This window comes from Tessaracoccus terricola (assembly GCF_054776555.1).
Genome location: NZ_BAAHBS010000001.1, coordinates 399,345 through 453,620, shown reverse-complemented (window position 1 = coordinate 453,620; position 54,276 = coordinate 399,345). Strand labels below are relative to the sequence as shown.

The 54,276-nt window shown below is 70.5% G+C and carries 58 protein-coding genes (2 of these 58 running past the window's edge); 26 read left to right on the top strand and 32 right to left on the bottom strand.

The genetic code is table 11. From position 1 onward, the window contains the following. Window positions 1-1,014 carry the 3' portion of an L-serine ammonia-lyase gene (locus ACYU7G_RS02040; RefSeq protein WP_461104242.1) on the top strand. It extends 342 nt beyond the left edge of the window, so only the last 1,014 of its 1,356 coding nucleotides appear in the window; its start codon lies beyond the left edge, outside the window; the stop codon is at window positions 1,012-1,014. Here the strand turns inward: ACYU7G_RS02040 and ACYU7G_RS02035 are convergent. Next, window positions 995-1,933, bottom strand: coding sequence for a serine protein kinase RIO (locus ACYU7G_RS02035; protein ID WP_461104240.1), 939 nt, complete (start codon window positions 1,931-1,933; stop codon window positions 995-997). The genes ACYU7G_RS02040 and ACYU7G_RS02035 overlap by 20 nt on opposite strands. A gap of 267 nt (window positions 1,934-2,200) precedes the next feature. Here ACYU7G_RS02035 and ACYU7G_RS02030 point away from each other — a divergent pair, with 267 nt between their 5' ends. Further along, a complete protein-coding gene (locus ACYU7G_RS02030) occupies window positions 2,201-2,812 on the top strand; it encodes a PadR family transcriptional regulator (protein ID WP_461104238.1) in 612 nt (203 codons plus the stop codon). Between the two features lie 59 nt (window positions 2,813-2,871). Here the strand turns inward: ACYU7G_RS02030 and ACYU7G_RS02025 are convergent, their stop codons facing one another. Then, a complete protein-coding gene (locus ACYU7G_RS02025; protein ID WP_461104236.1) occupies window positions 2,872-3,147 on the bottom strand; it encodes a DUF4031 domain-containing protein in 276 nt (91 codons plus the stop codon). Between the two features lie 146 nt (window positions 3,148-3,293). Here ACYU7G_RS02025 and ACYU7G_RS02020 point away from each other — a divergent pair, with 146 nt between their 5' ends. The 7 genes from ACYU7G_RS02020 to ACYU7G_RS01990 all read left to right on the top strand — a co-directional run bounded on the left by ACYU7G_RS02020 (window position 3,294) and on the right by ACYU7G_RS01990 (window position 11,062). After that, the gene (locus tag ACYU7G_RS02020) at window positions 3,294-4,082 is read left to right on the top strand and encodes a sulfurtransferase (RefSeq protein ID WP_461104234.1); all 789 of its coding nucleotides are present in this window, start codon (window positions 3,294-3,296) and stop codon (window positions 4,080-4,082) included. 214 nt (window positions 4,083-4,296) lie between these two features. Then, window positions 4,297-5,118 carry an ABC transporter ATP-binding protein gene (locus ACYU7G_RS02015; RefSeq protein ID WP_461104232.1) on the top strand — a complete coding sequence of 274 codons (822 nt, stop codon included), beginning with the start codon at window positions 4,297-4,299 and terminating at the stop codon, window positions 5,116-5,118. Next, complete coding sequence (locus tag ACYU7G_RS02010) at window positions 5,115-5,771, top strand: ABC transporter permease (RefSeq protein ID WP_461104230.1); 657 nt, start codon at window positions 5,115-5,117, stop codon at window positions 5,769-5,771. The genes ACYU7G_RS02015 and ACYU7G_RS02010 overlap by 4 nt, the downstream gene beginning before the upstream one ends. Continuing rightward, window positions 5,768-6,463: an ABC transporter permease gene (locus ACYU7G_RS02005; RefSeq protein WP_461104228.1), complete on the top strand. Its 696-nt coding sequence runs from the start codon at window positions 5,768-5,770 to the stop codon at window positions 6,461-6,463. Before ACYU7G_RS02010 ends, ACYU7G_RS02005 begins: the two co-directional genes overlap by 4 nt. Window positions 6,464-6,473: 10 nt before the next feature. Then, entirely contained in the window at window positions 6,474-7,445 is a 972-nt protein-coding gene (locus ACYU7G_RS02000) for an ABC transporter substrate-binding protein (protein WP_461104226.1), read from the top strand. A 55-nt stretch (window positions 7,446-7,500) separates the two neighbouring features. Next, window positions 7,501-9,069, top strand: a complete 1,569-nt coding sequence (locus ACYU7G_RS01995) for a hypothetical protein (protein ID WP_461104224.1) — start codon at window positions 7,501-7,503, stop codon at window positions 9,067-9,069. Between the two features lie 61 nt (window positions 9,070-9,130). Beyond that, window positions 9,131-11,062, top strand: a complete 1,932-nt coding sequence (locus ACYU7G_RS01990) for an alpha-glucuronidase (protein ID WP_461104222.1) — start codon at window positions 9,131-9,133, stop codon at window positions 11,060-11,062. Window positions 11,063-11,066: 4 nt separating this feature from the next. Here ACYU7G_RS01990 and ACYU7G_RS01985 read toward each other — a convergent pair whose 3' ends face one another. From ACYU7G_RS01985 to ACYU7G_RS01970, 4 genes are all read right to left on the bottom strand, one after another. After that, on the bottom strand, window positions 11,067-12,032 hold the full coding sequence (locus tag ACYU7G_RS01985) for an ERCC4 domain-containing protein (RefSeq protein WP_461104220.1): 966 nt from the start codon (window positions 12,030-12,032) through the stop codon (window positions 11,067-11,069). A gap of 127 nt (window positions 12,033-12,159) precedes the next feature. Further along, window positions 12,160-13,146 (bottom strand): IS481 family transposase, encoded by a 987-nt coding sequence (locus ACYU7G_RS01980; RefSeq protein ID WP_119933693.1) that lies wholly within the window; start codon window positions 13,144-13,146, stop codon window positions 12,160-12,162. Window positions 13,147-13,208: 62 nt separating this feature from the next. Next, complete coding sequence (locus tag ACYU7G_RS01975; protein WP_119933694.1) at window positions 13,209-13,616, bottom strand: nuclear transport factor 2 family protein; 408 nt, start codon at window positions 13,614-13,616, stop codon at window positions 13,209-13,211. Further along, window positions 13,613-14,611, bottom strand: coding sequence for an NADP-dependent oxidoreductase (locus ACYU7G_RS01970; RefSeq protein ID WP_461104218.1), 999 nt, complete (start codon window positions 14,609-14,611; stop codon window positions 13,613-13,615). The genes ACYU7G_RS01975 and ACYU7G_RS01970 overlap by 4 nt, the downstream gene beginning before the upstream one ends. Before the next feature lie 17 nt (window positions 14,612-14,628). On the opposite strand from ACYU7G_RS01970, the gene ACYU7G_RS01965 reads away from it, so the two are divergent. From ACYU7G_RS01965 to ACYU7G_RS01955, 3 genes are all read left to right on the top strand, one after another. Further along, window positions 14,629-15,660, top strand: a complete 1,032-nt coding sequence (locus tag ACYU7G_RS01965; RefSeq protein WP_461104216.1) for a GlxA family transcriptional regulator — start codon at window positions 14,629-14,631, stop codon at window positions 15,658-15,660. An 83-nt stretch (window positions 15,661-15,743) separates the two neighbouring features. Further along, a complete protein-coding gene (locus ACYU7G_RS01960) occupies window positions 15,744-17,807 on the top strand; it encodes an alpha-galactosidase (RefSeq protein WP_461104214.1) in 2,064 nt (687 codons plus the stop codon). Then, on the top strand, window positions 17,788-17,919 hold the full coding sequence (locus tag ACYU7G_RS01955) for a hypothetical protein (protein WP_461104212.1): 132 nt from the start codon (window positions 17,788-17,790) through the stop codon (window positions 17,917-17,919). The genes ACYU7G_RS01960 and ACYU7G_RS01955 overlap by 20 nt, the downstream gene beginning before the upstream one ends. A gap of 185 nt (window positions 17,920-18,104) precedes the next feature. On the opposite strand, the gene ACYU7G_RS01950 is transcribed toward ACYU7G_RS01955, so the two are convergent. From ACYU7G_RS01950 to ACYU7G_RS01915, 8 genes are all read right to left on the bottom strand, one after another. Continuing rightward, window positions 18,105-18,959: an acyltransferase domain-containing protein gene (locus ACYU7G_RS01950; protein WP_461104210.1), complete on the bottom strand. Its 855-nt coding sequence runs from the start codon at window positions 18,957-18,959 to the stop codon at window positions 18,105-18,107. 28 nt (window positions 18,960-18,987) lie between these two features. Next, on the bottom strand, window positions 18,988-19,260 hold the full coding sequence (locus ACYU7G_RS01945; RefSeq protein WP_461104208.1) for a hypothetical protein: 273 nt from the start codon (window positions 19,258-19,260) through the stop codon (window positions 18,988-18,990). 469 nt (window positions 19,261-19,729) lie between these two features. Continuing rightward, window positions 19,730-20,515, bottom strand: coding sequence for an ABC transporter permease (locus tag ACYU7G_RS01940; RefSeq protein WP_461104206.1), 786 nt, complete (start codon window positions 20,513-20,515; stop codon window positions 19,730-19,732). Further along, window positions 20,512-21,438, bottom strand: a complete 927-nt coding sequence (locus tag ACYU7G_RS01935; protein ID WP_461104204.1) for an ABC transporter ATP-binding protein — start codon at window positions 21,436-21,438, stop codon at window positions 20,512-20,514. Before ACYU7G_RS01935 ends, ACYU7G_RS01940 begins: the two co-directional genes overlap by 4 nt. Window position 21,439: 1 nt before the next feature. Beyond that, the gene (locus ACYU7G_RS01930; protein ID WP_461104202.1) at window positions 21,440-22,186 is read right to left on the bottom strand and encodes a hypothetical protein; all 747 of its coding nucleotides are present in this window, start codon (window positions 22,184-22,186) and stop codon (window positions 21,440-21,442) included. Further along, entirely contained in the window at window positions 22,183-23,061 is an 879-nt protein-coding gene (locus tag ACYU7G_RS01925) for an ATP-binding cassette domain-containing protein (RefSeq protein ID WP_461104200.1), read from the bottom strand. Before ACYU7G_RS01925 ends, ACYU7G_RS01930 begins: the two co-directional genes overlap by 4 nt. Next, window positions 23,058-23,417 (bottom strand): GntR family transcriptional regulator, encoded by a 360-nt coding sequence (locus ACYU7G_RS01920; protein ID WP_461104198.1) that lies wholly within the window; start codon window positions 23,415-23,417, stop codon window positions 23,058-23,060. The genes ACYU7G_RS01925 and ACYU7G_RS01920 overlap by 4 nt, the downstream gene beginning before the upstream one ends. Window positions 23,418-23,606: 189 nt before the next feature. Then, window positions 23,607-25,466, bottom strand: coding sequence for an ABC transporter ATP-binding protein (locus tag ACYU7G_RS01915; RefSeq protein ID WP_461104196.1), 1,860 nt, complete (start codon window positions 25,464-25,466; stop codon window positions 23,607-23,609). Between the two features lie 149 nt (window positions 25,467-25,615). On the opposite strand from ACYU7G_RS01915, the gene ACYU7G_RS01910 reads away from it, so the two are divergent. After that, on the top strand, window positions 25,616-26,731 hold the full coding sequence (locus tag ACYU7G_RS01910) for a nucleotidyltransferase family protein (RefSeq protein ID WP_461104194.1): 1,116 nt from the start codon (window positions 25,616-25,618) through the stop codon (window positions 26,729-26,731). Window positions 26,732-26,739: 8 nt separating this feature from the next. Here the strand turns inward: ACYU7G_RS01910 and ACYU7G_RS01905 are convergent, their stop codons facing one another. From ACYU7G_RS01905 to ACYU7G_RS01885, 5 genes are all read right to left on the bottom strand, one after another. Then, window positions 26,740-27,678 carry a hypothetical protein gene (locus ACYU7G_RS01905; protein ID WP_461104192.1) on the bottom strand — a complete coding sequence of 313 codons (939 nt, stop codon included), beginning with the start codon at window positions 27,676-27,678 and terminating at the stop codon, window positions 26,740-26,742. Next, window positions 27,675-28,127 carry a lasso peptide biosynthesis B2 protein gene (locus tag ACYU7G_RS01900; protein ID WP_461104190.1) on the bottom strand — a complete coding sequence of 151 codons (453 nt, stop codon included), beginning with the start codon at window positions 28,125-28,127 and terminating at the stop codon, window positions 27,675-27,677. The genes ACYU7G_RS01905 and ACYU7G_RS01900 overlap by 4 nt, the downstream gene beginning before the upstream one ends. Further along, complete coding sequence (locus ACYU7G_RS01895) at window positions 28,124-29,287, bottom strand: asparagine synthase-related protein (protein ID WP_461104188.1); 1,164 nt, start codon at window positions 29,285-29,287, stop codon at window positions 28,124-28,126. Before ACYU7G_RS01895 ends, ACYU7G_RS01900 begins: the two co-directional genes overlap by 4 nt. A 75-nt stretch (window positions 29,288-29,362) precedes the next feature. Continuing rightward, window positions 29,363-29,491, bottom strand: a complete 129-nt coding sequence (locus tag ACYU7G_RS01890; RefSeq protein WP_461104186.1) for a lasso RiPP family leader peptide-containing protein — start codon at window positions 29,489-29,491, stop codon at window positions 29,363-29,365. Window positions 29,492-29,557: 66 nt separating this feature from the next. Then, the gene (locus tag ACYU7G_RS01885) at window positions 29,558-29,824 is read right to left on the bottom strand and encodes a PqqD family protein (RefSeq protein ID WP_461104184.1); all 267 of its coding nucleotides are present in this window, start codon (window positions 29,822-29,824) and stop codon (window positions 29,558-29,560) included. Window positions 29,825-30,079: 255 nt separating this feature from the next. Between ACYU7G_RS01885 and ACYU7G_RS01880 the strand changes: the two genes are divergently transcribed. Beyond that, window positions 30,080-31,009, top strand: a complete 930-nt coding sequence (locus ACYU7G_RS01880; RefSeq protein ID WP_461104182.1) for a C40 family peptidase — start codon at window positions 30,080-30,082, stop codon at window positions 31,007-31,009. A gap of 210 nt (window positions 31,010-31,219) precedes the next feature. Here ACYU7G_RS01880 and panB read toward each other — a convergent pair whose 3' ends face one another. The 5 genes from panB to ACYU7G_RS01855 all read right to left on the bottom strand — a co-directional run bounded on the left by panB (window position 31,220) and on the right by ACYU7G_RS01855 (window position 35,598). Further along, window positions 31,220-32,104 (bottom strand): 3-methyl-2-oxobutanoate hydroxymethyltransferase, encoded by an 885-nt coding sequence (panB, locus tag ACYU7G_RS01875; RefSeq protein WP_461104180.1) that lies wholly within the window; start codon window positions 32,102-32,104, stop codon window positions 31,220-31,222. Window position 32,105: 1 nt separating this feature from the next. Then, window positions 32,106-32,495, bottom strand: a complete 390-nt coding sequence (panD, locus tag ACYU7G_RS01870; protein ID WP_461104178.1) for an aspartate 1-decarboxylase — start codon at window positions 32,493-32,495, stop codon at window positions 32,106-32,108. Beyond that, the gene (gene panC / locus ACYU7G_RS01865) at window positions 32,495-33,343 is read right to left on the bottom strand and encodes a pantoate--beta-alanine ligase (RefSeq protein WP_461104176.1); all 849 of its coding nucleotides are present in this window, start codon (window positions 33,341-33,343) and stop codon (window positions 32,495-32,497) included. Before panC ends, panD begins: the two co-directional genes overlap by 1 nt. Window positions 33,344-33,530: 187 nt before the next feature. Continuing rightward, the gene (locus ACYU7G_RS01860) at window positions 33,531-34,583 is read right to left on the bottom strand and encodes a DUF4349 domain-containing protein (protein WP_461104174.1); all 1,053 of its coding nucleotides are present in this window, start codon (window positions 34,581-34,583) and stop codon (window positions 33,531-33,533) included. Between the two features lie 100 nt (window positions 34,584-34,683). Continuing rightward, window positions 34,684-35,598, bottom strand: coding sequence for a DUF4862 family protein (locus ACYU7G_RS01855; RefSeq protein ID WP_461104172.1), 915 nt, complete (start codon window positions 35,596-35,598; stop codon window positions 34,684-34,686). Window positions 35,599-35,780: 182 nt separating this feature from the next. Between ACYU7G_RS01855 and ACYU7G_RS01850 the strand changes: the two genes are divergently transcribed. The 4 genes from ACYU7G_RS01850 to ACYU7G_RS01835 are packed head-to-tail and all read left to right on the top strand — an operon-like array spanning window position 35,781 to window position 40,625. Beyond that, on the top strand, window positions 35,781-36,173 hold the full coding sequence (locus ACYU7G_RS01850) for a four-helix bundle copper-binding protein (protein ID WP_461104170.1): 393 nt from the start codon (window positions 35,781-35,783) through the stop codon (window positions 36,171-36,173). A gap of 56 nt (window positions 36,174-36,229) precedes the next feature. Next, window positions 36,230-37,186: a TIGR03885 family FMN-dependent LLM class oxidoreductase gene (locus tag ACYU7G_RS01845; RefSeq protein WP_461104168.1), complete on the top strand. Its 957-nt coding sequence runs from the start codon at window positions 36,230-36,232 to the stop codon at window positions 37,184-37,186. A 15-nt stretch (window positions 37,187-37,201) separates the two neighbouring features. Then, a complete protein-coding gene (locus tag ACYU7G_RS01840) occupies window positions 37,202-38,899 on the top strand; it encodes an alpha-amylase family protein (protein ID WP_461104166.1) in 1,698 nt (565 codons plus the stop codon). Window positions 38,900-38,957: 58 nt separating this feature from the next. Next, complete coding sequence (locus ACYU7G_RS01835) at window positions 38,958-40,625, top strand: NERD domain-containing protein (RefSeq protein WP_461104164.1); 1,668 nt, start codon at window positions 38,958-38,960, stop codon at window positions 40,623-40,625. Between the two features lie 42 nt (window positions 40,626-40,667). On the opposite strand, the gene ACYU7G_RS01830 is transcribed toward ACYU7G_RS01835, so the two are convergent. Next, entirely contained in the window at window positions 40,668-41,825 is a 1,158-nt protein-coding gene (locus ACYU7G_RS01830) for an NAD(P)/FAD-dependent oxidoreductase (RefSeq protein WP_461104162.1), read from the bottom strand. 113 nt (window positions 41,826-41,938) lie between these two features. On the opposite strand from ACYU7G_RS01830, the gene ACYU7G_RS01825 reads away from it, so the two are divergent. The 3 genes from ACYU7G_RS01825 to ACYU7G_RS01815 are packed head-to-tail and all read left to right on the top strand — an operon-like array spanning window position 41,939 to window position 44,771. Beyond that, on the top strand, window positions 41,939-43,246 hold the full coding sequence (locus ACYU7G_RS01825; RefSeq protein ID WP_461104160.1) for a D-arabinono-1,4-lactone oxidase: 1,308 nt from the start codon (window positions 41,939-41,941) through the stop codon (window positions 43,244-43,246). After that, entirely contained in the window at window positions 43,246-43,638 is a 393-nt protein-coding gene (locus ACYU7G_RS01820) for a sensory rhodopsin transducer (RefSeq protein ID WP_461104158.1), read from the top strand. Before ACYU7G_RS01825 ends, ACYU7G_RS01820 begins: the two co-directional genes overlap by 1 nt. Window positions 43,639-43,640: 2 nt before the next feature. Continuing rightward, a complete protein-coding gene (locus ACYU7G_RS01815; protein WP_461104156.1) occupies window positions 43,641-44,771 on the top strand; it encodes an FUSC family protein in 1,131 nt (376 codons plus the stop codon). Between the two features lie 6 nt (window positions 44,772-44,777). Here ACYU7G_RS01815 and ACYU7G_RS01810 read toward each other — a convergent pair whose 3' ends face one another. Further along, window positions 44,778-45,287 carry a flavin reductase family protein gene (locus ACYU7G_RS01810; protein ID WP_461104154.1) on the bottom strand — a complete coding sequence of 170 codons (510 nt, stop codon included), beginning with the start codon at window positions 45,285-45,287 and terminating at the stop codon, window positions 44,778-44,780. Window positions 45,288-45,332: 45 nt separating this feature from the next. On the opposite strand from ACYU7G_RS01810, the gene ACYU7G_RS01805 reads away from it, so the two are divergent. Beyond that, window positions 45,333-45,938: a GNAT family N-acetyltransferase gene (locus tag ACYU7G_RS01805; protein WP_461104152.1), complete on the top strand. Its 606-nt coding sequence runs from the start codon at window positions 45,333-45,335 to the stop codon at window positions 45,936-45,938. 9 nt (window positions 45,939-45,947) lie between these two features. On the opposite strand, the gene ACYU7G_RS01800 is transcribed toward ACYU7G_RS01805, so the two are convergent. Then, the gene (locus ACYU7G_RS01800; RefSeq protein ID WP_461104150.1) at window positions 45,948-46,805 is read right to left on the bottom strand and encodes an SDR family oxidoreductase; all 858 of its coding nucleotides are present in this window, start codon (window positions 46,803-46,805) and stop codon (window positions 45,948-45,950) included. Window positions 46,806-46,919: 114 nt separating this feature from the next. Further along, entirely contained in the window at window positions 46,920-47,615 is a 696-nt protein-coding gene (locus ACYU7G_RS01795) for an NUDIX hydrolase (RefSeq protein WP_461104148.1), read from the bottom strand. 80 nt (window positions 47,616-47,695) lie between these two features. Between ACYU7G_RS01795 and ACYU7G_RS01790 the strand changes: the two genes are divergently transcribed. Beyond that, entirely contained in the window at window positions 47,696-49,096 is a 1,401-nt protein-coding gene (locus ACYU7G_RS01790; RefSeq protein WP_461104146.1) for an ADP-ribosylglycohydrolase family protein, read from the top strand. 67 nt (window positions 49,097-49,163) lie between these two features. Further along, the gene (locus ACYU7G_RS01785; protein ID WP_461104144.1) at window positions 49,164-49,391 is read left to right on the top strand and encodes a hypothetical protein; all 228 of its coding nucleotides are present in this window, start codon (window positions 49,164-49,166) and stop codon (window positions 49,389-49,391) included. Window positions 49,392-49,397: 6 nt separating this feature from the next. On the opposite strand, the gene ACYU7G_RS01780 is transcribed toward ACYU7G_RS01785, so the two are convergent. After that, window positions 49,398-50,057 carry a LysR substrate-binding domain-containing protein gene (locus ACYU7G_RS01780; RefSeq protein WP_461104142.1) on the bottom strand — a complete coding sequence of 220 codons (660 nt, stop codon included), beginning with the start codon at window positions 50,055-50,057 and terminating at the stop codon, window positions 49,398-49,400. Window positions 50,058-50,092: 35 nt separating this feature from the next. Here ACYU7G_RS01780 and ACYU7G_RS01775 point away from each other — a divergent pair, with 35 nt between their 5' ends. After that, window positions 50,093-50,464: a DUF5997 family protein gene (locus ACYU7G_RS01775; protein ID WP_461104140.1), complete on the top strand. Its 372-nt coding sequence runs from the start codon at window positions 50,093-50,095 to the stop codon at window positions 50,462-50,464. A gap of 142 nt (window positions 50,465-50,606) precedes the next feature. Continuing rightward, entirely contained in the window at window positions 50,607-51,134 is a 528-nt protein-coding gene (locus ACYU7G_RS01770; protein WP_461104138.1) for a GNAT family N-acetyltransferase, read from the top strand. A 26-nt stretch (window positions 51,135-51,160) separates the two neighbouring features. On the opposite strand, the gene ACYU7G_RS01765 is transcribed toward ACYU7G_RS01770, so the two are convergent. The 3 genes from ACYU7G_RS01765 to ACYU7G_RS01755 all read right to left on the bottom strand — a co-directional run. Continuing rightward, window positions 51,161-52,027, bottom strand: a complete 867-nt coding sequence (locus tag ACYU7G_RS01765) for a nuclease-related domain-containing protein (RefSeq protein WP_461104136.1) — start codon at window positions 52,025-52,027, stop codon at window positions 51,161-51,163. Between the two features lie 283 nt (window positions 52,028-52,310). Then, window positions 52,311-54,170, bottom strand: a complete 1,860-nt coding sequence (locus tag ACYU7G_RS01760; protein WP_461104134.1) for a glycoside hydrolase family 127 protein — start codon at window positions 54,168-54,170, stop codon at window positions 52,311-52,313. 25 nt (window positions 54,171-54,195) lie between these two features. Further along, a protein-coding gene (locus tag ACYU7G_RS01755; protein ID WP_461104132.1) for a carbohydrate ABC transporter permease crosses the window boundary here: on the bottom strand, window positions 54,196-54,276 show its 3' portion. 738 nt of this gene lie beyond the right edge of the window; the window shows 81 of its 819 coding nt (coding positions 739-819); its start codon lies off the right edge, out of view; the stop codon is at window positions 54,196-54,198.

Here is a 54,276-nt window from a genome sequence, read left to right as displayed (position 1 = left end):
GCCGAGTCCGGACCCGCGGCCCACCCCAACGGCATGACCTTCACCGCCCTGGCCGGGCAGCAGATCCTGGCGAGCCGCAAGTATTACTCGATCGGCGGTGGCTTCGTGGTTGAGGCGGGGCAGGAGGTGGCCATCGACGACGCCGCCCCGGTGCCGTACCCGTTCCGGACGGGCGCGGAGCTACTCGACGTCTGCGCCGCCACCAGCAAGTCCATAGCCGACGTGGTGCTTGCCAACGAGCTCACCTGGCGCAGCGAGACCGAGATCCGCTCGGGTCTGATCGGGCTGTGGGCCGTCATGCAGGAGTGCGTGGCCCACGGACTGGCCGCCGACGGCGTGCTCCCCGGAGGCCTCGGCGTCCCGCGCCGCGCCCCGGGCCTTCGGCGACGCCTGGCGGCCGAGCCCGCCGGCGACGACCCCCTGCGCGGCATGGACTGGGTGAGCCTCTACGCCCTCGCGGTGAACGAGGAGAACGCCGCCGGCGGCCGGGTGGTGACCGCGCCCACCAACGGCGCGGCCGGGATCATTCCCGCAGTGCTGCACTACTACGTGAACTTCGTCCCCGGCGCCGATGACGCGGGTGTGCAGGAGTTCCTGCTGACCGCCACCGCCGTCGGGGTCCTGTTCAAGGGGATGGCGTCCATCTCAGGCGCTGAGGTGGGCTGCCAGGGCGAGGTGGGCTCGGCCTGCTCGATGGCGGCCGCCGGGATGGCAGCGGTGCTGGGCGCCACCCCCCGGCAGGTGGAGAACGCCGCCGAGATCGGCATGGAGCACAACCTGGGACTCACCTGCGACCCGATCGCGGGGCTCGTCCAGATCCCGTGCATCGAACGCAACGCCATCGCGTCGATCAAGGCCATCGCGGCCGCCCGAACCGCACTGCATGGCGACGGTGAGCACATCGTCAGTCTGGACAAGGTGATCCGCACCATGCGCGAGACCGGTGCGGACATGATGACCAAGTACAAGGAGACCTCGCTCGGCGGCCTGGCCGTCAACGTGATCGAGTGCTGAGCAGCAGGGACGTCAGCTCGCCGTGGAGGTCGTCCACCTCACAGCGGGGGATGCCCCTGGCGACGAACCAGCCGCCGAGGTTCTCGACGTCGCGCGTCAGGAAGTCACGTCCCATCGGGTTTGCGTAGATGTCCACCACCTGCGGCAGGTCCAGCACCACGAGCCGGCCATCGTGGACAACTGAGTTGTACGCCGAGAGGTCGCCGTGGGCGAACCCGAGTTCGGTCATGGCGCGCAGCGCGTCGCAGGCCTGGTCCCACAGCAGTCCCAGGGCTGCACTGGTGGGTCGGGTCTCTGCGAGGCGCGGGGCCGCGGTGCGGTCGTCACCGATGAACTCCATCACCACCTCCGTGCCGAGGATCTGCACGGGGTAGGGGACGGGGACGCCGGCGACGTGAAGCCGCTTCAGCGCATCGAACTCGGCCGCGGCCCACCGGCCGGCCGCCTGTTGCAGGCCGAAGTTGGTGCGCCTGGCCATGGCGCGCGCGTCGCGTGAGCGCTTCGTCCCGCGGCCGGCCAGGTAATCGCCGGCGCGGTTGAACTGGGTGTGCTCGGCACTGCGGTAGCGCTTGGAGGCGAGCACCACGGCCCGGTCAGTGTCCGGGACGCGGCGTTCGATCAGGTGGACGTCGGCCTCCTTGCCGGACTTCAGGATGCCCAGCTCGTGGTCGACGGCACCGAGGTCAGTGATGACCCAGTCTGGCCACGGTTGGGGTCCGCGTTGCAGCGCCTCGGACTCGTCCCAGATGGACCAGCGGTCGCCGCTGGGTGGGCGGTCGTCGTCGGGCGCCTCGTCGTCGACCGTGCGCATGGCTTCGTAGCGGGCGACGTCGGCGGCGGAGAAGATCCCGCCGGTGGACTTTGGGCGACGGCGCCTGGTGGGTTGGAACGTGGAGGTGAAATCAGTCTTGCGTGCCACTGCTGTGGGCTCCTTCGGATGCCCGCGGCACGGCGAGTCAGTGCGTGCCGACGGGAGGTGTACGGAATTCAGGGGTGCGGGCGCGAACGTCAACAGCCATGAGTCACACCTCCCTCCGGTCCTCACCCGGGCACTGCACGACGGGTGGTTTGACGAAGGTAACCCAGGCGGCACGGCCGGCACAAGACCCCCGCACGAAGAGCTGCACTTGACTCAGAACCACATCGCGATATATCGTGATGCATGTCGATATGAAAGGAGTCTCACATGAATGAGCGATTCGACATGAACTTCGAGGCCGGCCACGAGCCCGGCCGAGGTCGCGGACACCGCGGCCACCGTCGCGGCGGACGCCGCCACAACCCCGGCTTCGGCGAGGGCGGTCCCGCCTTCGGTCCCCCCGGAATGAGTGGCCCGGGCCGAGGCCGCGGACCCGGCGGCCCCCGTCGTCGCAACCGCGGCGACGTGCGCACCGCAGTCCTTGCCCTCCTCGCGGAGGAGCCCATGCACGGCTACCAGCTGATGCAGACCATCACCGAACGCAGCAACGGGAACTGGTCCCCCAGCCCGGGCGCGATCTACCCCACCCTGAGCCAGCTCGAGGACGAGGGCCTGGTGAGCGTCACCGCCGAGGGCGGGCGCAAGCTCGCGTCCCTCACCGAGGCCGGAGAGGCCTACGTGGCGGAGCAGTCGGAGTCCTGGGAGGACCCGTTCCAGGCCGGCGATTCCGACGGCGTGAACCTGCGCGAACTGCTCCACGGCCTCATGGAGGCCAGCCGTTCCGTCGGCCGCACCGGCAGCCAGGAGCAGCGCACCAAGGCCGCCGAGATCCTCAAGGATGCGCGCAGCAAGCTGTACCTGTTGCTCGCGGACCAGTGAGCCACCGGCCCCTTCCCCTGACCCAGAGGCGTGTCACCCAACCGGGGTGACACGCCTTGTCACGTTCCGCCCGGTTCCAGGTGCTTGCGACGGCGCAGGCCACTGGCGATCAGCCGTTTGACCAGCACTCGTGCGCGGACGGGCTGGGCACCCAGCGCGACCAGATCGTCGTACATCCGCTCGGGCACGTCGTAGTGGTCCAGGTCGAAGGCGCGCCTGGCGATCCCGGCCCGCTCGGCGAACTCGTGCAGCTCCTCGTAGGAGACGTCCGAGACCAGGTGCGAGAACACCGTGCCGTGGGCCGGCCACACGGGTGGATCGATCAGGATGGCCATCCCCCAAGGCTAGGCTCGCGGACCCTCGGTGTGGTGATCCTGAAGGTTCACCGGCAGATTCTCCACACCGAGCCGGCACCGAGCGGCCGCGCACGATACGATCCCGACTGCGGCACCCCCGCCCCGGCTCCCTAGAATGGGCACCCATGGACCCAGTGCTCAACATCGCGGCCTACCTGTTCACCCCGCTGGAGGACAGGGCGACGCTGCGAGCCCAACTCCGCGCCTCCGCCGTCGCGGCCGAGCTGATGGGCACCATCCTGCTGGCCCCCGAGGGCATCAACATGTTCCTGGCCGGCCCGGAGGAAGGAGTCCGGGACTTCCTCGCCGAGCTGCGCTCGGACCCACGCTTCGCGGCACTGGAGACGAAGGAGAGCTGGTCGGAGCACCAGCCGTTCCGCAGGATGCTGGTGAACCTGAAGCGCGAGATCATCCGCATGGACCACCCCACCATCGAGCCGGCAGCGGGCCGCGCCCCCGGCGTCGCGCCCCTGACCCTGCGCCGTTGGCTGGACCAGGGACACGATGACGACGGCCGCCCCGTCGTCATGCTGGACACCCGCAACGCCTTCGAGGTGGACTACGGCGCCTTCAGCGACGCCATCGACTGGCGGATCGAGAAGTTCACCGAGTTCCCGGACGCCGTCCGCGCCAACCGCGACGCGCTCGAGGGCGCCACCGTGGTCAGCTACTGCACGGGCGGGATCCGCTGCGAGAAGGCCGTCATCTACATGCGGGAACAGGGCCTCGACAACGTGTTCCAGCTCGACGGCGGCATCCTGAAGTACTTCGAGGAGGTGGGCGGGGCGCACTACGAGGGCGACTGCTTCGTCTTCGACGGCCGCGAGGCCCTCGCCCCCGACCTCAGCCCCCGCTGCACCCGCGCCAGCGCGCGCGCCGTGGAGGACCCGGACCTGGCGCTCAAGCAGGCCTGAGACACCAGTTGTCCTGAGGCGCTCGCGCCTCAGGGCAACTTCGGGTGCGTGACAGGGATCCGCGACACGCCGGGGTTTGTGCTCTCCAGAGCACAGAAACCGTTCTCTCGCGGACGCTGGTCACGCCCGGCCCGGCAGCCCACCTCCCGGCATCACCCACGGCAGGACCGCCACCTCCCCTATCGTGGCTCCCAACCCCTTTGGGAGGCAGCCCTTGATCCGCTTCGACCACGTGAACAAGACCTACCCCGACGGCACCGTGGCGGTGGCGGACTTCTCTCTGGAGATCCCGTCGCACCATGTGGTGGTGCTGCTCGGCTCCTCGGGCTGCGGCAAGACCACGCTCATGCGGATGGTCAACCGGATGGTGGAACCCACCGCCGGGGAGGTGTGGATCGACGACGACCGCGTCGCAGACCTGGACCCCGTCAAGCTGCGGCGCCGCATCGGCTACGTGATGCAGGCGGGCGGGCTGCTGCCGCACCGCACCATCATCGACAACGTCGCCACGGTCCCACTCCTGAACGGCAGCACCCGCCGCGCCGCCCACACCAGGGCACGAGAACTGCTGGAGCTGGTGGGCCTGCCAGCGAGCGTGGCGCGCCGCTACCCGAGCCAGCTCTCGGGCGGGCAGCGGCAGCGCGTCGGGGTGGCCCGGGCGCTGGCGGCGGACCCCAACATCCTGCTCATGGACGAGCCGTTCGGCGCGGTGGACCCCGTTGTCAGGAACGAGTTGCAGGCTTGGCTGCTGCAGATCCAGGACGAGCTGGGCAAGACCATCCTGTTCGTCACCCACGACGTCGACGAGGCGTTCCTGCTGGGGCAGGAGGTGCTCGTGCTGCGCACCGGGGCGGAGGTGGCACAGCAGGGCACCCCGGCCGAGATTCTCCTGGAACCGGCCGATGAGTTCGTGCACCACTTCATCGGCGGCTCGCGGCGCCACCTCCACACCGAGGTCCGCGACGGCCGCACGCTGGTGGTGGACGCCGACGGGCGCGTGGCAGGCGTCGCCGCCGACGAGGAACAGCCCGCGTGAACCTCGCCTGGATCAGCGAGAACTGGGCCCGGATCTGGGACCTGACGGTGCAGCACGCGCTGATCGCAGTAGTGCCGGTGGTGCTCAGCCTGTTCATCGCGGTCCCCATCGGGTGGGCGTCGCACCGCAACCGACTCGCCCGCCGCACCCTGCTGCCGTTCAGCAGCGTGCTGTACGCGGTGCCGTCGCTGCCGCTGTTCGTGGTGCTGCCCGTGCTGCTCGGCACCCAGATCCTGGACCCGGTCAACGTCGTGGTGGCGCTCACCCTCTATGGGGTCGCGCTCCTGGTGCGCACGGCCGCGGACGCGTTCGACACCGTCGGCCTCGCCACCCGCGACGACGCCCTGGCAGTCGGACACTCCCCCCGGCAGGTGTTCTGGCGCGTGGCGCTGCCGCTGGCCGGACCGGCGCTGCTGGCCGGGCTGCGGGTGGTCAGCGCCTCGACGCTGTCGCTGGTCTCGGTCGGCGCCCTGATCGGGGTGCCGTCGCTGGGCTACTTCTTCACCGACGGGTACCGCCGCGCGTTCCCCACCCAGATCTGGGTGGGCATCATCGGCACCGTGGTGCTGGCCGCCGTCTTCGACCTCGTGCTCGTGGCCATCGGACGGGTCCTGCTGCCGTGGGTCCGCGCCACCGACAGGACGCGCGCATGAACCAGGTGATCGCCGCCCTGCAGTGGCTCGTCGACGGCTCCAACTGGACCGGCTCCGACGGCATCCTCGTGCGCACATGGGAGCACCTCTGGTACACCGCGCTCGCGCTGGTGGTGGCCGCCGTCGTCGCCGTGCCGCTGGGCATGTTCATCGGGCACACGGGCAAGGGCCGCACGTTCGCCGTCGCAGCCTCCGGGGCGGTGCGGGCGTTGCCGTCGCTGGGCCTGCTGACGTTGTTGGCGGTCTCGATGGGGCTCGGGCTGCGCCTGGCGGTGGTGCCGTCCACCATCGTCTTGGCCCTGCTGGCCATCCCGTCGCTGCTGGCCGCCACGTACTCGGGCTTCGACCAGGTGGACGACGGCGTGGTGGATGGTGCCCGCGCCACCGGCTTCTCTGAGCTCCAGATCGTGGGCCGGGTGGAGCTGCCGCTGGCGCTGCCGCTCATGGCGGGCGGGTTGCGCGCCGCGGCGCTGCAGGTGCTCGCCACCGCCACGATCAGCGCCTACCTGGGCCTGGGCGGGCTGGGGCGGTTCATCCTCGACGGCCTGTCCGTGAGCGACTACCCCCGTATGCTGGGTGGCGCGATAGCGGTGGGCCTGCTGGCCCTGGCGGTGGACGGGCTCATCCTGATCGTGCAACGTCTGGCCGTCCCACGGGGCGTCCGCGTTGCCGTCGGACCAACGGATGCCTAGGAGATCGCAGATGCCCTCGTTCCAGTTCAGCCGCCGCAGTGTGCTCGCCTCCGCGGGGGTGGCCGCCCTCGCCCTCGCGGGCTGTTCCGACGCCGACCCGCTCGGCACCGCCGAGCCCACCGAGGACCCCACCACCGGTGGCGAGGGCACCGAACCCGCGCCCGGCGGCGGCACCGTCCGCGTCGGCTCGGCCGGGTTCGCGGAGAACGAGATCATCGCCGAGCTCTACGCGCAGGTGCTGGAGCACGCCGGCAGCGGCGTCGAGCGCAACATGCAGATCGGCGCTCGTGACATCTACTACGCGGCCCTCACCGACGGCTCCGTGGACATCATCCCGGAGTACTCGGGCAACCTCCTGCAGTTCCTGGACCCGGAGGCCACCGCGTCGGAGCCCGAGGCCATCATCGAGGCCCTCGCCGACGCCGTGCCCGCCGGCCTGCGCGTGCTGGCACCCGCCGAGGCCCAGAACAAGGACTCCTGGTGCGTCACCGCCGAGTTCTCCGAGGCCAACGGCATCACGTCGCTGGCGGACCTCGCCGGCTTCGAGGGCACGCTGCGGGTGGCGGGCAACCCGGAACTCGCCGAACGCCCCTACGGACCGATCGGCCTCACCGAGATCTACGGCGTCCCGGCCGAGAACATCGAGTTCACGCCCATCGACGACGGTGGTGGCCCCCTCACGGTGCAGGCCCTCGTGGACGGCGACGTGGACATGGCCGACATCTACACCACCACCCCGGCCATCAGCGACGAGGGACTCGTCGTGCTGGAGGACCCGGAGAACATGATCATCGCCCAGCAGGTGATCCCCCTTGTCAGCGAGGCGTTCCCCGAGGGCGTCCAGGGCAACATCGACGCGGTCAACATCGCCCTGACCACCGAAGACCTGATCGCCATGAACGCCCGCAACCAGGGCGACGAGAAGGCCTCCCCGGCCACCATCGCCACCGACTGGCTCACAGAGAAGGGCCTGCTGGGCTGAGTCCCCGCCCCGCCGTCGGAGCGTGGGCGAACCCCTCGACTGGGATGATTCGGCCATGTCGATCGACAACTGGGCATGGAACTGGAGCAACGAGCACGGACGGGCGCGGTTGCTGCGCGACGCCCTCGAGGACGCACACGCGGAGCGGGCTGCGACGTCGCGGCGCCTGACGAGCAAGATCTCCCAGCTGGAGGGGACGCTGCAGGGCAAGCTGGATGCGCTCTCGTCGGCATTCGACGCGTTCGTCGAACTTGGCGACATCCGCGAACAGCTCCAGGACCTGCCCGACTGGCGCCACACCCGCCGCGCCGTCCAGGCGTCGTTGACCAGCCTGATCGACGGCGAACGTCCCGCGCCGCTGGACCCCGCCGAGCACGACCATTGGCTGGCCGACGCGATGAACGCCGTCGTGGCGCTGGTGGCCGGCGAACACCCGGGCGAGTTCGAGCGCAGGGCCCTGGCGAAGTCGGACCAGGCGGCGATGTTCATCGTGACCACGCTGGTGGCGCTCGGCGCCGGTGAGCGCTCGGAGGGTCGGGTGGCGGCCGTGTTCGAGGGGGTCACGGAACTCGACGACGACCGGTTGGTGCTGCTGCGCGCCGCCGCGGCCGGGCAGGTCTCGCCCCAGGAGCTCCCTACGATCGGGCGGCACCTGGCCGACGTCCTCGACGACCCGGCCGCCTGGCGCACCTGGCTCGGGCTCCGCGAGGACAAGCCGGATCCCGAGGCGGTGACGGACTTCCTGGCCGACGGCCTCCCCCGCGGCAGGCGGCAGCTCGGCGGCCGTGATCGGGGCGGGTCGGGCTGGGACTACGAACAGCTCGGCGAACAGCTCGTCGCCCGGGCCGGCGTGCTGGCCCGCTCCGGCTCGAAGGACGAGGCGCGGCTGCGCACCCGGGCCGCGCAGCTGAAGCAGGAGATCGAGGATCCCACGGGAAAGCACCCGCAGGGGCCGCGGCAACTGGCCGTGGTCCCGACGGTGCAGGGCATCCTGCTGCATCCGGACACCCCGGAGACCTCGCGCCGCGTCATCGCCGGCTGGTTGCACCGGCCGCTGGCCGCGATCGTCGAGGGCTGGCGCGAGATCGGGCCCGGGCCCGAGCTCGAGGAGACGCACCGGCTGAACTGGGGCCCGCAGGAGCAGTCGATCCGGCTCAAGGTCACCAAGGACGGCGCGGACCCGTCCGAGCTGCGGGCGGCCGAGCGCGGGATCCAGAACGCGGAACCCGACAAGGGGCACGTGAACCTGTTCCTCGGCGGCGCCGCAGCAGCGGCCGTGGTGGGCCTGCTGACCCTCCTGGCCGGCAGCGACTGGGTGGGGCTCGCCGTCGTGCTGCTGCTCGTGGCGGTGGTCCTCGCCGGGGTGGGCGTCATGCGCAAGCGCGCCGCCGCAGGCTTCGAGGCCGCCAAGGCCGACGCCCTGCGCGAGCTCCGCGACGGCGTCAAGCAGCGGGCCGACGCAATCCGGGCCAAGGACGCCGAGCGCGCAGAGCAGTCCCGGGAGACCACCGAGGCGCTGGACGCCTTGCTGGACCGGCTGGGTCGGCCCCCGGCCGCCGTCGTGGAGGAGGTCACGACGGGACCCGACTTCCGCGCGGCCGAAGGGGCCGAACCGATCGCCTGACCGGGAGTCGCCTTCCCTCCCGAAAATTAGTATCGTGACGATACCAATACAGGGAGCAATGATGACCCACCACCCCATGTGGCTGCCCGATGCCAGCACCGAACACCTCCACGGTCGCGCCCTCTGCCTCACCGGCGAGGGCGAACTGCTGACCACCATCCGCGGCGAGGCAGTGCGCGCGGGCATGGTGCCGGCCGACACCGGCGCCGACGTCGCCATCACCGTCGACGACGACACCATCGGCGCCGAGGCCTTCCGGATCGAGCGGCGCGACGGCGCGACGCACGTCGTCGCGGGCGGGGAGCCGGGTGCGCTGTACGGGTGGTTCGAGCTGGTCCGGCTGGGCGCCGTCGCATTCACCGACGATGTCCCGCAGGGCGTGCGGTCCCCCGCGCACGAGCTGCGGATGCTGGACCACTGGGACAACATCGACGTCCACCCGGTGATGGGGCAGGTGGAGCGCGGCTACGCGGATGGCTCGATCTTCTACGACGCCGGCCGCGTCCGTGCAGACCTGTCCCGGGTGGGCGACTACGCGCGGCTGCTGGCCGCCGTCGGCATCAACCGGGTGGCGGTCAACAACGTCAACGTGCATGCCCGGGAGGCGCGGCTGCTGACCGAGGACCTCCACGAGGTGGTTCGGATCGCGGAGCAGTTCCGGCCATGGGGGATCCGGGTGCACCTGTCGGTCAGCTTCGCCGCGCCCATCCTGCTGGGCGGGCTCGCGACATCGGACCCCCTCGACGCGGGAGTGGCGCAGTGGTGGGCCGACGCCGTCGCACGGGTCTACGAGGCCATCCCGGACTTCGGCGGCTTCCTCGTGAAGGCCGACTCGGAGGGCCAGCCCGGGCCCTTCGCCTACGGCCGCGACCACGCCGACGGCGCCAACCTGCTGGCCCGGGCCCTCGCCCCGCACGGCGGGATCGTGCACTGGCGCGCGTTCGTCTACAACCACACGCAGGACTGGCGCGACCGCTCCACGGACCGCGCCCGCGCCGCCTTCGACCACTTCACCCCGCTCGACGGCCGCTTCGACGAGAACGTAATCGTGCAGGTCAAGCACGGGCCGATGGACTTCCAGGTGCGCGAGCCGGTCTCGCCGCTGCTGGCCGCCATGCCCGACACGCGGGTGGCGCTTGAGCTGCAGGTCACCCAGGAGTACACCGGCCACCAGTTGCACGCCGTCCACCTCGGGCAGTTGTGGAGCGAGGTGCTCGGGTTCCGGCCCACCGGCGACGACGGCGCCACCGTGGCGGAGCTCGCCCGCGGGGGCGTGGCGGCGGTCTCCGACGTCGGCGCCGACCAGTTCTGGACCGGGCATCCCCTGGCACAGTCCAACCTCTATGCCTACGGTCGGCTGGCGTGGGACCCGCAGTTGGCGCCGTCGGCGGTGCTGGACGAATGGATCCGCCTCACCTTCGGCGACGACGAGGCCCTCGCCGCGGTCATCCACGGCATCCTCGACGACTCGTGGGCCACCTACGAGTCCTACACCGCACCGCTCGGCGTGGGGTTCATGGTCACCCCCGGCAGCCACTACGGCCCCAGCGTCGACGGCTACGAGTACAGCCCCTGGGGCACCTACCACTTCGCGGACCGCGACGGGATCGGCGTGGACCGCAGCGTCGCCACCGGGACCGGCTACGCCGGGCAGTACCCCGAGCCGTGGCGCAGCCGCTACGAGCACCCCGGGACCACGCCCGACGAGCTCGTGCTGTTCTTCCACCACCTGCCGTATATGCACCGGCTCCACAGCGGGAAGACCGTCATCCAGCACATCTACGACACCCACTTCGAGGGGGTCGAGGCGGTGGAGCGGATCGTCGCCTCGTGGGAGGGCGCGCGCGGGCTGGTGGCCGAGGAGCTGTTCGACCGCGTCACCGAGCGCCTGGCCGAACAGCTGCGTTCGGCCATCGAGTGGCGCGACCAGGTCAACACGTACTTCTGGCGCAAGTCCGGCATCCCCGACGAGCACGGCCGCCGGATCTTCTGATCCCTCAGTCCCTGCGGGAGGCGAGGTACGCCGCCACGAGTTCCGGCCTGATCCGGCCCTTGTCCGCCACCTCGTACCCGTTGGCCCTCGCCCAAGCGCGCACCACCGCGGGCTTGGGCGGCTTCGGTGGCGCGGCGGGGGCGCTCGCCAGCTCGCCCAGCCGGTCCGCCGTCGCACCACCGAGACCGAGCTCGTGGAGGCTGGCCGCCAGGAACCGGTAGGTCCACTCCTGCGCGAGCTGCCGGGTCTCGGCGAAGATGATCGGCACCGTCGGGAAGCGGGCCTGGGCCTCGGCAACGGCGTCGGCGACGACGGACGGCCGCACGAAGGTGAGGTCGAAGATCTTGGAGTAGCGGTCCTCCACCACGACGGCGGCGCGCGGCAGCCCCGAGAGTGCTGCCATCAGGTAGCTGCCCTTGCCGCCGGTGAGGGTGCCCACCAGGTCCTGCAGGGACTTGCGCTCCACCGCGGCCACCACCTCGCCGTCGAGCTCGACGGCGTAGTCACCGGCGGGAAGCGGGCGTTTGGTGGTGGTGGCCTGCTGGTGGGTGAACTTCCAGGCGTAGCGCTCGTGCACGTCGACGAGGATCTCGAGCCCCATCAGTCCCTGCGCGCGGGCGGTGGGGACGCGGACGTTGGGTCGGGCCTGTTTGGAGGTGCGGGCGGTCTGCCAGAAGATCATCTCCCGGCCACGGGCCATCGTGAGCACGAACTGGGAGCGGTTCTCGCGGCCGCGGTCCAGGACGAGGTCGATGGCGGCGCCGCGCTGGACGCAGCTGCGGGTGGGCACCTGCTCCAGGATCTCCGGGTCCTCGGGCCACTCGGCCCGGTGGCAGTACACCTTCGAGGTGCGGGGCCACAGTTCCCGCACCTTGAGCACGATCCCGCTGGGGCCCAGCGGGATCCGCACCAGGTAGGGCAGCGAGGTGCCCTCCTCCGGGTTCCTCGCGATCAGGAAGTCGTCCGCCACGCCTGTGAGCCTACGGCAGCCGGTGGCTGCCGGGCGCGGGCGTGACCAGCGTCCGCACGAAATCGATTTCGCGGCTCTGGAGAGCACGCCCCTCGGCGTGTCGCGGAGACTCGTCACGCCCGGCTCCCTAGCTGTACTGATCGGGGACGTTGGTCAATCGTGAGAAGGGTGGCTGGTTGCCGCAGGCCGTGTGGGGCCGGTGCTGGTTGTAGTAGTGCAGCCACCCCTCCAGCTCGCCCCGGCGTTCGGCCTCGGAGGTGTAGCAGCGGGCGTAGGCCCAACCGTCGGCCAAGGTCCGATGGAAGCGTTCGATCTTCCCGTTGGTCTGCGGACGATACGGACGGGTGCGCTTGTGCTTGATGCCCAGCTCCTGGCAGGTGTCGCGCCACAGGTGCGACTTGTAGGCGCCGCCGTTGTCGGACAGGACCCGTTCGATGGTGACGCCGTGGGCGTTGAACCACTCGACGGCCCGGACGAGGACCGCTGTGGCGGTCTGGGCGGTTTCGTCGTCGTGGATCTCGGCGTAGGCGACGCGGGAGTGGTCGTCGATGACGGTGTGGACGTAGGCCTTGCCCATCAACGGGTCCCGGTACTTGTTGCGCGGCTTGTCGGGGGTGGCTGCGCGGTTCTTCTCGCCTTGGCGTCGGCCGACGTAGCGCCAGCCTCCGCCGTCAGGGATGTTGCCGAGCTTCTTCACGTCGACGTGCAGCATCGCCCCGGGATGGTCGTGCTCGTAGCGACGGACGGGTTCTCCGGTGGCGCGGTCGACATGCGAGAGCCGGTTCAGGTGCGCGTCCGTCAGGATCCGGTGCACCGTCGACGGCGCGATCCCCAGCCGGCAGGCCAACTGCACCGGTCCTTCTCGGAGTCGCAGGCGGAGCTGGATGCAGCGCCGGGCGACCTGGGGGCAGGTCTTGTGAGGTGAGTGGTGAGGCCGCGAGGAGCGGTCCTGCATGGATTGGCCGGCGCGGTAGCGCTCTGCCCAGCGCTTCACGGTCGGCCAGGAGACCTGGAAGCGGGCGGCGACCTCGCTGATCGGCCAGCCGTCGTCTACGACGAGACGGCCGACGAGCAGGCGATGGCGCGGTGTGAGTGCTGCGTTGGGATGAGTCATCGTTCTCCGACATGGTGAGAGCCCGGCAGCTGGTAGCTGCCGGGCTCTGGGGTCTTGGGGGGTCAGTTGGTGGGGGTGAAGGCCTGATCGACCGCGTAGGTGTCCTCGTACATCTGGTACCTGGTGATCTGACCGTTCTGGACTGTGAAGTGGAGGGCGAAGTCGTTGGAGAAGCTCTTGCCGGTGGCCAGGACGGGGAACTCGTTGTGGCCGAGGGCGACGGCATGCTCGCCGTCGACGACGATCTGGTGGATCGTGTATTCGGTCGCGGGTCCGAGGGCGGCGAATGTGGGGAAGAACGTGTCGAGTTCGTCGCGGGTGTGGCGAGTACCGGCCCACGGAACGGCGGAGCTCCCGTGCACGGTGAAGTCGATGGTGGGGGCGAACAGGTTCTTGACCGTGTCGAGGTCGCCGGCGCCGAAGGCCGAGAAGAAGTCTTCGACGGTCTGCCGGGTGGTGCGGGTGCTCATGCGTTGTCTCCTTGGATGTGGATGATGGTCTTGCCGGGGGTCTTGTTGGTCTCGACGTGCAGTAGCGCGTCGCCGAGCTGCCTCAGTGGGTAGGCAGCGCCGACTTGGACGCTGAGCCGTCCTCGTGCGGCCTGCTCGATGAGCACTTCCAGGGTGTGATGGTCAGGCTCGACGAGCATCCGGCGCAGTCGTGGATCTCGTTGGGCCAAGTCGTCGTGGGCATAGGGGTGGAGTGCGACGACAACGCCATCGGGCGAGGCCATGGCCAAGGACCGTGGTGTCGTGTCACCGCCGACTGTGTCGAGGACGACGTCGAAACGACCATCGAACCTCTGCCAGTCCACAGTCGCGCGATCAACGACATGTCGCGTCCCGAGTGCCTCGACCAACGTCCCTGCGCGATCACTGGTCACTGCCGTGACCTGCGCACCGAGGTTCACGGCGAGCTGACAGGCCAGAGAGCCGACCCCGCCGGAGGCGGCATGGACGAGGACGGTTTGCCCCGGCTGCAGGTGCGCCGTGTCCACCAGTGCTTGATAGGCGGTCAGGCCGGCGAGCGGGAGTCCGGCCCAGCGCCCCCAGGCGCCTGCAGACAGGTCTTCTGTGCCTGTTGGGATCCGTGCAAGGTGGCGGGCAGGGGCAGTGGCGTACTGGGCGAACGCTGCGGCTGGTGCGGGGAAGCGAGGCATGCCGGTCACCGCATCACCGACGTCGAGCACCGTGACTCCGCGTCCGAGCTTCACCACGATGCCCGACATGTCGTAGCCGCCCACGAACGGGGCTGTCTGCCCTGTGGCGAATACGCCCCTGCGCCAGGTCATGACGTCAGTGGGGTTGACCGAGGACGCCATGACTCGGACCAGAACCTCGCCCGGTCCGGGTTCTGGAACCGGGCATTGACGCAACTCAGGCCGCCCGTCGGGCGCAGGGATGATCGCGGCAAGCATGGTGTGCGGCAGTGACGGGTCCATGGCCATCAGCCTGTCGGTGAGCACCGCCACAGACGAGTGGCGTGAACGACACATTGTGCAAGGATCACGTCATGCATCATGTGGTCACGATTGCCTGCCCTGGAACCTCGTTGTTCGACGCGGGGATCCCGTCGCGAGTGTTCGGCGCGGCCCGTACCGCAGACGATGATCCGGCCTACGACGTCACGATCGCGTCAGCTACGGGTACTGGACGGCTCCTGACCAAGGACGGCGTGTCGGTCGACCTGCCAGGAGTAGATCAGATCGATGAGGCTGACACTGTCGTGGTCGCCTCGAGCGACGCACTGCTCGACCCGGTTCTCCGTCGCGACATGGCATCCGCGCTGGCCCCCCTCCTGCTGCAGGGGCAGGCCGTGCGACCTGGTCTCCGTGTCGCTGCGGTCTGTTCGGGGGCATTCCTTCTGGGGGAACTGGGCCTGCTTGACCACCGGACGGCCACGACCCACTGGCGCCTGGCCGACCAGCTCGCCAAGCTGTTCCCTTCCATCCAGCTGCAAACGGAGTCGCTCTACATCGAGGACGACGGAGTTCTCACTTCGGGTGGAGTGGCTGCGGGCATAGACCTGTGCCTACACATGATCCGTCAGGACTGCGGAGTCCGGATCGCCAACGACGTCGCCCGCAGTTGTGTGGTGGCGCCCTTCAGAGAGGGCGGGCAGGCACAGTATGTCCAAACACCAGTGCACCACTCTGCGGACCCCTCGATGAACGACTTGGTCCACTGGTTGCTGGAGACACTCGACCAGCGCCACACGCTGGAAGACATCGCTCACCGGGGGCACATGAGCACCCGCACCTTTGAACGGCGCTTCCGCCGAGAGCACGGCACAAGCCCCGGACAGTGGCTGACAGCTGCACGTATCCAGCGAGCCAAAGAACTGCTCGAGTCCACAGACCTGCCCGTCGAGCGCATCGCCGAGCTCGTGGGCCTCGGCACGGCCAGCAACCTACGAACGCACTTCACCCGCTGCGTCGGACGAACGCCCCAGGCCTATCGCCGCTCCTTCACCGCTGGCAGCAATTCGATCAACGTCTCCGGTCAGTACACCTAGCCACCGCCCGAGCCGCGCAGATTCAGCGCCGCCGATGGCCGGACACCGTCCCGACAGGGGGTGGTTCCCGCGAGAATGGCCCCATGCCGAGCATCGACGCCCCAGCACCCGGGATCTTCCACCTCACCACCAGCACCGCGAGCGTGGTGCTCGGCGTTGGACCGGCCGCGCACCTGGAGTTGTGGTGGTTCGGCGACCCACTGCAGGGTGCCGAGGCGGACCAACTCCAGGCGCTGCGCCGCCGGTTCCGTTCCGTGGGCGGGGTGACCGTGAACCACGGCCGCACCCGTGATTCGGAGCTGGCGCTCAACCGGCAGCCGCTGGCATTCTCCACCCACGGCAAGGGCGACTTCCGCCAGCCCGCCCTCGGCATCCGGGGCCGGCGCAGCCTGGACCTGACCTACCGGGACCACAGGATCCACGACGGCACCCTCCCCGCGGACGGCCTGCCGGGCGCGGACGCCGAGCCCGGATCGCAGACCCTCGAGCTCACGCTGACCGACGACGTGGTCGGGGTGGCGGCGCGGGTGCGCTGGACCACTTTCCCGCTCAGCGGCGTCCTGACCCACCGCGTCGAATACCGCAACACCTCGGACGCGCCGCTCGTCCTTGACCGGGCGGCGTCGGTGCTGCTGGACCTCCCGGACCGCGGCTTCGACGTCGTCACCCTCGACGGCTGGTGGGCCGCCGAGGCGCTGCCCACCCGCACCCCGCTGGGTCACACGCGGATCACGAATGCCTCGGGCACCGGCTCCTCCAGCACCGAGCACAACCCCGGCACCCTGCTGCTGGAACGCGGCGCCACCGAGACCAGCGGCTGCGGCTACGGCTTCAACCTGCTCTGGTCCGGCAGCCACGCCACCACCTTCGAGGGTGGCCGGGGCGACGTGGTGCGCGTGGTCAGCGGCACCAACCCCGACGGCTTCGGCTGGGAGTTGGCTCCCGGGGAGGCGTTCACCACCCCGGAGGCGGTGCTCGCCTACTCGAACGAGGGCATTGGCGGCATCAGCCGTGCGATGCACCGCTTCGTAGACACCTGCATCGTCCCCGCCCACTGGCGCGGCCGGCCCCGCCCCGTGGTGCTGAACAACTGGGAGGGCACCTACTTCGACTTCGACACCCCCAACCTGCTGGAGATCGCCGAACGCGCGGCGGGGCTCGGGGTTGAGACGTTCGTCCTCGACGACGGCTGGTTCGGCCGCCGCGACGACGACACCAGCAGCCTGGGCGACTGGGTGGTAAACACCGACAAGCTCGACGGCGGCCTCGCCGCGGTGGCCGACGGCGTCACGGCGCTGGGCATGGGGTTCGGGCTCTGGTTCGAACCCGAGTGCGTCAACGAGGACTCTGACCTGTTCCGCGCCCACCCCGACTGGGCTGTCCGGCAGGAGGGACGGGCGCCGTCGGAGGGTCGCCACCAACTGCTCCTGGACCTCACCCGGCCGGAGGTGCGGGACCACATCGTGGCTGCGGTGGGCGCTGTCCTGGACCAGTACCCCATCTCGTTCGTGAAGTGGGACATGAACCGCCTCGTCAGCGACGCCTCCGCCGACGGCTTCCACCACCGCTACGTGCTGGGCCTCTACGACGTGCTGGGGCGGATCTTCGGGCCGCGGCCGGACGTGCTGCTGGAGAACTGCTCGTCGGGCGGCAACCGCTTCGACCTCGGCCTGCTGACCTTCGGACCCCAGGTGTGGGCCAGCGACTGCACGGACCCGGCCGAGCGGCTCGCCATCCAGCACGGCCTCGGGCTGCTCTACCCGCCGTCGACGATCAGCGCCCACGTGTCCGCCTCCCCCAACCACCAGACCGGGCGCGAGACCTCCATGGACTTCCGGTTCGCCGTCTCCGCCCCCTACGTGTTCGGTGCGGAACTGGATCCCAGCACGCTGGACGACGAGGAATCGGAACGGCTGGCTGCGGGCATCGCCTGGTACAAGCAGCACCGCGAGTTGCTGCAGTTCGGCGAGCACCACCGCGGCCAGGGGAGGGAGGGTCGCCACCAACTCTCGGTGATGACGGACGGGCGCGCCATCTCGTTCGAGTACAACGCGCGGATGCGGCCCGGGACGGAGGGGCCGTCGTGGCGGGTGCCGGGCCTTCTCCGGCGCGGTCCGGGCGCGCCGCGTGCTTGCAGCCGACGGTGACCCCGCCGTCGACGCCGTCCTCCCCGCCGCGGCGCTGGCGCACGGTGTTCCCGGGACTCCGCTGCTGGAGGGCGAGGCAGCGATCATCGAACTCACGACCCAGTTCCCCTGAGTTGAGGCGCGAGCCCCCCAGTTGCCCTCACTCGAAACCGCTGGTCGAGTAGGGCGCTCAGCGCCCGTGTCGAGACCACCGCGGCGTCGACGGCTCGGTCTCGACACGCTCGCAGAGCGAGCTACTCGACCAACGGTTTCCTGTCCCACGGCGCCACGGAGCGGCCTATCGACTGTGGTGAATGGTCAGGGCAGTTCGTACCGGCCGCGGTGGCAGCGCAGCTCGCCGCCGGAGCGCCACAGGTCCACCACCGCGCGTTGCAGCCGGGAATGGACCGGCAGGCCGGGGAGGAGTTCCGCCAGGCGGTCGCCGGAGCCGCGGGGGACGTCGAAGACGAAGAACAGCACCTCGCCGTCGCCGGGGGTGGAGTCCTCCAGCGCCCACAGCCGCGCGAACCGGGCAAGGTTGGACCCCGGCAGCAGGTCCCCCAACTGGGGATCGAGGAGCCAGGAGTTGCACACGGCTGCACGGAACGGTCCGAACTCGGGGTGGGCGGCGTCCATCACCTCACGGGCCCGGCGGAACGACTCTGCGACGACGTCGGGTGCCAGCGGTCCGCCGGCGGGGACATGGGTGTTCAGGACGTACTCGCCGCGCGCCTCGTCGTGGGCGAGCTCGAACTGCAGGCGGCCGACGTTTGCGAACCCGCCGCGGTAGACGGTCTCCACCCACGCGGCGTCCTGGAAGCCGGCGTGGCCGCGGACGCGTCGGGTCTTGTTGGTCTGGCGGCCGATCTCGGCGAGGGTGGCGGCGCGCACGTCGGCGGGCAGGCCGCGCGAGCGCAGGTCACCGTCAACGTCGTCGCTGACGTCGAGCAGCGCCAGCAGTGGGACCGAGCCCAGGGCGCTGCCGATCTGGAAGTCGGCCGCCTCGAAGACGCTGCCCCGCTCGAGCAGGCTCCCGACCTGGGCCCGCAGGGCGGCGGCGAGTTCAGCCCGACGGGGGTGCTCCCACACCGCTTGCAGGTGCGGGACGAGATCCGCGACGTCCTCGTCGCGGACGCCGACGGCGCGCAACCGCTGCCCGAGTTCTGCTTCCACCCCGACAGCCTCCCACGCCGACGACGGGTCAGGCCGGTTCCGGCTCGACGAAGCGCTCACGACAGTCGTCGATGATGGGCTTGGTGATCATCAGCAGAAACGCGGCCAACAGGGAACCGGCCAGCGCGGCCACCCAGTCGGAGCCGAACGCGATGATGGCCACCACCACCACGCGACGCCGAGGGCCGCGGGCGGCCAGCAGGAAACAGAGCTCGATGACGAGGAACCAGTAGATCACCCCGGTGACACGGCCGAAAGGCGTGTTGCGGGGATCTGTCGGGTCCACCCGGGACTGGCTCACCCGTCCATCCTCCCTCACGTCGCCGCGGTCCGGGCGGCCGGGGTGGCCTCGAGCACCACCACGGCCGTCGGCGGCAGGGTCAGAATCTGGCCCTGTTCGTCCACGGCGGATTCCTTGATGCTCATACGCTCCCTTGCGTGCGTTCCCTGACTCAGTCCGAAACTTTTCGGTGCGATGTGAAGTCGTGTCGACCGCAACCGGTGCCACCGGGGTCTTGTCAACGGTCGGGACCAAATTGTTATCTTTCAGTCGAAATTACGCAACGATTCTGGCACGGGCGCAACTGGACGCGGAGTTTCGCGCCGTTTTCGATCCGCGGCCGGACTGCAAACACTCACTGCGGCACGGTTGCCATCGCAGGTGGCATCCGTGCCGCAGTTGGCGTTTGCAGGTGGCCGGGGAAGACGACGACCCCCGCCCCAGCTGCTGCCGGGACCGGGGTCGGGGATTGGGATCGGGAAGGGAGGGCTCAGGCCTCCCAGCGGAACAGTCTCACCGCCAGCGGGAACGCGACCACGGCGTAGCCCACCACCACGGCCAGCTCGAACCACGGCACGCCCGTACCGAACCAGGCCTGGTTGAGCGCGATGCTGGCCGCCCCCAGCGGGGTCCAGGACGCGATGGTTGCGACGAGGTCGGGCATCATCTCCAGCGGCATCCACATGCCGGCGAAGAACAGCATCGGGAAGTAGACGAGCGTCCCGATTGCCGACGCGGTGGACGCCTTGGGCGCGAGCCCCGCGATGATCATGCCGATGGAGAACATCGCGACGGTGGCCAGCACCAGCACGAGCAGCAGCAAGGGCCAGTTGTCCGGGATCCGGAGGTCGAAGGCGACCATGCCGGCGGCCATGGCCAGGACCACCGCCGCCACCAGTGCCGTCCCGCTGACGAGCATGTGGGAGAACAGCACCCCGCCCGGGCGCATCGGCGTGGTGGACAGGCGCTTGAAGATCCCCTGCTCGCGGTAGCCGGCGACGAACGACGGCAGCGTCACCAGCGCCGTCGTCGCGATGGCGGTGGCGAGCACCACGGGTCCCCAGAGGTGGACGACGCGCACGTCCTCGAGGCCGGGCACTCCCGTGACCAGGTCCTGGGCACCCGGGATCAGGTAGCCGATGCCGAGCAGGACGACGGTGGGGAACGCGAGCGCGAAGAACACGGCTCCCGGGTCCCGCAGGAAGAGTTTGAACTCGGTTCCCGCGAGGGTGCCGAGGCCACGGCTGGGCATGTGGCTGATGGTTGCGGCGGTCATGTCAGGGCTCCTTCACTGATGGGGGTCCCGACCAGGTCGAGGAACAAGTCCTCGAGGTTGCGACCGGTGGTGGCGATGTCGTCGGGGACGACGTCGTGGCGGGCGAGTTCCAGGACGACTGCGGGCAGCACCTTCCGGCTGCCGGTCACCGCCAACTCGTTGCCGTCGAGCTCGACCACCTCTGTGACCTCGGGCAGGGCCCGCAGGGTCGCGACGTCCACCCGCTCAGGGGTGGTCATCCGGAAGCTGCGGCGCTGCTCGTCGCCGGCGGTGAGCGCGGCGGGGGTGCCGTCGGCCACCACACGGCCGCCGTCGATCACGATCACCCTGTCACTGAGGTGTTCGGCCTCGTCCATGAAGTGGGTGACCAGCAGGATGGTGACGCCGCTGCGGCGCACCTTCTCCACCAGTTCCCACGTCTCGCGCCGAGCCTGGGGGTCCAGGCCGGTGGTGAGCTCGTCGAGGATGGCGATGCGGGGGTTGCCCACCAGTGCGAGCGCGATGGACAGCCGCTGCTGCAGGCCGCCGGAGAGGCCGTCGAACTTCTTGCGACGGTGCTGGACCAGGCCGAGCATGCCCAGCAGTTCCTCGATGTCGGCCGGATCGGAGTAGAAGGACGCGTACAGGCGCATCGCCTCGTCGACGGTGATCTTGGGCGGCAGCTTGGCCTGCTGCAGTTGGATGCCGACGTGTTCGCGGATGCGTTCCGGGTGGGTCTGCGGGTCCTGCCCGAGCACCCGGATGCTGCCGCCGTCGGCGGTGCGCAGGCCGGCGAGCGCCTCCACCGTGGTGGTCTTGCCGGCGCCGTTGCGGCCCAGGATGGCGACGATCTCGCCGGGGTGGACGTCGAAGGAGACGTCCTGGACGGCGACGACGTCGCCGTAGGTCTTGCGGAGGTTGCGGACCTCGATGATGGGTTGCATGTCAGGTCTCCATTCGTGAGATGCGGACGTTGCGGACGAGCAGTGCGAAGGCGGCCGCCGCGGCGACGACCAGGGCTGCGGCCAGGACGGCGCCGAGGGTGTCGTTGACGAGCCAGGCCTGGTCCCCGGTGCCCCAGGTGCTGAGGCCGAGGACCACGAGCAGCGGGGCGAGGGAGATCGGCAGCATCAGGGTTCCCCGCCAGCCGCCGAAGCGGTAGAAGCAGATGCCGAGCAGGAGTCCGGAGACGCCGCCGGCGAGGGTGCCGATCGAGTAGTCGAGCAGGACCACGCCGAAGCCCTGCTCCCAGAGGCCGGGGACGAACTCGCCCTTCCCGGCGGTGTCGTGCTCCCAGCCCATGGCGGCGTAGAACGCGCCCTCGAGGAAGAGCACGACAGCCGTGGTGACGGAGTGCAGCAGGGCGTTAGCGGCCACCGCCACGAGCGAGCCGACGGTGAACGAGCGGCGGGTGAGGCCGTTGGCGACGTGCGGCGTGAGGTAGCCGGTTGGCACGATGATGGCCAGGGCGAACACGAACCAGAACAGCGGCCCGTTGCGCACGAACTGGGCGATGGACAGGTCCACGGTCCCCAGCCGGTCCACGATGACGATCGCCGCGACGATCCCCACCAGGAGAATGGCCCAGACCACGGCGTACAGGTAGAGGTAGATCCGCAGTTGGCGGCGGGCGGTGCCCACCCAGCGCGGCCGCGAGGGACTGCTAGGGCGGGAGGCGGCGGTGGCGGTCATGCGTCCTCCTTCTCGGTGAGTGCGATGAACAGGTCCTGGATGGGAACGGCGCCGACGTCGAGTCCCGCGGCCCGCAGCTGCGCCACCGTCGCGGGCTCGGGTGCGCCGAGGACCGTGGTCTCCTTGGTGGGACCGAGGCTGCGCTCGCTCAGCACGTGCATGCCGGCGACGGCGGCGTCCACCTGCGCGGCGGGGCCGGTGATGGTGGCGCCCTGGGTGCGGGCGGTGTCCGCGTCGGTGTCCAGGATCGCGGCGCCGTCGTCGAGGACGATGACGTTCTCGAAGAGCTGCTCCACCTCGCTGATCAGGTGGCTGGACAACACGATGGTGCGGGGGTGCTCCACGTAGTCGGCAAGCAGGAAGTCGTAGAACTTGCGGCGCGACGGGGCGTCCATGCCGAGGTAGACCTCGTCGAACATGGTCACGGGTGCCCGCGAAGCGAGGCCCACCGTCGCCCCGAGCGCGGAACGCTGGCCGCGCGAGAGCTTGTTGGGCGCCTTCTTGAGGTCGATCCGGAAGGCGTCGCAGAGCTGCTCGGCGAAGCCGCGGTCCCAGTTGGGGCGGACGTCGCCGACGAAGTCCAGGGTGACCTTGGCCTTCTCGTCGGCCAGCACGTCGCCGCTCTCGCGGATCAGGCAGACGCTCTCCATCAGGTGGGTGTCCTCGTAGGGGTCCCGACCGTGGACGAGCACCTGGCCGCCGGTCGGCTTCAGGAGGGAAGCGATGGCTGACAGCATCGTCGTCTTGCCGGAGCCGTTGCGGCCCAGCAGGCCGGTGATGGTGTCGGCCGCGATCCGCACGTGCACGTCGTTCACGGCGCGGGTGCGGCCGTAGTCCACGGTGAGGCCGCGCAGTTCGACGTCGTATCCGGTCATGACTGGTCCTCCTTGCGGATGTGCTCGATCAGTTCGGCCTCGGAGATGCCGAGCATCCGGGCCTCGGCGAGGACCGCGTCGAGGCGGTCGGTGAAGAATGCGCCGCGGCGCTGCTCGCGCAGGCGCTCACTGGCTCCGTCGGAGACGAACATTCCAACTCCTCGTTGCTTGTGGATGACTTGCTCGTCCACCAGCAGCGCGAAGGCCTTCGCGGCGGTGGCCGGGTTGATGCGGTAGGTGGTGGCGAACTGCGTGGTGCTCATGACCTGGTCGCCCTCGGCGAGGGCGCCACTGAGCACCTGGTTGCGCAGGTACTCGGCGATCTGCAGGTAGATCGGCTCAGTGCCGTCGAACATCGCTCACCTCGGTTCTGTGGTTCATTACTTGACTAATGAACCACAGAACCAACGGGATTGCAAGGGTTAGGGGGCAGGAGCTACCTGAAACCCTTCCCGCTACCGCCAGGGCGGTGGGCGTTCAGGGTTGGCGGTAGCGTCGCGGGAACGGGTGGCGACGAGGGCCGGTGCCGCGCAGGGCGGCGAAGCTCAGGCGGTCTCGGCGTCGCGACCGTCGCCGACGACGTAGGCTTCGGACTGCAGCCGGAACAGCTCGGCGTAGCGGCCGTCGGCGGCGAGCAGCGCGTCGTGGCTGCCCTCCTCCACAACCTCGCCCTCGCTGAGGACGTAGATCCGATCCGCGCCGCGGACGGTGGAGAACCGGTGGGAGATGAACAGTGCGGTGCGGCCCTGGAGCGCCTCGCGGAGGGTGGAGAAGAGCTCGTGCTCGGCGCGGGGGTCGAGCGCGGCGGAGGGCTCGTCGAGAATCACGAGGGGCGCGTCGCGGTAGAAGGACCGCGCCAGCGCCACCCGCTGCCACTGCCCCCCGGAGAGCTCGCGGCCGCCCTTGAACATGCGGCTGAGGATGGTGTCGTAGCCCTGGGGCAGGGACTCCAGCGCCGACGTCGCACCCGCGGCCGCGGCGGCCTGCCGGATCCGGACCTCGTCTGCCGGCTCGTCAACCCGGCCGACGCTGATGTTCTCCCGCGCCGGCAGGGCGTAGCGGACGAAGTCCTGGAAGACGACGGTGATGCGCTCGCGCAGGCTGGAGGGCCGGAACTCGCCGATCTCGCGGTCGTCCCAGCGGATGGTGCCGGAGTCGGGCTCGTAGAGCCCCGCCAGCAGCTTGGCGAGGGTGGTCTTGCCGGAGCCGTTCTCCCCCACCAGCGCCACCACCTCGCCGGCGCGCAGCCGGATGTCGACCCCCTTGAGCGCTTCGCTGTCCGATCCCGGGTAGCGGAAGCGCACGTCGCTGGCCTCGATCTGCCGGAAGCCCGACGGCGCCTCGTCGCCCGTGTCCTCCTCCCGCGCGGTCTCGCCGAGGGCGAGGAAGCCGTTGAGGTCGTCGAGGAACAGGCCGGACTCGAAGATGGTCTGGACGCCGCGGAACAGGGACTGGACCTGCGTGGCGAGCATCCGGATGGCGACGATGGCAGCGCCGGCCCCGGCGACGCCGATGTCGCCCCGGCTGATCAGCCACACCAGCACCAGCAGCGTCGCCACCAGCACCAGCGCCGAGCCGAGCTGGCCGATCACCGTCAGGACGGTGCGGCGTCGGACGTGGCGGCCCAGGTCGTCGACGTAGCTGCCGTAGTGCTCGTCGAAGCGGCGCAGCAGCCACGGCGCCAGCCCGAAGGCCCGCACCTCCTTCGCCTCGTCACGTCCGGTCTGGAGGATGGTGAAGTACTGCCGCCAGCGCAGGGAGACGGTCTGGCGCACGGAGAACTCGAACTCGAGGCGGGACTCGCGGCGGCTGGTGAGCAGGATCGGGATGCCGCCGATGATGACCAGCGGCAGCAGCAGCGGTGAGACGCTGACCAGTGCGATTCCCACGCCGACGGAGGCCGCGAGCGCCCCCACCATGCCGAGCAGCCCCTGCGTCACTTGGTAGGGCCGCGACATCGCGTTGGTCTGGACCCGGTTCAGTCGGTTGTAGAAGTCGGGGTTCTCGAAGTGGCGCAGCCCAACGCCGGTGGCCACCCCCAGCACGCGGTGCCACATGGAGCGCGAGACCAGTTCGGCCAACAGCCGCTGCACCTGGCCCTGCGTGCCGGTGGCGATCATGGACACGGCGGTGAGCCCCGCGAGCAGGAGCGCGGGCCCCACCACGGCGTCGACGCCGCCGTCGCCGAGGATCGCGTTCAGCACCGACTGCACTGCGAGCACCTGCCCCGCGAGCGCTGCCGCCGCCACGAGTTGGAGCACCACGAGCGCGAGGAACAGTGACCGCCCCGAGGACCAAACCAGCTGGAGGCTCGTCCGCACCAGACCCGTCAGCCGGCCCAGCGACTTGCGCTCCTGGCGCGCGGCCACCCGCAGCGCAACGGAGTCCACCCGTTCCTCGTCCATGAACCCCCCGATTCAGACCGATCACCGGCGTCCTGACCCCATCGCCAGAACCCGTGGGGTCCATTTAACCGCTGATCCGGACGCCGTGGGGCCAATGCCACTACGGTTTGGGCTGTGACGCACGATTCCTTGGGGGAGGAGCGGCAGTGATGCGACGGAGCAGGGTTCAGCAAGGCGTGGACCGGGCCCTGGTCGACGTGTGCCGCGGGACGCCCCCGGTTCTGCCGGAAGGTCCCGGCGTGGTCGACGAGGTGGTCGCCGGCGCGCGCTACCACCGGATCGCACCCCTGGCCCACGTCGCGTTGCGTGACTCCGCACCCGAGGCGGCGGCGGCCCTGAAGGAGGACCGCGCCAAGGCACTGATGAACCACCTGCGCACCTCGGCGCTCCTCGGCGGGGTGGCGGGCGCCATCGACGGGATCGACTGGCTGGCGTTCAAGGGTCCGATGCTGTCCGAGTTCGCCCACCCCGTTCCCGGACTGCGCTTCTACAAGGACCTGGACCTGCTCGTGGCACCGGGCCAGTTCCGGGAGACCTGCAACCGGTTGATCGATGGCGGTTGGCGGATCATCCTCAGTGACGAGTCCCTGCTCAGCCACGAGCTCCCCGGTGAGGTGGCGCTCGTGAACGAGGCCGGGGTGGTGATGGACCTGCACTGGTCCATGGTGGTGATGCGCAGCGTCCGGCGCCGCTTCGACGTCACGGCCGAGGCCCTGCTGTCCCGACGGATCCCCGTCGCCATCGGGCCCGCGAAGCTGTGGGCCCTGTCCCCCGCCGACGCCCTGGTGCACGTCTGCCAGCACGCCGCCCTGATCGGCGCCACCAAACTCGGACACGTGCTGGACGCGGACCAGTTGGCGCGGCAGGTCTCCGACTGGGACGACGTCGTCGAGAAGGCGGAGGCATGGGGCGCCGGGGTACAGGTGGCCGCGGTGCTCGGGAGGGGAGCGCGCCTCCTGGGCACTCCCGTCCCCGCGGAGTTGGAGCGACGCCTCGGGCTGGGCCCGGGAATGCGCAGGCTGCTGGCCGCGGTGGATGGGCGTTGGCCCATCCAGACCCTGCGGCAGGACGCGTCCTGGGTGAGGCTCGTGACGAGGGCGCTGCGTCCCGGGCTGCTGGGGACGGCCGGCACCATCGTCGGACGGGCCGCGCACGGCTCCCTCAACCGGCTGCGACGGGCGAAGGCGCAGGGCCCGCGGGTACCGGCCTCGGCAGAGGTCATCGACACCTACCTGGAGCGGGTCGAGGCCACCCAGGCCGGTTGAGGCCGGCTTCAGTGCACCCCGACGGCGGTTCGGATCTGGGCGGCCACGTCGTCGGGGAACGGCGGCCCCCACGGCAGCCTGGCGATGAACACGGGCACCTTCTCGATCAGGTCACCCAACTGCTGGAAATGCCGCTCCAGGACCCGTTCGTCCTCCCACCCCAGCAGGCGCGGGAAGCGGGACAGCAGCAGGAACGACGTCATGGGGTCGCGCTGCTCGATCTGGGCGACGGTGCGTCCCGAGCGGTCCGGGGCAGGGATGATGATGGCCCTCAGCGGAAGGCTCTCAGTCAGCGACGGCGCGGCGGCGAGGGCGTCGCGGGCGTCACCCGTCACGCGGCGTCCAGGGGTGCTCGCGAACCGGTCGGACAGCTCTCCGGCGGACTTGCGGAGCCGCAGTTCCGTGGCTCCCAGCGCGCAGGTGGGCGGGGTGGCATCGAGGTCGAGGACGAGCAGGTCATCGGTGATCAGGCGGGCGCCGTCGGCGCACATCAGCGTCGCCGACGTCGACTTGCCCATCCCCGAGCCACCGACGAAGGCGACGGCCGAATCGCCCACCTGGACGGCGCTGGCGTGGAGCACTGCGTCACCGCGCATCGACAGGATGAAGGCCAGCACCGTGCCGCCCGCGAGGACGGCCGCGATGTCCGGGTCGGCATCGGGATACAGCCGGACCTCGGCCCGGCGCAGGTCCTTGGAGACGTGGACGTCGCAGGTGCTGTAGAACCGCAGCAGGTAGTCCGCCTCGGTCTCGGAGGCGGTGTAGTACTGGCGGTCCACCTGCAGGTGTAGCAGCACCCTCCCCGGGGGCGGGTCCTCCGTACGGGGAGCCGACGGCCCCATGACGATCTCGAGGTCCACGGGTGAGTCGTCGGGCAGGACCCGGTCCTGGTGAAGGGGCAACTCGGAGCGTACCGAGAGGCCGTAGAGCCGAATGATGGGATTCACCGCGCCCGCCCCCCGCTCGGTGGTGTGAGGTCCAGGTAGCTGGCGGCCGCTGCCAACGGATCCAGGATCCCCCCGGCGATGACCAACCAGGCGTGTGCCCTGACCTCCCCGTCGATCTTGGCGACGCCGACGTGCAGGACCGGACCCAGTCGACGCAGCCGCTGGCCGCTGACCAGGGCCTGGCGCAGGCACGTGTCCCCGAACGGCCAGTGCCGCAGCACGCGCCTGGTGGCCCGGACCTTCCGGCGCTCCCGAGGGGCCAGTGAGGCTTCTGCCCGGTCCCTCGGCGCGGCCTCCGGAGCCGGACTGTCGTGGCCGGCGAGGCGGATCCCCACCAGACGGGTGAGCCTTGGCAGGGGCACGACTCGCAGGCCGATCTCCACGGCCACGGCCACCCCGAGGGCAGCCAGTGTGGCGGGCAGTTCACGGACGAGGCGGCGCAGGTTCATCGCTGCCCGCCCTGGCTCGCCAGCCAAGCGCTGTGGAGCAGCATCCCGGTGGCCATCGTGGGTTGTTCGGAGAGCCAGACGCGGCGCAGGCCCTCGACGTCGACGTACTCGGGATCCACGCCCGTCCCGTCCCAGGTCTGGGCGAACTCGCGCGTGAACTGGCCGGCGTAGGCGTTGTTGAAGCTGGCCTTGGAAGTGCGCGAGAGCACGGCGTCGGGCAGGACGTCGGAGAACAGTGCCCGCATCGTCGCGGTCCTGCCGTTGAAACCCCAGCCCCCTCCGGCGCGGGCGAGCGCGGCGATGAAGCCGTGGTCGATCAGCGGGTCCAGCGTGCGCAGGCCATACACGTCCGCCTCGGCGGCCTGGTTGTGCGCCATCACGCCGAGGAAGCGCTGCCGGCTGATGAACCAGGTGGCCTCGTCGTAGCGGAGTGGTTCCAGCGTGGATTCGTCGGCCGTCGCTCGGGCGTGGGCCCGCAGCGCCTCGGGTGTGAGCCAGCGCGACTGCTTGCTGCTCAGCGTGCTCCGGCGGGACCGCAGCCGCCTGGCCGGGCGCGGCAGGAGCGCCACGGCCGCGAGCTTCAGGAGACCTCCGGTGGGGCGACGGCCCCGGCGCAGTACGGTCAGCGGGGTACTGCGCCGCAGCCCGAGGACGTAGTCGCCGCCCTCCCCGGTCATCAGGGAGCCGCCGTCGAGGTGCTGGTACATGGTGCCGTGGGTGTGGACGGCCGCCGGCCACACCACCCCACGCCGCGCCACGGCCTCCCGGGCGACGTCGCCCAGCAGGTCGGTCTCGTCGGCGGTGAAGTCGAGCCTGATCCATTCCTTGAGTCCGAGGTGGTCGATGACGCTGCGCTGCCACTCGGACTCCTGGGTCTCCGGGAGGTCCGGGTAGGACCGGGTCACCGGGATGGGCAGCGGATGGCCCTCGCGGCGGGCGAGCGCCGTGGCGGCCGCCAGCACCGCGGAGGAGTCCCTGCCTCCGGAGAAGGTCACGTGGCAGGGAGCGTCGAGCAGGGCGGGGCGGATCGCGTCGTCCAGCGCCTGACGCGGCGTGCGGGTCTCCTCGGGCAGGGGCGTGGCGGGAAGCAGACCATGCATCCAGCCGACTGCTTCCTCCAGCGGGGTGCTGCGGATGTAGGCATCGGTGGTGGTGTGCACTGGTCAACCTTCCTGGTCTGTCTGGATGGTTCTCGGGGGTCGCCGTTGCCCGGCGACCCCCGAGATCCCTGGTGCTCAGGAGAGCTCGCCGTAGCGAATGAAGTAGAAGAGGACGTCATCGCTGCCGTCCCAGCCTTCACCGAGCGTCATGTCCTTCAGCGAGCCGACGGTGGTCAGCTGCGGAGCTTCGTAAGTGGTCTGCATAGTGTTCACCTCCCCCAAGGTGTTCGTTACTGGCACGTCACGGACAACGACGACCGTGTCGCGTTCTCAATGGACGGGCTGCTCCTCGAGCAAGCCGCCGTCGCGAAGGGCCTGGACGAAACTGCGCACGTCGGCCTCCGCCTGGGTCTCACTGATGTCGTAGGCGCCCACGAGTGCGCGCACGAGTTCGCCGTCCGTGCGTTCGTCGGTGAGTTCCTTCATCAGCACAGCGCCGCTGGCGTTGGTGGTCAGGTACGTGGACGAGCGCAGGTCAAGAATGACCAGATCGCCATCGATCTCTCGCCACGTGATGTCGTTCGCGCGAAGTTTCATGTGCATCCCCCGATTACACATCGGCCCGTCGTCAGTACCGATGACCATGAGTGTAGGGGAGAACCGACACCCTTGTGAAGGGTTGTTCGGAAGAGATTTTCAGGCCGCGCAGGGGCTGAGATTTCTCAGCTTCAGGCGAACGGGCGGACCGCTCCCTCGATGAAACTTGAGGCAATTCTGAGGATTGCGTTTGGATTTCTCAGGATCGGGTGCTTATGCTTCCGGGGTCGGAACACGGAAGGCCCATCGATTCGCATGTTGAAGAAGCTCCTGATCGCCGCCACGGCCGCCCTCTTCGGGGTGGTTCTGGGGGTCGCGAACCCCGGAAGCGCGCAGACCGCACAGGCTGCGACCACCTCGGTCTACACCCAGCCCGGGGACCATCTCGTCAACGGTCGCTACTGGCGCACCGACTGCGAGATGTACTCCACCAACGTCGTGCGCTGCTCCACCGACATCTGGGCCAGCACCGTCGTCCTGCACAAGGGCCGCTACGTCGCCCACGACGGCTGGGTCTTCAACAACCTGACCTACCTCCCCTCCGATCGCTCCAACTGGGCCGGCAACCCGCTGGCCACCAACGGCGACTGGATCGACGAGAACGGGCGCCGCTGGCGCACCGAGTGCGACACCGCGCAGACCGGCCGCGGTGGCTGCCGCTCCTGGGCCGTCTCCAAGACGATCGAGACGGACAACGGCACGTTCGTCTCCGCCAAGGAGTGGGTCATCAACAACATGGTCCAGTTCGCCACCGCCTCCAAGCCGGCCGTGACCAGCATCCCCGCCGCGGCACCCGCCATCAGCGGCGTGCCCGTCGAGCAGCCGATCTCGTTGTCCCTCGCGGACACCGTCGTCGACGCCGCCCTGTCCAAGGTGGGCAGCAGCTACAGCTACGCCAGCTCCGGCCCCAACGCCTTCGACTGCTCCGGCCTGACCAGCTGGGCCTACCGCCAGGTGGGCATCACCCTGCCGCGCAGCTCCGGCTCCCAGGTCGCCGCCGGCACCCGCGTGTCCAAGTCCAACCTGCAGCCCGGCGACCTCGTGTTCTACTACTCCCCCATCAGCCACGTGGGCATCTACATCGGCGACGGCAAGATCGTCGACGCCGCCAACCGTCGCACCGGCGTCCGCGTCGCCAGCGTCGACTCGATGCCCTTCTCCGGAGCCGTCCGCGTCATCGGCTGACCCGCCCCCAAAGACCGCAGCGCTCGCACCAATCCCCCCGACGGTGCGGGCGCTGCTTCTCTCTCCCCGAAACTCCCTGGCGCGGCTCACCGTGGCCGGGTGGAGCGGACAGCTCCGTCTGCGGTGCCGTCCGCTCCAGCCACGTTCCCAACACGAATGGGTGGAGCGGACGGCTCCGTCTCCGGTGCTGTCCGCTCCCCCGACGGTCCGCTACTCGGCCGGGGCGTTGCGGGTGGGGTCGGCGACGAAGGCGGCCAGCTCGGCGGGATCGATCGCGTAGCCGTGCTCCGGGCCGGGGTAGGTGCCGGCGCGGACGTCGTCGGCGTAGCGGCGCACGCCGTCGGCCATGCGGGTGGCGAGGTCGTCGTAGGTCTTGACGAAGCGGGCGGAACCGCCCGAGGACATGCCCAGCAGGTCGTGCAGGACCAGCACCTGCCCGTCGGTGCCCGCTCCGGCGCCGATCCCGATCACGACGGCGTCCAGCCACGGCATGATCGCGTCGGCCACCTGGGACGGGATGGCCTCGAACACGATGCTGAAGCAGCCCGCCTCCTGCAGTGCGCGGGCCTCGTCGGCCACACGGCGGGCAGCCGCCGCGGTGCGACCCTGCGCCTTGTATCCGCCCAGCGCGGTGGCGGTCTGGGGCGTCAGGCCGACGTGGCCCATCACGGGGATGCCGGCCGCGACGATGGCACGCACCCGGGACACCGACATCGCCCCACCGCCCTCGAGCTTCACGGCGTCGACCCCGGCCTCCTTCACGAACCGCACCGCCGTCGTGACGGCCTGTTCGTCGCTGGTCTCGTAGGAGCCGAAGGGCAGGTCCGCCACCAGCAGCGGGGTGCGCAGGCCGCGTCGCACGGCGCCGGCGAGCACCAGCATCTCCTCGACGGTGACACCCACGGTGCTCTCGTGGCCCAGCACGGTCATGGCGCCCGAGTCTCCCACCAGGACGACGTCGACGCCGGCGGCCTCCGCCGCGAGGGCACCGGGGTAGTCGTAGGCGGTCACGACGACCACCTTCTCGCCGGCGGCCTTCATCGCGACCAGCGCGGGCAGGGTCATGCTGCGACGGGCGGGCGGGACGGCGGACACGTCAGTTGCCCGTCAGGAGGGTGGCCACCTCGGCGTCGACGTCGATGACGGCGTTGGTGCCGCGCTCGACGTGGACGACGCGGGGCTCGTAGTCGGCGAGTTCGGCGCCGTCGTAGGTGGCGTAGGAGATCACGATCACCAGGTCGCCGCGGTGCACCAGGCGGGCGGCGGCGCCGTTGACCTTGATCTCGCCGGAGCCGCGGACCCCGGCGATGGTGTAGGTCTCGAAGCGCTGGCCGTTGTCGATGTCGACCACCGCCACCTGCTCGTACTCGTGGATGTCGGCGGCCTCGAGCAGGTCCGGGTCGATGGTGATCGAGCCCACGTAGTGCAGGTCCGCGTCGGTGACGGTGGCGCGGTGGATCTTGGACTTCAGCATGGTGCGTTGCATCAGGGCTGCTCCTTTGCGGGGACGGGCAGGTTGTCGATGAGCCGGACTCCCCCGACCGTGGCGGCGACGACGGCGAGCGCCGGCAGCTCGTGGGCCGGCAGGAACGTGTCCGGGTGGACCAGGACGAGGTACTCGGGCGTGACGCCGTGGGCCTCCATGTCGCGGTGCCCGGCGAGTTCGGCCTCGCGCGGCGTGGCCCCGGAGGTGGCGGCCGCGGCGACGGCGTCGAGCCCGGCCTTCAGCGCGAGCGCCCGGGGCCGGTCCGCCGGTGAGAGGCGGGTGTTGCGGCTGGACATGGCCAAGCCGTCTGCCTCGCGGACGGTGGCTCCCACCTCGATGGCCACCGGCAGGCCGAGGTCTGCCACCAGGCGGCGAACGACGGCCACCTGCTGGGCGTCCTTCTGCCCGAACCAGGCCGCGTCCGGGGCGACGGCGACGAGCAGTTTGGCCACCACCGTCGCCACGCCGTCGAAGTGGACGGCACCGCGGTGCGCACCCTCGAGGGGTTCGCTCACGCCGGCGACGGAGATGGTGGTGGAGTGCCCGGGCGGGTAGACCTCGGCCGGTTCGGGCGCGAACAGGAGGTCCGCGCCGGCATCGGCCGCGAGAGTGGCGTCACGGGCCTCGTCGCGCGGGTAGGAGGCCAGGTCCGAGGCGTCGTTGAACTGGGTGGGGTTCACGAACACGGAGACGACGACGAGGTCGGTGGCCGCGCGGGCCGCCCGGATGAGCGAGAGGTGTCCCTCGTGGAGCGCACCCATGGTGGGCACGAACCCCACCCGGGCGCCGACAGCACGTGCCGAGGCCACGGCGTCGCGGACTTCGGCGACGGTGCGGACGGTCCTCATCTGCCCTCCCAGGGGTTGTCGACTGTCAGGCGATTACCCAGCTTATGCGAGGAGTGGGCTCCGTCCCGAATGCGTCCGCCGACGACGAACGCCACCGGCGACGACAGACGCTAACGCCAGCCCTGGACGCCCACGGCTGTGGCGGTAGCGTCCGGGGCCGACGGTAGCGTCGGGGGAATCGGGACCGTCAGGCCTCACCCGAGGGGGACGGTCCCGAGGCCGGTGCCGACGGCGATGCCGCGGCCGACGACGCGGGCTTGCCGGGCGCTGCGGCCGGGCGCGACGGTGCTGCGGCCGGGCGCGACGGGGCGGGCACCGTCGCCAGGATCGACTGCTTCGGCCCCGCCCCGGAGGCATCGGCACGGGCGCGACGACGGCGGACCAGGGCCCGGATGGGGAAGAACAGCACCAGCGCGGCCACCCACAGCGGAGACGCGGCGATCACCACGGTGAGGGCACCGGTGAGCAGGGCCGCGGCACCGCGGAAGCCGTCGCCGATGGCCTCGACGAACCCCCAGGACGGGCCCTGCGGCGCGACGACCGGGTGCGGCTCGGTGAGCTCGAGGGTGACGGTGGCCATGGCGGCCTGGCGCTCGAGGTGGGTGATCTGGGCGTCGAGGGACTCGATCTCACCGCGGACGCGGCCGAGTTCCTGCTCGATGGCGAGCATCTCCTCCACGTTCTGCGCGGCCTCGAAGAAGTCCCGCAGGCGGGCCTCCTGGGCGCGCAGGTTCTCCAGTCGGGCGGACATGTCGACGTGCTGCTGGGTGACGTCCTCGGAGGCCTCGGACTGGTACTGCACGTTCCCGAGTTCCATCACCGCGTCGAGGAAGTCCTCGTAGCCCTCCGACGGGACGCGGACGGTGACCCAGCCGCGCATGGCGTCGCCGCTGCTGTCCTCGCGGTAGACCCAGCCGTCGTCGGTGGCCACCTGCATGTCGCTGACCGTGCCGGAGGCGGCGCGGGTCAGTTCGCGGATCTGGCCGACGGCCTCCTCGGTGCTGGGCACCTCCAGCCGGATGGTCTTGGTGCGGATCACCATGCGCTCGTCGGCCTCGCCGGTGTCGCCGTCCTCGGCCGGGTACTGCTGGCCCCCGTCCTGCGGGTGCGCCTCTCCCTGTTGGGGCGCCTGGAGGTCCTCGGCGCCACCGCCGCCCACACCTGCACAGCCCACCAGCAGCGCGAACAGCGCAACCAGCGGCACCGCCACCACACGCAACCAACTCTTCTCACGGATCATGATCTGCCTCCTCCTGTTGCCCCTACCGACGCTGTGGGCGGGCGGGGTGGTTGAGGAGGTTATCGAACCGTTACCGAATCGAGTCCTTGCCGGGCGTGGGTCAGCCGATGGCGTCGCGGACGGTGCGCAGCATCGCGAGCCGCCGCTCGGGCGTGGCCTCGGCGGGGACGCAGATCTTGGCGCCGAGGTAGTCCAGCGAGCCGCGGGCCGCGTCCGCGCAGGCGCGGATCCGTTCGGGGGTCAGCAGCGAGGCGGGCTCGTCCGGCGAGGTGGGCAGGTGCCCGTCGGCCCAGGCGGCACCGTAGGAGGTCCTGGTCTCGGCGGCTCCGGAGAACAGCAGCCCGCGCAGGACGCCGGCGTCACGGGCGGCGACGACGTGGCGCAGCGGCGCGTCGGGGTCCCGTTCGTCGATGGCCGAGCGGCCCCAGTTCACGTGGATGCCGACGCCGAGCCGTGCCGCGACGTCGACCTCGTCGGCCAGCGAGAGGAACCCCTTCTCCGGCACCTGCCCGGGCCGCAGGCTGTCGCAGTGCTCGATGACGATCCGGGCGCCGGACCAGTCCCAGCCCAGCACCTCGGTGAGGCTCTCGCCGAGGGCCTCGGCGTGGGCGGCCGCCGTCGGGGACGAGTGCAGCTGGACGTGGCCCACCACCTGGTGGCCTGCCAGTTCGGAGAGTTGGGCGAGGCGGTCGCGGATGTCGCGCGCGAAGGCAAGCGCCGCGCTGCGGCCGTCGGCGTCGGCGGAGGCCAGCCCGAACTGCGGTTGCACCTGGAGGCGCTGCATGGTGCCCGGGATGGCGGTGACGGTGTTGGCGGTCCACTCCGGGTGCAGCCGGCCCCACACCGCCTCCGGGTGCTCGGCCAGCTCGCCCGGGAACGGGATCTCAAGGCCGTGCACCCAGTCCTGCTGCGCCAGCAGGCGGTGGAACTCGTCGCGCGCGGCGGGCTCGGCGGGGACGGCGGCGTAGGCACCGACGACGAAGGCCGCATCAACGGCCACTGCACTGGTTTCCACGTGTCCTCCATCAGGTCTGCGAGCACAATACTGCCGCCACGCACGCCCCGTTCGCCGACGAGTTCCCGGGAACCTCTGGCATCCGGACCGGTGCGGTGCGAGGGTGGAGGGGTAGGAGGTTCCGCCCCGTTGTACCGGGCGGCTCATCCGAGCCGTCCGTCCCCCCTGTTAGGAGAAGGACCATGCCTCACCAGATGCTCGCATCACACCCCATCGACACCCCCAACGATGCCCTCGGCGAACTGATCCGCCTGCTGGGTGAGTGCGCCGAGACCTGCACGATCTGCGCCGACGCCTGCCTCGCGGAGGAGATGGTGGCAGACATGCGCACCTGCATCCGCCTGGACCAGGACTGCGCCGACATCTGCACCGCCACCGCGCGGGTGCTGTCCCGCCAGAACGGACGCGAGGTGGCCGTGATCAACGCGCTGCTGCGCACCTGCGCAGAGGCGTGCGCGGCCTGCGCCACCGAGTGCGAGGGCCACGGCGACATGCACGAGCACTGCCGGATCTGCGCCGAGGCCTGTCGCCGTTGCGAGCGCGCCTGCCTGGAGTTGTTGGCGGGGCAGCGCTGAGGTCGGTTCGACGCGATCTGCTGCGTGCTGACACCCGGCACCGGTAGACATGGCACATGGCCACCTTCGGGTTCCACGCCTCGCACGAGCAGATCTCGCCCCGGCAACTGCTCGCGGACGTCCAGCGCGCCGAGGAGGTGGGATTCGCGGCGGCGATGTGCTCGGACCACCTCGAACCGTGGTCGGAGCGCCAGGGCCACTCCGGCATGGCCTGGCCCTGGCTCGGGGCCGCGCTGGCGACGACCAACCTGACCTTCGGCACCGTCACCGCTCCCGGCCAGCGCTACCACCCGGTGGTGGTGGCCCACGCCATGGCGACGTTGGGGCAGATGTTCCCGGGCAGGTTCTGGACCGCGCTGGGATCGGGCGAGAACGCCAACGAGCACGTCACCGGGGACGCGTGGCCGGACAAGGAGACCCGGCACCGTCGCCTCGAGGAGTGCGTCGACGTCATCAGCCGCCTCCTCGACGGCGAGACCGTCACCCACGACGGGCTGGTCAAGGTGCACGAGGCCAAACTGTGGGAGGTGGCGGACCCACGCCCCCGCATCATCGCCCCCGTGGTCACCGCCGGCTCCGCGGCCCGCAACGCCGCCTGGGGCGATGGCCTGGCCACCGTCAACGCGGACCGGGAAACCATGCGCGGCATCCTGGACGCGTGGGACGACGCCGGCGGCACGGACCACAAGGTGCTGCAACTGCACCTGTCCTGGGCCCCGACGGAGGCGGAAGCCGAAGCGCTGGCGCATGACCAGTGGCGCTCCAACGTGTTCGCCGCGCCCGCGTGCTGGGACCTGACGCGCGCGGCGTTCGACGAGGTCAGCCGGGAGGGCGTCATGCCGGAACAGGTACGCCGCACGGTCCTGGTCTCCAGCGACCTCGGGTTCCTGACCGAACAGATCCACTCCATGGCGGACCTCGGCTTCGGAACCGTCTACCTGCACCACGTCGGCCAGGACCAGTCCCCGTTCCTCGAGGCCTTCGGTGACCGGGTCCTGCCCCAGCTGAACTGACTGATAGGAGCGCCTGTGCGCAAGACCGAGAGCTCGGACCTGTGGTGGAAGAACGCCGTCATCTACTGCCTCGACGTGGAGACGTTCTTCGACAGCGACGACGACGGCACCGGGGACTTCGACGGCGTCTCCGCCCGGATCGACCACCTGGCCGAGCTCGGCGTCACCTGCCTGTGGCTGATGCCCTTCTACCCCACCGCGGATCGTGACGACGGCTACGACATCACCGACTTCTTCGCCGTCGACCCGAGGCTCGGCAACTTCGGTGACCTGGTGGAACTGGTCCGCACGGCGCACGACCGCGGCATGCGGGTGATCGCGGACCTCGTCATCAACCACACCTCGGAGCGGCACCCCTGGTTCCGGGAGTCCCGCAAGTCCCTCGACAACCCCTACCGTGATTTCTACGTCTGGCGCGACACCGCGCCTCCCGACACGTCGCACCAGGTGGTGTTCCCGGACCAGGAGGACTCGGTCTGGGAGCACGACGAGAAGACCGGGCAGTGGTACCTGCACAACTTCTACAAGCACCAGCCGGACCTCAACGTGACCAACCCGAAGGTCCGCGACGAGATCAGCAAGGTGATCGGGTTCTGGATGCAACTGGGCTTCGACGGGTTCCGGGTGGACGCCGTCCCGAACCTCATCGAGCGGCGCGGCACGGACGCCTCCGCGGCCGAGGAGTACGGCGACCCGCACAGCTACCTGCGCCGGCTGAAGGCCTTCATGGGCCGACGGCGCGGCGACGCGATCCTGCTGGGCGAGGTCAACATCCCCTACGAGGAGCAGGTGGACTTCTTCGGGGGCAGGGACTCCGGCGACGAGCTCACGATGCAGTTCGACTTCGAGCTGATGCAGCGCATGTACCTGGCCCTGGCCCGCGGCGACGCCGCCCCAATCGCCGAGACCCTCGCCCGCCGGCCCCAGCTGCCGCGGCACAACCAGTTCGCCTGCTTCGTGCGCAACCACGACGAACTCACCCTGGACCAGCTCTCCGAGGAGGAACGCCAGGAGGTCTTCGACGCGTTCGGACCGGATCCCGAGATGCAGCTGTTCGGCCGCGGGCTGCGCCGTCGGCTGCCGCCGATGCTCGACGGCGACCCCCGCCGGATCCGGATGGTCTACTCCCTGCTGTTCGCCCTGCCGGGCACGCCGGTGCTGTTCTACGGTGAGGAGATCGGGATGGGGGAGAACCTCGCCGTCGAGGGGCGGTTCGCGGTGCGCACACCGATGCAGTGGACGGCCGAGAAGAACGGCGGCTTCTCCCGGGCACGGCCCTCGCGGCTGCCGGCCCCGGTCACAGAGGGGCCGTTCGGACCCGAGCACGTCAACGTCGCCCAGCAGCGCAAGGACACCGGTTCCCTGCTCGCGTTCGTGGCGAAACTGGCGCGACGCTACCGGGAGTCACCGGAGGTGGGGATGGGCGACTTCGAGGTGCTGGAGCACAACGCGCCCGGCGTCCTGGTGCATCGGTGCACCTGGGCCCAGGAGGGCGACTCCGGCACCAGCACCCTGCTGGTGCACAACCTCTCCCCCGAGGCCACGGAGGTGTCCTTCACCCTGCCCAGCATGGAGGAGGACGCGACGGCCGAGGAACTGTTCTCCACTGACCACCTGCGGGTGGGAGCCGGGGGAAGCGTGACCCTCACGGTGGACGGGTACGGGCACCAGTGGTGGCGCCTGCTGGGCCCCGACGACAAGAGACTCCCGTGACCGGCGCGTCCGGCGGGCGCGCCGCCGCGCTGTCAGTGGCGCCCGCTAACGTGTCGTCATGTCACCGCGCCTGATCCCCGAGGACCCGAGCTTCGCCACGGATTCCGAGCGCGTGGTGTGGGAGAAACTGCGCGCGACACTGCGCGACGAGGACGTGCTCATCTCCAACCTGCGGCTCACCGACACCTCCAAGGACCACGAGGCGGACCTCGTCGTCGTGATGCCGGAGGTGGGCGTCGTGGTGGTGGAGGTCAAGGGGGCCGGGATCGCCTACGGCGACGGCGGGTGGACCATGCAGCGCAGTGGTGGCGCAGAGCCGGTGGACCCCGTCGCCCAGGTGCGTGAGACCCGCTACGCCCTGCGCAATTTCGTGGAGACCGACGCCCGCTGGGCCGAGTCCTCCCGGCCGAAGGTCCGGTTCGCACACGCCGTCGTGACCCCCTTCACCACCCTCGGCGAAGGCTTCGACCTGCCGGACTGCCCGCGCTGGATGGTCCACGACAAGCACGACGTCGGCACCCTGGCCGAACGCCTCGCGGACATCCCGCTGTCCTTCGAGAACCACCGCCGCCCACCCAGCCACGACGACTGCGAGTTGATCGTGGACATCCTCACCGCCCGCGGCACCCACGCCGTGGCGACGGTGATGGATGACGCCGACGAGCGCCAGTTCCGCGCGGACCGGCTCACCCAGGACCAGGGCCTGATCCTTGGCGTCACGCGGCTGCTGCGGCGGGTCGAGATCCGGGGCGGCGCCGGCAGCGGTAAGACCGTGCTGGCACTCACCCAGGCCCGGCAGCTGAGCAAGGGGCGCGGCGACCGGCCCGCGGAACGGGTGGCGCTGCTGTGCTACTCCATCGGGCTGGCCGGCTACTTCAAGCGGGAGGTGGCCTCCTGGCACTACAAGGAGCGACCGGACTTCGTCGGCACCTTCGAGGAACTCGCGAACCTCTGGGGGATCGGTTCCGGCTCCCGGGACGATCCGGACTTCTGGGAGCACGAACTGCCCCGCCTGATGGCGGACAAGGCCGCCGAACTGCCGCCCGGCAAGCGGTTCGACTCGTTCGTCGTCGACGAGGCGCAGGACTTCGCCGAGTCCTGGTGGCGGCCGCTGCTGGCCGCGCTGCGCGACGAGAACGAGGGCGGCCTGTTCCTCTACTCCGACGAGAACCAGCGCCTGTTCCAGCGCTTCGGCCGGCCCCCGGTGCCGCTCGTGCCGCTGGTGCTGGACCACAACCTGCGCAACACCAAGCAGATCGCCGAGGTGTTCCGGCCGCTGGCGCCGCTGCGGATGCGGCTGGAGGGCGGCGACGGACCCGAGGTGGTGCACGTCCAGGCGTCCCCGCAGGAGGCCGACGACGTCGCGGACGACCAGGTGGAGGCCCTGCTGGACGAGGGCTGGGACCCGGGCCACGTCGCGCTGCTCACCACCGGCCGCCGCCACCCGGAACAGCGCAGCCGGCAGGACATGGACGGCCAGGCTGGTTACTGGGACTCGTTCTGGGACGAGGAGTTGGTCTTCTACGGCCACGTGCTGGGCTTCAAGGGGTTGGAGCGCCGCGCCGTCGTGCTGTGCGTGAACGAGGACGGCACCCGGGAGCGATTCCGGGAACGCATCTACGTCGGCCTCTCGCGCGCGACGGACCGGTTGGTGATCGTCGGGGACCTGGCCGCCATCGCCCGGGCCGAGCCCGACGTGGTCCGCGCGTTGGAGGGCAGGCGCTGACCAGCTCGGGCTGCTGCTGGGTGCCCGTGGCCGGTGGACGGGTCAGCGGGACTCGAGCGGCTGCCAGTCCCGGTTGAACCAGCGCCGCGCTCGCTCGGCACCGAAGGCCTGCTTCACGGCAGCGTTGGCGAGGCTCGGCCCGTCCATGCTGCCGTGGGGCGCCGTGCCGGGCTCAAAGGTGACGTCCACCCGCGCCACCTCGCCGTTGCCGAACTCCATGTAACAGATGCCCTGGCCGCCGTAGGTCTCGCCCGAGGCTCCTCCGTCGATGATCTGGCGCGCCACCACCTTGGCCTGGCCCTCGGCGAATACCCCGGCCTTCGGGGTCCCGACGCTGGTGACGTCGCCGATTGCGAAGACGTCGGGGAACTTGGTGCGCAGCGTCAGCGGGTCCACCGGGATCCACCCGGCCTCGGCGAGGCCGGACTCCACCACCACCGCGGGGGCGTGGTGCTTGGGGACGGCGAGCAGCAGGTCGAAGCCGAGTTCGAGGCCGTCGTCCAGCACGAGGGCGCGCCGCCGCGGGTTGACCGACCGCACGGTCCGGTTCGGATGCCAGCCGATGCCCCGCTCCGCGAACGCGGCGAGGAGGGCCTGTGAGGCCTGCGGCGAGGGCGGGATGGGCTTGGGCAGCGGCATCACGAGGTCTATCGACGACGCCTCCCGCAGCCCGCGTTCGGTGAGGAAGTCGTGCAGCAGCAGGGCCGTCTCGCTTGGGGCCGGTGGGCACTTGAAGGGGGTGGAGGTGACGGCCACCACCACGCGCCCTCCCCCGAACTCGTGCAGTGCGTCGCGGGCGGCCTCGGCGCCCGGCACGGAGTAGAACTCGTGGCCCGCCTCGACCAGTCCGGGGGTGGCCGCCGGCGCCACGTCGGCACCGAGGGCGACGACGAGGACGTCGCAGTCCAGCTCGCCGACGTCGGTGGACACGGTCTTGGCGACGGGGTCGATCGCCCGTACCTCGGCACGGACCATCCGGACGCCGGGATGGGCGACGTCGGCGTACCCCAGTCGGGTGCGTTCGGCGTCGGTGTGGCCGAACATGAAGTCGAGTTTCGAGAACCCGAAGACGAAGGTCTCGGCGCGGTCCACGAGAGTGACATTGGCGCCCTCACCGAACTCCTCGGAGAGCATGGAGGCCACCTCGAGGCCACCGAAACCAGCGCCGAGGACGAGGACCCGCGGGTGCTGGCCAGTCATGGTTCCATGGTCACACGCCGCCCACCGATGCACCAGAGTTGGCTGCGGACCCGTCGACGCGGGTTCTCCCCGGTTCTCCCTCGCGTGACACCCCGGACGGGTAGATATAGGCCATGGCCACCGACGGGTCCGGCGCCACGCGCGAGCAGGGTTCACCGAGGAATCCGCTCGCCCGCCTGCGGCGCATCCCGCGGGAGCGGGACTTCGAGTTCAGGAACTGGTCCGGCAGCATGTCGTTCACCGCCCGGACCCGGGCGCGGCCGCGCGACGAGGACGACGTCGTCCACCTCGTGCGCCGGGCGGCACAATCCGGGCAGGTGGTCCGGCCGGTGGGCTCCGGCCACTCCTCCACGCCGCTGGTGGCCACCGACGACGTGCTCGTCTCCCTCGAGGACCTCTCCGGCGTGCTGGCCCACGACTCCGACGCCGGGACGGCCACCGTCGGCCCCGGCACCGGCCTGGCGGACCTGGGGCGCGAGCTCCACGACGTCGGTCTGGCCCTGGAGAACTACGGCGACGTGGACTACCAGGCCATCGCCGGCGCGCTCGGGACCGGCACCCACGGCACCGGCGAGCGGCTGGGGAACCTCTCCTCCAACCTCGTCGGCGGACGGTTGGTGACTGGCTCCGGCGAGGTGGTGGCCTTCGGCGTGGACGGCGGGGAGCCGGAGGACTCGGACCTGGTCAGGGCCGCGCAGGTCTCCCTCGGCGCGCTCGGCATCTGGACCTCGCTGACGCTGCGGGTGGTGCCGGCCTACGAGCTGCACCGCCAGAACTTCATGACCCACGTCGACTGGGTGCTCGAGCACTTCGACGAGTTGGCCGCCCGGTATCGGCACGTCGACTTCTACTGGTACCCGCGCAGCGACGAGGCACAGGTGCGGGTGCTCGACGAGCCGGGCCGGCTGGCGGGGCTGGAAGTGGAGGGCACGCTCAAGACCGAGCAGCGGGGCCACTCCTACGACATCCTGCCGAACAGTCGGGACCTGAGGTTCGACGAGATGGAGTTCATGTTCGAGCGGGCGCACGGGCTCGAGGTGTTCCGGGAGGTGCGGGAGCGGGTGAAGCAGCGCCACCGCCGAAACGTCGGCTGGCGCGTGCTGGTGCGCACCGTCGCCCCGGATGCCGCGATGCTGTCCAACGCCCACCACCGCGACACCATGACCATCGCCCTGCTGCAGAACGCCGAACTCCCCCACGAGGCCTACTTCGCGGACATGGAGCCGCTTTTCCTGGCGCACGACGGCCGCCCGCACTGGGGCAAGAAGCACACCCGGGTGGCCGCCGACCTGCGGCCGATGTACCCGGAGTGGGACCGGTTCGGCGAACTGCGCCGGGAGCTGGACCCCGAGGGCGTGTTCCTGGGCGACTACCTGCGGGAACTGCTGGACCCCGATGCCCCACCGAGGAGGAACCGCTGATGGCACGCTGGAACAAGCCCCTCGGGCACACCACCTGGGCCTTCGCAGCCGGCGAGATGCCGGACGGCTCCACCGGGCACGAACCCGAGTTCACCAGCCGCGACGAGCTCTACCTGCTCAACACCGGCGACGACGACACCTGCTGCGAGTTGACCGTTTTCCACACCGACGCAGACCCCGTCGGCCCCTACGAGGTGGTCGTCCCGGGCAGGCGGGTCCGGCTGGTGCGCATCAACAACCTGATCGACCCGCAGGCCGTCCCACTCGGCGTCCCCTACGCCCTCACCGTCACCAGCGACCACCCCGTCGTCGCCCAGCTCAGGCACGTGGACACGCGGCAGGCCGCGCTCGGCGTGGCCATCACCTCCGGGCTGGCGCTGGACCAGGGTTGAGGATGGCCGAGCGGTGGCAGTTGCTTCGTCGCAGAGGTGCGGCGGTGTGGCGGCGCTGGCGGCGACACGGGTCGTCACTCCTGCTGGCGGCGGCGGCCGCGGGGACGGCCTTCGTGGTGGCCGGGTTGGTGGTCGGCCCCGAGAACGCGGTGTTCGCCCCGGTGGCGGCGGTGGTCGCCACCGGGCTGGCGGCCGGGCAGCGGCTGCGACGCGCCACGGAGATCACCACCGGCGTGGTGCTCGGGCTGGTGGCCGCGGACCTGCTGACCCGACTGCTCGGGATCGGACCGCTCCAACTGGCGCTGGCCGTGCTGCTCGCGATGGGCGCGGCGGTGGCGCTGCGGCCGAGTGGGTTGATGGCCAACCAGGCCGCCGTGGCGGCCGTGGTGGTGGTCGCGCTCGTGCCGCACCTGCAGTCCGGGCCCTGGGTGCGGCTCGCCGACGCAGTAATCGGCGGTGCCGTCGCCGTCGCTTTCAACGCCGTACTCTCCCCCGACCCGTTCCGCGCGGCCCGCACCACCACCCGCGGGGTCTTGGAGCGGCTCGCGACGGTGCTGGAGCGCCTCAGCGCCGCCGTCGAGTCCGGCTCGTTGCCCGACGCGGAGGCCGCACTGACGGACATGGCGCGGCTCGACGACGCTCGCTCGGAGATCAACGAGGCGCTCGACACCACCCGGGAACGGTTGGCGCTGAGCCGGGCCGGACGGGAGGCCCGGCGCACCGCGCTGCCTGCCATGCAGGGGGTCTCGTCGCGGATCATCGTGCTCGTGGCGACTGGCCGGGGCCTGTGCCGCGCGGGCGCCAACCTGGTGCGCCACCAACACGATGTCGATCCGCCCCAGCCTCCCGCAGCCGTCGACCAGCTCGTGCGCTCCCTACGAGAACTGCTGGACGCCCTGCAGGCGCTGGGGCCCTGGCTCGACGGCACCACCGGGCCGGAGCGAGCGCGGGAGATGGCTCTCGGGGCCGCGGCCACGGCGTCGGCCGCAGTCCCCCGCACGCAGGCGACGGCCGCCGTCGTCGCACAGATCCGGTCCGCGACGGTGGACGTCCTGCGCATCACCGGCCTCACGCAGCCAGAGGCGGTGACTGCCCTGGAAACGGCCGCCGGAAGGGCACAGGACCTGTCCTGAGGAGGATCAGAGGTAGCGGCCGGCCCGGTGCTCCAGCGCCTCCACGCCGTCCGCGAGCTCGACAGCCCCCAGCTGCGCGCGCACCAGCAGCCCCCAGCCGGAGTGGCCGGGGTTGGCGTCGAGGAGGGTGGCCTCCGCCCAGGCGGCCGCGCCGGTCAGGCGGGGGCCGTGGGCGCCGTCGGCCCAGGACCCGGTGCGGAACACCCCGCCGGGCGAGGGTGCGGCGCGGGCGAAGACGTCGGCGACGCCTCCCTGTCCGGGGCCGAGCACGTTCACGCAGGCGCGGCCGGTGCGCTGGAACACGGGCCACCAGTCGCAGTCCTCGTCGACGAGGGCGATCAGTTCTGCGGGCTCGCCGTCGGCCACGAGGATCGAGGAGATGGTCCAGCCCTCGCGGCCGGCGTCGTCCTGGCTGGTCCAGATGGTCACCGGCGCGGGCATGCGGCCGCGCAGTCGTCTGACCGGGTCGCGCTGTTCCGGCGGGAGCATGAACGGATGGCCCTCGTGGATGGTCATGCCCCCAGTGTCCCCCGTGCCACTGCCAGGCACTACTTTTGCTGCGTGTACTCCGACAGCCCCCACCTCGCCGACGACTTCGTCGAACTGCAGCCCCTCGGCCCGCACCACCACGACGACTTGGTGGAGGCCGTGCGCGTCGACGACCTCTGGCGCACCTGGTTCACCCGCATCCCCTCGCCCGAGCAGATGGCCACGGAGATCGCGACGCGGATGGAGCGGCAGGCCGGCGGCGAGATCGCGGCGTGGGCCGTCGTCGATGCCATGTCCGGCAGGGCAGTCGGCATGACCACCTACCTGAACCTGGACCCGGCCAACCGGCGGCTCGAGATCGGCTCCACCTGGATCGGGGTGGGCGCGCAGGGCGGCCCAGTCAACCCGGCGGCCAAGCTGCTGTTGCTGACCCGCGCGTTCGAGGAGCTGGGCTGCATCGCCGTCGAGTTCCGCACCCACTGGCACAACCGCCAGTCCCGCGCCGCCATCGCCAAACTGGGCGCGAAGCAGGACGGCGTGCTGCGCAACCACCAGGTCTTCCCCGACGGCCACGTGCGAGACACCGTCGTGTTCTCCATCATCGACGGCGAATGGCCGGCCGTGCGCCGCGGCCTCACCGAGCGCCTGGCGAAGTTCAAGCGCATCCAGTTGCCCTGAGGTGGATGTTCAGAAGACGGGCTTGCCTCCCGTCACACCGAGGATGGTCCCAGAGACGTAACTGGCCTCGTCGGAGGCGAGGAACACGAACGCGGCCGCCACCTCCACGGGCTGGCCGGCCCGCCCCAGGGGCGTGTCGGAGCCGAACCCCTCCACCTTGGCCGGCGGCATCGTCGCCGGGATCAGCGGGGTCCAGATGGGACCGGGGGCGACGGCGTTGACCCGCGTCCCCTGCGGCCCCAGCTCCGCGGCCAGGTTCACGGCGAGGTTGCTCAGCCCCGCCTTGGTGGCGGCATAGTCGAGCAGCTGCTCCGAGGGGCTGTAGGCCTGCACGGAGCTGGTGATGATCACGCTGCCGCCGCGCAGTTCGTCCTGCAGCGCCTTCGCCAGCCACAGCGGGCCCATGATGTTGGTCTCGAAGGTGCGGGCGATCTGCCCGTCGGGGAACTCCTCGAGGTCCTGGTGGGTCATCTGGTAGGCGGCGTTGCACACCAGCACGTCGACGCCCCCGAGGAGTTCGACGGCCTTGGCGGCCAGTTCCTTGTTGGCCTCCGGGGTGCGCAGGTCGCCGGGGACGGACTCGCCCCTGCGGCCCTCGGCCCGCACCAGTTCGAGCGTGGCGCGCGCGTCCTCCTCCTCTTCGGGGAGGTGGGCGATCACGACGTCGGCGCCCTCCTTGGCGAACGTGACGGCCACGGCCCGACCGATGCCGGAGTCACCGCCGGTGACCAGGGCGCGCTTGCCCTCCAGCCGGCCCCGCCCGGTCCACGACTGCTCGCCGTGGTCCGGCTGCGGGTCCAGTTCGGCCGTCCGGCCGGGCCAGGCCTGCTGCTGTTCGGGGATGTTGCTGAGTTCTTCGTGTGCCATGGAGCTTTCCTCTCAGTCAGGGGCTGGTCGGTTCCGCGACGCCGAGTACTGCCCCCCACTCAACCAGCGCGACGGGTCAGGACCCTGTGCATGCGCAGCTGATTTCGCCCCGGTTCAGCGGCGCAGGATCGGCGGGTGCAGCCCGGCCGCGCCCGCGGCCCGGTACACCTTCGCGGGACGCCCCCGCCCTCGCACGACGTCGCCAGTCTCCTCGACGAAGCCGTCCGCGCCGAGCACCTTGCGCTGGAAGTTCCTGGGGTCCAGGCCGTCCTCACTCCCCCACACCGCCACGTAGACGCGTCGCAGTTCGGGCAGGGTGAACTCGGGTCCGCAGAAGGCCGTTGCCAGGGTCGTGTACTCGAGCTTGCCGCGGGCCCGCTCGAGGCCGTCGGCCAGGATCTGGTGGTGGTCGAAGGCGAGTTCGCGGCCCAGCGCGTCGGCGACGGGGACCCACTCGGCGCGGTCCGCGTCGGTGTCCGGCCTCGGGTCGGGCAGCGACGCACCGAGCGCCACCCAGGCGACGGAGACCACGCGCTCGGGGCGGGGGTCGCGGCCGGGGGTGCCGTAGGTGCGCAGCTGTTCAAGCACGACGTCGCCGCGGGAGATGCCTGCCTCCTCCGCCAGTTCACGGTAGGCGGCGTCGACCAGGTCCTCGTCGGCGTGCACGAACCCGCCGGGGAGGGCCCACTCCCCCGTGGCGACGGAGCCGGAGCGGCGGATCAGCAGCACGCAGAGCTCGTCGGCGCGGATGGTGAGCACGACGATGTCAGCCGCCACTGCGAAGATCGGGAAGTCGGAGGTGTAGGCCATGGGCCGAGCTTACATGTCTGGTTGACAGCATTGGCAAAGGTTACGTACTTTTATGTCATCACGACACTTTAGGGGGCGGCATGGAACCAACCACATCACAGCGGGACCGGGCGGCAGGGGTTCTGCTCGGACAGGCGATCGGGGACGCGCTGGGCGTACCGTACGAGTTCGGCTCCGCGCCGCTCGACGGCCAGGCCAGGATGCTGGGCGGTGGCCTGGGCAACTACCGGCCCGGGGAGTGGTCCGACGACACCCAGATGGCCATCTGCATCGCCCGCGTCACCGCCACCGGCGTGGACCCGCTGGGCGAGGAGGCCCTCAACGCCGTCGCCCACGGCTTCCTGGGCTGGTACTCCAGCGGCCCCGCGGACATCGGCAACCAGACGCGCGCGGTGCTGTCGTACGCGGCCGAGCAGCGCGGCCCCATCGGGCGGATCATGACGCAGATCTCGCAGCAGGAGGCCCGGGCGGGCCGGGCCGGGAACGGTGCGCTGATGCGCACGGGCGTCGTCGGCCTGGTGGCGCTGGCCGACCCCGTGACGACGGCGCGGGCCGCCGAGCGGTTCGCCGCCCTGACCCATGCCGACCCGCGCTGTGTCGACTCCTGCATCATCTGGTCCGAGGCCGTGCGGTTGGCGGTGGTGGAAGGTCGGCTCGACGTGCGCGCCGGGCTGCCGCTGCTCGCGGAGGACCGCAGGGCCGAGTGGGAGCACTACCTGGTAGAGGCCGAGACCCAGGGGCCCGTCGCGTTCACCGCCAACGGGTACACCGTCACCGCGCTGCAGGCGGCCTGGGCGGCGATCCACTCGACGCGCCACCTCACCGGGACCGAGCACGTCCTGGCCGCGCTGCAGGCCGCCATCGAGATCGGGCACGACACGGACACGGTCGCCGCCATCGCCGGGGCCCTGCTGGGCGCGAGGTACGGGGTCTCCGGGTTGCCGGCGGACCTGGCCGCGCAGGTGCAGGGCTGGCCGTACTGGATGAACGGCAAGGACCTGGTCCGGCTGGCGCTCGACACCGCCACCGGTGGTCCGGCACGCGGGGCGTGCGCCGTCGGGTCGGATGACCGGACCGTGTCCCGGATCGCGGGCGAGTTCGCGCGGGCGATGCTGCGCCTGCGCGGCACCCTGGACTCCGCCACCATGGACCTGGACGCCGACGTCTACGTCCAGTTCGCCTCCTACGACACCTCCGCGGTCATGTGCGAAGTTTCCTCGAACGGGTTCCTGCCGGAGGCTCGTCACCTCACGACGCAAGGCCAGCAGGCCCTGCGTGACCTCGGCTTCACCGCGCCGGACGACGGCTTCCCCAACTGGTGGATCGGCGTCGACGACGGTTCGGACGACGGGATCCGGGCCGCGGCCTCTGCTCTGGCCAGGGCCTTGTGCGAGGTCTACGGCTACGCCCCCGCGGACGTGTGGCGCGTCGCCCGGCGCCTCGTCCCTCCGAAGGACAACTACGACGACGACTGGTCCTGACCAGCGTCAGGTGGGGCAGAATGTGGGTGCGGCCGGTCCTCGGCCGTCCCCTACCCGTTAGGCAAAGATGCTGATCAGGAAACCACTCCTCGCCGGAATCGGCGCCGTCGCCATCCTGCTCGGTCTCGTGTGGGGCGGGCAGGGCATCGGGTTCATCGGCGGCAGCTCCATGACCAACGACCCGACGTGGCTGGTGATCGGGCTGGCGCTGCTGGTGGCGGGGGCGGTGCTGCTGTTCCTGAGCACCCGCGGCAAGTCGTGGCGCGACCTGAACGGCCCGCCGGGACAGCACTGAAGCGCACTACCGTCGGCGGGGACGTCGTCCCTTCTGACCGGCCGGCCGGTTGCCCGAACTCGGCTTCTTGGTCTGCGGCTTCGCAGGCTTCCCGCTCTTCTCGCGCTCCTTGGCGGTGCGGGAGCTGTTGGCCGTGCGGCCGCGCACCACGCCGATGAACTCGTCGATCCACTCGTTGTCGTTGTCGACGCGCCAGGCCAGGGCGATCGTCGTCGGGTCGGCGTCGACGACGGGGCGGTGGACCATGTCCTTGCGGGACTGGGTGCGCGCCACGGACAGTGGCACGCGCAGCGCGGCGGCGGAGTAGACCGCCAGGTCGATGCTCTCGGGGCTGTAGTCCTCGACGATGCGGAACTCGGCCATGTCCTCGGCCGTCACCTCGTCCAGCGCGGCCAGCAGGAACTCCTTGGCCATCCACACCACCGGCTGCTCCTCGTAGAGGGCAATGGTGTGCAGGCCGGCTGTGTCGATGGGGAGCCTGACGAAACACATGTCCACCTGGCCGCTGCCGAGGGCGCGGCGCTGGTCGGCCTCGAGGACCTCCGTGACCTGCAGGGGCACCCGACGGAAGCGTTCCTCCCAGATCCGGCGCCACTTGGTGAGCGTCACACCTGGCACGAATCCGATGCGCAGGCCCGTGCGCTCTGGCTGGGCGGGAGTGGTCACCCACGCAGGGTAACGCAGGCCGATAGGCTGAGGGGATGAGCCAGACGATGAAGCCGATCACAGCAGCCGCCAAGCTCGGCATCTATCTGCCGGCAGCGCCGGAGGAGTTCCGCAACTCGCCTATCACCCGCGACGAGGTGGACGAGTTGCGCGCCAACCCGCCGGCCTGGCTCCAGGAGCTGCTCCGCAACGGACCGTTCCCCCGCGACGTCGTGGCCCAGAAGCTGGGCGTGTCCCGCTCCGGCCTCCAGCGCGCCGGCGTGACCGAGGCCCTCACCGCGGACCAGATCGGCGAACTGATCGCCGAGCCGCCCGCCTGGCTGGTGGAGGAGCGCGAGACCCAGCGCAAGGTGCAGTCCGAGAAGGCACGCCAGGGCACCGGCGGGGGCGGCGGCAGCCGCCGCTGACCGACGTCTCTGTAACCGAAGACTCCAACAGCCAAGCCCTCGGTTACAGGGAGACCCGGCCAACTCGTCGCTGTAACCGAAAGCTCCAACAGCCGAGCTTCGGGTTGCACCAACGACACCCGCAGCGCACTAGTGTGCCGGGGTGGCAACTACCGACGACTCCGTGCGCCTCCAGTTCCTGGCCGACCAGCCGACGGAGGTCCGCCAGCACCTCGTGGCGCAGCTCTCCCTGCTCGAGCTCGCTCCGGACCAGACCAACTTCTCCTACCCCGCGGCGAAGGTTCTCGAACTCGGTGAGTCGGATCCCACCCGCGACACCTTCGCGATCATTCACGCCGCGGCGGACGTTGACGTCGTCGTCGGGATCGGCGTGCTGCACCCCAACGCCCTGGACGCCTCCGCCTGGCCCGAGGGCACCCCGCACGTGATCCTCAGGGGATTCTCGATCGCTCTCACGGCGCAGGGGAAGGGCATCGGGACCCGAGCGAGCTCACTGGCGATCGACGCAGCCCGGGTCCGGTACCCCGAGGCCGAGCACTTCGTCCTGACCGTCCACGAGCGAAACCTGGCCGGCATCACTGCCTACCTGCGGGCCGGTTTCCTCGACGTGGGTAGGAGCGTCACCCGACGCACGGGGCCTGAGCGTGTGATGGCCATCGCGCTGCGCTGAACGTTCGTACGCGCCTCAACGTGTGGTCACGACTGGGGAAAGGTGGAGCCGATCGCGGCATGGAGGTCGAGCACCGCGTGTGGCCCGGCGGAGGACTCCATGATCATCTTCCGCAGCTTCTTGGGCCAGACCACCTGCACCCCACGCGTCTGGAACGAGCCCCCGATGAGCGGCCAGTCCGCCTCCACGAAACACAGCACGGGCGTGACAGGGACGTCCCCAACCACCTCCTGGACCAGGGCGGCTTGCTTGAGGACACCGTCGATTAGCTTGCTGCAATCGCGGCCGCCCACGGTCAGCTTCTCTGTGCGAGGACGCAGGATTCCACCCTCGATCCTCAGGTCCGGGCGGCCCTTGTAGCGTTTGGCATCCACCACCCAGACCCGGGAGCCGGTGACGACGACGTGGTCGATGTTGGCTCGGGTACGGGGGATGCGTCGATCGTGGAGGATCTTGACGTTCTCGTTCGCCATCGCGTCGAACATGCGCCCCAGGCGTTCCTCGCCTACAGCCCCCGTGGCCCAGGCCTTGGTGCTCTGCTTCTCGTCCGCGAGGGCCACCGCGATCCCGCCGAACCGGCCCCACTTCTCCCGCAGGGCGGCCTCGTCCTTCGCCCGACGGCGCTCGTACTCACGCCTCGCTGACGCACCTGCCTTGTCCGGTTCCGTCGGGTGCGTCACTGCACTGCCCACTGGGGTCTGCGGAACAGGGTCGGGGGCAATCGGTTCCGAACTGGCCGGCTCCATGGGTGCGGGCGACGGCGGGGTCTCCGTCGGGGCGTCGTCGCAATCCAGGCATCGGACAGTCTTGGTGTCACGCTCGTAGATCGCCTCCACGCGGGCGGCGATCTCAGTGCCGCATCGACGACAGTTCCCGGCATAGCGAAGCTTCATGCGCTTCTCACTCGGTCGGGCTTCGGTCTCGTGCATGGCTTCCCCCGTTGTTGTTGCCGGCGTCCCTGTTCCGGACCCGGCGCACCCGCGCGCCCCGCCAGGACGTACGAAACTACGGCACCGTCCTCCGGTGGTGCAACCGAGAGCTCCAACAGCCCAGCTCTCGGTTGCAGCGAGACCCCACAAGCAAGTTCGCCACCGCTAGGTCAGTTTGCTTCCGCTATAGCGGTGGCGAACTGACCGAGCGGTGGCTAGCTCGAACAGGCGAGGGGCCCGGCGCCGGTCAGGCGACCGGCAGCCAGACGCGCATCGTCGCAGGACCGCGGTTGGCCCACGAGTGGTACGGCACGAGGGGGACGTCGAACTGCTCGCCCACCTCCACCGACGGCTGGGCCGCGTACGGCCAACCGTCCTCGGCGACGGCGATCCGGGCCCCTGGCAGCACCGCACCGGCACCGTGGGGGCGCAGTTCACCGGAGGGGTCGACGACGAGCTCGTTGACGCTCATGCCCTCGGGCAGGTCCACGGACTCGGCGCACAGCACCAGCGGGCCACGCTCGACGGCGACGGTGCCACGGATGGCGTCGATGCGGGCGTCGGGGCGCACCATGCGCGGCTGCAGCGGCAGGACCAGCGTCACCTCGTCGCCGGCGGTGACGCCCTCAAGCCGGAACACGCCCGGCTCGGCGGGCTGGCCGTTGACGGTGGCGCCGCTCGCCCAGGCGGGGATGCGGAGGCTGAGCACGAACGGCTCGGTCGCGGCCGTGACGCGCACGTTCACCCCACCCTCGTACGGATAGCCGGTCTCCACCTTCAGGCCGATGCCGTCCACGTCCAGCGTGGCGGGGGCGTACTGCACCAGGGCGAGGCCGTCGTCGGTGCGGGCGGCGACGTAGCCGGCGAGCGTGGCGAAGGTTCGGGCCACGTTGGTGGGGCAGCAGGACACGTCGAACCAGGGTGCGCGCAGCGAGGAGTTTGCGCGCGGCACCTGGACGTCGGGCAGGGCCACCTCGGCGGGAGTGCGACGGTGGAGCGTGTTGGAGTAGAAGAACCCCTGGCCGTCCTCGGCCGGGGAGGCGGCGACGACGTTGTACAGGGCACGTTCGATGGCGTCGCCGTAGGTGAGGTCGCCGGTGGCCAGCAGGAGGCGCCAGGCCACCATGACGGAGCCGATGCCGGCGCAGGTCTCGCAGTAGGAGCGGTCCGGCGGCAGCTCGAAATCGTCACCGAAGGCCTCGTCCTGGTGGTGGGAGCCCATGCCGCCGGTGATGTAGGTGCGGCGGGCCAGCGCCGTGTCGTACTGGAGTTTCGCGATCTCAAGGAGTTCGGCGTCGCCCTTCTCGACGGCGACGTCGATGGCCGCCGACGTCAGGTACAGGGCCCGCACGGAGTGGCCGACGAGCACCTTGGCGTCACGGTAGGGCTGGTCGTCCTGGTAGTAGGAGCGGCCCCACTCGATGTCGGCGAGCAGGTCGTGGCCGCGGCGTTCGATGAACAGCGACGCCTGCTCCAGGTAGCGCTCGTCACCGGTGGCGCGGGCGAACTCGGCCAGCGCCACCTCGATCTCGGGGTGCCCGCAGATCTTCTCGTTGGCGCCCTGGCCGAACTCGCGCACGACGTGTTCGGCCACGCGGGTGGCGACGTCGACGATCACGGAGTCGGCCCGGCCGGTGCGGATGCGGGCGACGGCGGCCTGGATCAGGTGGCCGTAGTTGTAGAGCTCGTGGCCCCACTCGAAATCGGTGTAGCGGGGCTGCTGGCCGGGGTTGTCGAAATTGGTGTTGAGGTAGCCGTCCTCACGCTGCACCGCCTTGATCATGGCCCCGAGCCGCTCGATCTCCGCGTCCAGTTCCGCGTCGTCGCTGCGGCCGGCCTCCCAGGCCATCGCCTCGATCAGCTTGTACACGTCGGAGTCCGCGAACTCCCGGCCCTGCCGGTGCTCGTGGATGGTCCCCTCGAGGGTGTGGACGAAGTTCTCCACCCAGCCGGCCCTCGTCTCCCACTTCAGGCAGTGGGGGATGATGGCGTCGGCGTTGAGCTGCTGGCGCTCGCCCCAGAAGCCCCCGTCGATGGCGATCCTGTCGATCGCGATCGGCTGCAGCACGCCGCTGGAGGGCGCGACAGGTACTGGTGAGGTGTGCATTGGAATCTCCTTGACGAGGGATGGCTCAGCCCTTGACTGCGCCTGAGGTGAAGCCCTTGACGTAGTACTTCTGCAGGGCGAGGAAGAGGACGAGCGCGGGCAGCGT

What these genes read in the sequence shown, in the direction of transcription:
- panC (WP_461104176.1), bottom strand. Translation starts at nt 33,343, where the DNA reads ATGAGGACCGTCCGCACCGTCGCCGAAGTCCGCGACGCCGTGGCCTCG.
- ACYU7G_RS01815 (WP_461104156.1), top strand. Translation starts at nt 43,641, where the DNA reads ATGGCCGAGCGGTGGCAGTTGCTTCGTCGCAGAGGTGCGGCGGTGTGG.
- ACYU7G_RS01910 (WP_461104194.1), top strand. Translation starts at nt 25,616, where the DNA reads ATGCGACGGAGCAGGGTTCAGCAAGGCGTGGACCGGGCCCTGGTCGAC.
- ACYU7G_RS02020 (WP_461104234.1), top strand. Translation starts at nt 3,294, where the DNA reads ATGGACCCAGTGCTCAACATCGCGGCCTACCTGTTCACCCCGCTGGAG.
- ACYU7G_RS01850 (WP_461104170.1), top strand. Translation starts at nt 35,781, where the DNA reads ATGCCTCACCAGATGCTCGCATCACACCCCATCGACACCCCCAACGAT.
- ACYU7G_RS01820 (WP_461104158.1), top strand. Translation starts at nt 43,246, where the DNA reads ATGGCACGCTGGAACAAGCCCCTCGGGCACACCACCTGGGCCTTCGCA.
- ACYU7G_RS01790 (WP_461104146.1), top strand. Translation starts at nt 47,696, where the DNA reads ATGGAACCAACCACATCACAGCGGGACCGGGCGGCAGGGGTTCTGCTC.
- panD (WP_461104178.1), bottom strand. Translation starts at nt 32,495, where the DNA reads ATGCAACGCACCATGCTGAAGTCCAAGATCCACCGCGCCACCGTCACC.
- ACYU7G_RS01785 (WP_461104144.1), top strand. Translation starts at nt 49,164, where the DNA reads ATGCTGATCAGGAAACCACTCCTCGCCGGAATCGGCGCCGTCGCCATC.
- ACYU7G_RS01880 (WP_461104182.1), top strand. Translation starts at nt 30,080, where the DNA reads ATGTTGAAGAAGCTCCTGATCGCCGCCACGGCCGCCCTCTTCGGGGTG.
- ACYU7G_RS02025 (WP_461104236.1), bottom strand. Translation starts at nt 3,147, where the DNA reads ATGGCCATCCTGATCGATCCACCCGTGTGGCCGGCCCACGGCACGGTG.
- ACYU7G_RS02000 (WP_461104226.1), top strand. Translation starts at nt 6,474, where the DNA reads ATGCCCTCGTTCCAGTTCAGCCGCCGCAGTGTGCTCGCCTCCGCGGGG.
- ACYU7G_RS01940 (WP_461104206.1), bottom strand. Translation starts at nt 20,515, where the DNA reads ATGACCGCCGCAACCATCAGCCACATGCCCAGCCGTGGCCTCGGCACC.
- ACYU7G_RS01900 (WP_461104190.1), bottom strand. Translation starts at nt 28,127, where the DNA reads ATGAACCTGCGCCGCCTCGTCCGTGAACTGCCCGCCACACTGGCTGCC.
- ACYU7G_RS01925 (WP_461104200.1), bottom strand. Translation starts at nt 23,061, where the DNA reads ATGACCGGATACGACGTCGAACTGCGCGGCCTCACCGTGGACTACGGC.
- ACYU7G_RS01845 (WP_461104168.1), top strand. Translation starts at nt 36,230, where the DNA reads ATGGCCACCTTCGGGTTCCACGCCTCGCACGAGCAGATCTCGCCCCGG.
- ACYU7G_RS01835 (WP_461104164.1), top strand. Translation starts at nt 38,958, where the DNA reads ATGTCACCGCGCCTGATCCCCGAGGACCCGAGCTTCGCCACGGATTCC.
- ACYU7G_RS01885 (WP_461104184.1), bottom strand. Translation starts at nt 29,824, where the DNA reads ATGAAACTTCGCGCGAACGACATCACGTGGCGAGAGATCGATGGCGAT.
- ACYU7G_RS01995 (WP_461104224.1), top strand. Translation starts at nt 7,501, where the DNA reads ATGTCGATCGACAACTGGGCATGGAACTGGAGCAACGAGCACGGACGG.
- ACYU7G_RS01760 (WP_461104134.1), bottom strand. Translation starts at nt 54,170, where the DNA reads ATGCACACCTCACCAGTACCTGTCGCGCCCTCCAGCGGCGTGCTGCAG.
- ACYU7G_RS01765 (WP_461104136.1), bottom strand. Translation starts at nt 52,027, where the DNA reads ATGAAGCTTCGCTATGCCGGGAACTGTCGTCGATGCGGCACTGAGATC.
- ACYU7G_RS01825 (WP_461104160.1), top strand. Translation starts at nt 41,939, where the DNA reads ATGGCCACCGACGGGTCCGGCGCCACGCGCGAGCAGGGTTCACCGAGG.
- ACYU7G_RS01890 (WP_461104186.1), bottom strand. Translation starts at nt 29,491, where the DNA reads ATGCAGACCACTTACGAAGCTCCGCAGCTGACCACCGTCGGCTCGCTG.
- ACYU7G_RS01980 (WP_119933693.1), bottom strand. Translation starts at nt 13,146, where the DNA reads ATGACTCATCCCAACGCAGCACTCACACCGCGCCATCGCCTGCTCGTC.
- ACYU7G_RS01975 (WP_119933694.1), bottom strand. Translation starts at nt 13,616, where the DNA reads ATGAGCACCCGCACCACCCGGCAGACCGTCGAAGACTTCTTCTCGGCC.
- ACYU7G_RS01920 (WP_461104198.1), bottom strand. Translation starts at nt 23,417, where the DNA reads ATGTTCGACGGCACTGAGCCGATCTACCTGCAGATCGCCGAGTACCTG.
- ACYU7G_RS01930 (WP_461104202.1), bottom strand. Translation starts at nt 22,186, where the DNA reads ATGACCGCCACCGCCGCCTCCCGCCCTAGCAGTCCCTCGCGGCCGCGC.
- ACYU7G_RS01795 (WP_461104148.1), bottom strand. Translation starts at nt 47,615, where the DNA reads ATGGCCTACACCTCCGACTTCCCGATCTTCGCAGTGGCGGCTGACATC.
- ACYU7G_RS02030 (WP_461104238.1), top strand. Translation starts at nt 2,201, where the DNA reads ATGAATGAGCGATTCGACATGAACTTCGAGGCCGGCCACGAGCCCGGC.
- ACYU7G_RS01990 (WP_461104222.1), top strand. Translation starts at nt 9,131, where the DNA reads ATGACCCACCACCCCATGTGGCTGCCCGATGCCAGCACCGAACACCTC.
- ACYU7G_RS02005 (WP_461104228.1), top strand. Translation starts at nt 5,768, where the DNA reads ATGAACCAGGTGATCGCCGCCCTGCAGTGGCTCGTCGACGGCTCCAAC.
- ACYU7G_RS01935 (WP_461104204.1), bottom strand. Translation starts at nt 21,438, where the DNA reads ATGCAACCCATCATCGAGGTCCGCAACCTCCGCAAGACCTACGGCGAC.
- ACYU7G_RS01915 (WP_461104196.1), bottom strand. Translation starts at nt 25,466, where the DNA reads ATGGACGAGGAACGGGTGGACTCCGTTGCGCTGCGGGTGGCCGCGCGC.
- ACYU7G_RS01800 (WP_461104150.1), bottom strand. Translation starts at nt 46,805, where the DNA reads ATGGCACACGAAGAACTCAGCAACATCCCCGAACAGCAGCAGGCCTGG.
- ACYU7G_RS01810 (WP_461104154.1), bottom strand. Translation starts at nt 45,287, where the DNA reads ATGACCATCCACGAGGGCCATCCGTTCATGCTCCCGCCGGAACAGCGC.
- ACYU7G_RS01775 (WP_461104140.1), top strand. Translation starts at nt 50,093, where the DNA reads ATGAGCCAGACGATGAAGCCGATCACAGCAGCCGCCAAGCTCGGCATC.
- ACYU7G_RS01960 (WP_461104214.1), top strand. Translation starts at nt 15,744, where the DNA reads ATGCCGAGCATCGACGCCCCAGCACCCGGGATCTTCCACCTCACCACC.
- ACYU7G_RS01830 (WP_461104162.1), bottom strand. Translation starts at nt 41,825, where the DNA reads ATGACTGGCCAGCACCCGCGGGTCCTCGTCCTCGGCGCTGGTTTCGGT.
- ACYU7G_RS01860 (WP_461104174.1), bottom strand. Translation starts at nt 34,583, where the DNA reads ATGATCCGTGAGAAGAGTTGGTTGCGTGTGGTGGCGGTGCCGCTGGTT.